The 57,671-nt window shown below is 36.4% G+C and carries 46 protein-coding genes and 1 tRNA gene (1 of these 47 running past the window's edge); 33 read left to right on the top strand and 14 right to left on the bottom strand.

Annotated features, from left to right (window positions below; genetic code table 11):
* The 3 genes in view from O9307_RS13065 to acs are tightly spaced (at most 17 nt apart) and all read left to right on the top strand, a layout consistent with a single transcriptional unit that may run on beyond the window.
* Positions 1–1,881, top strand: partial view of an ATP-binding protein gene (locus tag O9307_RS13065; RefSeq protein WP_298300045.1) — the 3' portion only. The gene continues 828 nt to the left of window position 1, outside the view; 1,881 of the gene's 2,709 nt are visible here — the last part of the coding sequence; the start codon falls outside the window, past its left edge; it ends in the stop codon at positions 1,879–1,881.
* Positions 1,878–2,237 (top strand): response regulator, encoded by a 360-nt coding sequence (locus O9307_RS13060; protein WP_298300043.1) that lies wholly within the window; start codon positions 1,878–1,880, stop codon positions 2,235–2,237. The genes O9307_RS13065 and O9307_RS13060 overlap by 4 nt, the downstream gene beginning before the upstream one ends.
* A 17-nt stretch (positions 2,238–2,254) precedes the next feature.
* Positions 2,255–4,162, top strand: a complete 1,908-nt coding sequence (acs, locus tag O9307_RS13055) for an acetate--CoA ligase (protein ID WP_298300041.1) — start codon at positions 2,255–2,257, stop codon at positions 4,160–4,162.
* Between the two features lie 127 nt (positions 4,163–4,289).
* Here acs and O9307_RS13050 read toward each other — a convergent pair whose 3' ends face one another.
* From O9307_RS13050 to O9307_RS13035, 4 genes are all read right to left on the bottom strand, one after another.
* Positions 4,290–7,169, bottom strand: a complete 2,880-nt coding sequence (locus O9307_RS13050; RefSeq protein WP_298300039.1) for an alpha-amylase family glycosyl hydrolase — start codon at positions 7,167–7,169, stop codon at positions 4,290–4,292.
* Between the two features lie 75 nt (positions 7,170–7,244).
* The gene (locus O9307_RS13045; protein ID WP_298300037.1) at positions 7,245–8,312 is read right to left on the bottom strand and encodes a SusE domain-containing protein; all 1,068 of its coding nucleotides are present in this window, start codon (positions 8,310–8,312) and stop codon (positions 7,245–7,247) included.
* 22 nt (positions 8,313–8,334) lie between these two features.
* Positions 8,335–9,927 (bottom strand): RagB/SusD family nutrient uptake outer membrane protein, encoded by a 1,593-nt coding sequence (locus O9307_RS13040; RefSeq protein WP_298300035.1) that lies wholly within the window; start codon positions 9,925–9,927, stop codon positions 8,335–8,337.
* 16 nt (positions 9,928–9,943) lie between these two features.
* Entirely contained in the window at positions 9,944–12,889 is a 2,946-nt protein-coding gene (locus O9307_RS13035) for a TonB-dependent receptor (RefSeq protein WP_298300033.1), read from the bottom strand.
* Between the two features lie 229 nt (positions 12,890–13,118).
* Between O9307_RS13035 and O9307_RS13030 the strand changes: the two genes are divergently transcribed.
* The 8 genes from O9307_RS13030 to O9307_RS12995 all read left to right on the top strand — a co-directional run bounded on the left by O9307_RS13030 (position 13,119) and on the right by O9307_RS12995 (position 25,616).
* Positions 13,119–14,144, top strand: a complete 1,026-nt coding sequence (locus O9307_RS13030) for a LacI family DNA-binding transcriptional regulator (protein WP_298300031.1) — start codon at positions 13,119–13,121, stop codon at positions 14,142–14,144.
* Between the two features lie 546 nt (positions 14,145–14,690).
* The gene (locus O9307_RS13025; protein WP_298300029.1) at positions 14,691–16,019 is read left to right on the top strand and encodes an MFS transporter; all 1,329 of its coding nucleotides are present in this window, start codon (positions 14,691–14,693) and stop codon (positions 16,017–16,019) included.
* Between the two features lie 12 nt (positions 16,020–16,031).
* Positions 16,032–16,691: a beta-phosphoglucomutase gene (gene pgmB, locus O9307_RS13020; protein ID WP_298300028.1), complete on the top strand. Its 660-nt coding sequence runs from the start codon at positions 16,032–16,034 to the stop codon at positions 16,689–16,691.
* Between the two features lie 69 nt (positions 16,692–16,760).
* Positions 16,761–19,052, top strand: coding sequence for a glycoside hydrolase family 65 protein (locus O9307_RS13015; protein WP_298300027.1), 2,292 nt, complete (start codon positions 16,761–16,763; stop codon positions 19,050–19,052).
* A gap of 66 nt (positions 19,053–19,118) precedes the next feature.
* Positions 19,119–21,482, top strand: coding sequence for a TIM-barrel domain-containing protein (locus O9307_RS13010; RefSeq protein ID WP_298300026.1), 2,364 nt, complete (start codon positions 19,119–19,121; stop codon positions 21,480–21,482).
* Between the two features lie 3 nt (positions 21,483–21,485).
* Positions 21,486–23,150: an alpha-amylase family glycosyl hydrolase gene (locus tag O9307_RS13005; RefSeq protein ID WP_298300025.1), complete on the top strand. Its 1,665-nt coding sequence runs from the start codon at positions 21,486–21,488 to the stop codon at positions 23,148–23,150.
* Positions 23,151–23,670: 520 nt separating this feature from the next.
* A complete protein-coding gene (locus tag O9307_RS13000) occupies positions 23,671–24,414 on the top strand; it encodes a glycerophosphodiester phosphodiesterase family protein (RefSeq protein ID WP_298300023.1) in 744 nt (247 codons plus the stop codon).
* Positions 24,405–25,616, top strand: a complete 1,212-nt coding sequence (locus O9307_RS12995; RefSeq protein ID WP_298300074.1) for an NAD(P)/FAD-dependent oxidoreductase — start codon at positions 24,405–24,407, stop codon at positions 25,614–25,616. The genes O9307_RS13000 and O9307_RS12995 overlap by 10 nt, the downstream gene beginning before the upstream one ends.
* A 73-nt stretch (positions 25,617–25,689) precedes the next feature.
* On the opposite strand, the gene O9307_RS12990 is transcribed toward O9307_RS12995, so the two are convergent.
* Positions 25,690–27,345: a S41 family peptidase gene (locus O9307_RS12990; protein ID WP_298300021.1), complete on the bottom strand. Its 1,656-nt coding sequence runs from the start codon at positions 27,343–27,345 to the stop codon at positions 25,690–25,692.
* Positions 27,346–27,397: 52 nt separating this feature from the next.
* Positions 27,398–27,874 (bottom strand): TspO/MBR family protein, encoded by a 477-nt coding sequence (locus O9307_RS12985; protein ID WP_298300019.1) that lies wholly within the window; start codon positions 27,872–27,874, stop codon positions 27,398–27,400.
* Between the two features lie 309 nt (positions 27,875–28,183).
* On the opposite strand from O9307_RS12985, the gene O9307_RS12980 reads away from it, so the two are divergent.
* The 10 genes from O9307_RS12980 (at position 28,184) to O9307_RS12935 (ending at position 35,714) form a co-directional block, all read left to right on the top strand.
* On the top strand, positions 28,184–29,302 hold the full coding sequence (locus O9307_RS12980; RefSeq protein WP_298300017.1) for a diphosphomevalonate decarboxylase: 1,119 nt from the start codon (positions 28,184–28,186) through the stop codon (positions 29,300–29,302).
* Positions 29,303–29,346: 44 nt separating this feature from the next.
* Complete coding sequence (locus O9307_RS12975) at positions 29,347–29,568, top strand: hypothetical protein (protein WP_298300015.1); 222 nt, start codon at positions 29,347–29,349, stop codon at positions 29,566–29,568.
* Positions 29,565–29,864: a type II toxin-antitoxin system RelE/ParE family toxin gene (locus tag O9307_RS12970; RefSeq protein WP_298300013.1), complete on the top strand. Its 300-nt coding sequence runs from the start codon at positions 29,565–29,567 to the stop codon at positions 29,862–29,864. The genes O9307_RS12975 and O9307_RS12970 overlap by 4 nt, the downstream gene beginning before the upstream one ends.
* Positions 29,865–29,883: 19 nt before the next feature.
* Positions 29,884–30,105: a hypothetical protein gene (locus tag O9307_RS12965; protein WP_298300010.1), complete on the top strand. Its 222-nt coding sequence runs from the start codon at positions 29,884–29,886 to the stop codon at positions 30,103–30,105.
* Positions 30,105–30,407 (top strand): type II toxin-antitoxin system RelE/ParE family toxin, encoded by a 303-nt coding sequence (locus tag O9307_RS12960; RefSeq protein WP_298300008.1) that lies wholly within the window; start codon positions 30,105–30,107, stop codon positions 30,405–30,407. The genes O9307_RS12965 and O9307_RS12960 overlap by 1 nt, the downstream gene beginning before the upstream one ends.
* A gap of 9 nt (positions 30,408–30,416) precedes the next feature.
* Positions 30,417–31,355, top strand: coding sequence for a mevalonate kinase (locus tag O9307_RS12955; protein ID WP_298300006.1), 939 nt, complete (start codon positions 30,417–30,419; stop codon positions 31,353–31,355).
* Positions 31,356–31,374: 19 nt separating this feature from the next.
* Complete coding sequence (locus O9307_RS12950; protein WP_298300004.1) at positions 31,375–32,331, top strand: geranylgeranylglycerol-phosphate geranylgeranyltransferase; 957 nt, start codon at positions 31,375–31,377, stop codon at positions 32,329–32,331.
* Between the two features lie 242 nt (positions 32,332–32,573).
* A complete protein-coding gene (locus O9307_RS12945) occupies positions 32,574–33,476 on the top strand; it encodes a pseudouridine synthase (protein ID WP_298300003.1) in 903 nt (300 codons plus the stop codon).
* Between the two features lie 66 nt (positions 33,477–33,542).
* On the top strand, positions 33,543–33,905 hold the full coding sequence (locus O9307_RS12940; protein WP_298300000.1) for a nuclear transport factor 2 family protein: 363 nt from the start codon (positions 33,543–33,545) through the stop codon (positions 33,903–33,905).
* A 48-nt stretch (positions 33,906–33,953) separates the two neighbouring features.
* The gene (locus O9307_RS12935; protein WP_298299998.1) at positions 33,954–35,714 is read left to right on the top strand and encodes a DUF885 domain-containing protein; all 1,761 of its coding nucleotides are present in this window, start codon (positions 33,954–33,956) and stop codon (positions 35,712–35,714) included.
* A 96-nt stretch (positions 35,715–35,810) separates the two neighbouring features.
* Here the strand turns inward: O9307_RS12935 and O9307_RS12930 are convergent, their stop codons facing one another.
* The 6 genes from O9307_RS12930 to dnaE all read right to left on the bottom strand — a co-directional run bounded on the left by O9307_RS12930 (position 35,811) and on the right by dnaE (position 44,311).
* Positions 35,811–36,377 carry a DUF937 domain-containing protein gene (locus tag O9307_RS12930; RefSeq protein ID WP_298299996.1) on the bottom strand — a complete coding sequence of 189 codons (567 nt, stop codon included), beginning with the start codon at positions 36,375–36,377 and terminating at the stop codon, positions 35,811–35,813.
* Between the two features lie 428 nt (positions 36,378–36,805).
* Positions 36,806–36,879, bottom strand: a tRNA-Asp gene (locus tag O9307_RS12925).
* Positions 36,880–36,965: 86 nt separating this feature from the next.
* The gene (locus O9307_RS12920; protein WP_298299993.1) at positions 36,966–37,904 is read right to left on the bottom strand and encodes a DUF58 domain-containing protein; all 939 of its coding nucleotides are present in this window, start codon (positions 37,902–37,904) and stop codon (positions 36,966–36,968) included.
* A 242-nt stretch (positions 37,905–38,146) separates the two neighbouring features.
* Positions 38,147–38,464 (bottom strand): thioredoxin, encoded by a 318-nt coding sequence (gene trxA / locus O9307_RS12915; RefSeq protein WP_024980008.1) that lies wholly within the window; start codon positions 38,462–38,464, stop codon positions 38,147–38,149.
* Positions 38,465–38,672: 208 nt separating this feature from the next.
* Positions 38,673–39,590, bottom strand: coding sequence for an outer membrane beta-barrel protein (locus O9307_RS12910; protein WP_298299988.1), 918 nt, complete (start codon positions 39,588–39,590; stop codon positions 38,673–38,675).
* Between the two features lie 176 nt (positions 39,591–39,766).
* On the bottom strand, positions 39,767–44,311 hold the full coding sequence (dnaE, locus tag O9307_RS12905) for a DNA polymerase III subunit alpha (protein WP_298299986.1): 4,545 nt from the start codon (positions 44,309–44,311) through the stop codon (positions 39,767–39,769).
* Positions 44,312–45,011: 700 nt separating this feature from the next.
* Here dnaE and leuC point away from each other — a divergent pair.
* From leuC to leuB, 5 genes are all read left to right on the top strand, one after another.
* Entirely contained in the window at positions 45,012–46,406 is a 1,395-nt protein-coding gene (gene leuC, locus O9307_RS12900) for a 3-isopropylmalate dehydratase large subunit (protein ID WP_298299984.1), read from the top strand.
* Between the two features lie 28 nt (positions 46,407–46,434).
* Entirely contained in the window at positions 46,435–46,857 is a 423-nt protein-coding gene (locus tag O9307_RS12895; RefSeq protein WP_298299982.1) for a four helix bundle protein, read from the top strand.
* Positions 46,858–46,990: 133 nt separating this feature from the next.
* The gene (gene leuD, locus O9307_RS12890) at positions 46,991–47,587 is read left to right on the top strand and encodes a 3-isopropylmalate dehydratase small subunit (protein ID WP_298299980.1); all 597 of its coding nucleotides are present in this window, start codon (positions 46,991–46,993) and stop codon (positions 47,585–47,587) included.
* Between the two features lie 110 nt (positions 47,588–47,697).
* On the top strand, positions 47,698–49,260 hold the full coding sequence (locus tag O9307_RS12885) for an alpha-isopropylmalate synthase regulatory domain-containing protein (RefSeq protein ID WP_298299978.1): 1,563 nt from the start codon (positions 47,698–47,700) through the stop codon (positions 49,258–49,260).
* A gap of 296 nt (positions 49,261–49,556) precedes the next feature.
* Entirely contained in the window at positions 49,557–50,618 is a 1,062-nt protein-coding gene (leuB, locus tag O9307_RS12880; protein ID WP_298299976.1) for a 3-isopropylmalate dehydrogenase, read from the top strand.
* A gap of 111 nt (positions 50,619–50,729) precedes the next feature.
* Here the strand turns inward: leuB and O9307_RS12875 are convergent, their stop codons facing one another.
* Together O9307_RS12875 and O9307_RS12870 are read right to left on the bottom strand one after the other, a co-directional pair.
* A complete protein-coding gene (locus O9307_RS12875; RefSeq protein ID WP_064715451.1) occupies positions 50,730–51,071 on the bottom strand; it encodes an RNA-binding protein in 342 nt (113 codons plus the stop codon).
* 151 nt (positions 51,072–51,222) lie between these two features.
* Positions 51,223–51,693: a DUF6252 family protein gene (locus tag O9307_RS12870; protein WP_298299972.1), complete on the bottom strand. Its 471-nt coding sequence runs from the start codon at positions 51,691–51,693 to the stop codon at positions 51,223–51,225.
* Between the two features lie 195 nt (positions 51,694–51,888).
* Between O9307_RS12870 and O9307_RS12865 the strand changes: the two genes are divergently transcribed.
* From O9307_RS12865 to O9307_RS12835, 7 genes are all read left to right on the top strand, one after another.
* Complete coding sequence (locus tag O9307_RS12865; protein ID WP_064715449.1) at positions 51,889–52,443, top strand: 30S ribosomal protein S16; 555 nt, start codon at positions 51,889–51,891, stop codon at positions 52,441–52,443.
* Between the two features lie 15 nt (positions 52,444–52,458).
* A complete protein-coding gene (gene rimM, locus O9307_RS12860; protein WP_298299969.1) occupies positions 52,459–52,983 on the top strand; it encodes a ribosome maturation factor RimM in 525 nt (174 codons plus the stop codon).
* A gap of 247 nt (positions 52,984–53,230) precedes the next feature.
* On the top strand, positions 53,231–53,587 hold the full coding sequence (locus O9307_RS12855) for a four helix bundle protein (protein ID WP_298299967.1): 357 nt from the start codon (positions 53,231–53,233) through the stop codon (positions 53,585–53,587).
* Positions 53,588–53,690: 103 nt separating this feature from the next.
* A complete protein-coding gene (locus tag O9307_RS12850; protein ID WP_298299965.1) occupies positions 53,691–54,398 on the top strand; it encodes a methyltransferase in 708 nt (235 codons plus the stop codon).
* A gap of 193 nt (positions 54,399–54,591) precedes the next feature.
* Positions 54,592–55,770 carry an acyl-CoA dehydrogenase family protein gene (locus O9307_RS12845; protein ID WP_064715446.1) on the top strand — a complete coding sequence of 393 codons (1,179 nt, stop codon included), beginning with the start codon at positions 54,592–54,594 and terminating at the stop codon, positions 55,768–55,770.
* An 88-nt stretch (positions 55,771–55,858) separates the two neighbouring features.
* Complete coding sequence (locus tag O9307_RS12840) at positions 55,859–56,641, top strand: DUF3050 domain-containing protein (RefSeq protein ID WP_298299960.1); 783 nt, start codon at positions 55,859–55,861, stop codon at positions 56,639–56,641.
* A gap of 7 nt (positions 56,642–56,648) precedes the next feature.
* A complete protein-coding gene (locus O9307_RS12835; protein ID WP_298299958.1) occupies positions 56,649–57,404 on the top strand; it encodes an SGNH/GDSL hydrolase family protein in 756 nt (251 codons plus the stop codon).
* Positions 57,405–57,671: the final 267 nt, after the last annotated feature.

Here is a 57,671-nt window from a genome sequence, read left to right as displayed (position 1 = left end):
GCAGTTTGGCTTTTTCCATTGTATCTACTGATTTTCAACTTGTTTGTTTATCCAATAGCTTGGGGAGGAAATATTCTTTTTGAAAATAAAAATGTAAATTCAGATGCCTATTCATTATTAATACCTCAATTGTTTGACGAAAAAACGCTAACAGTTATGGTGTTTCTTGGAGGTTTTTCTGCTGCAATTTCGATGATTATTGTATCTTCTATCGGACTTTCTACAATGATTACCAACAACATATTAATTCCATACAATTTATTAGGAAAACTCAAAATCGCCGAAGCAATTAGCAGAAAAAGCATTATCAATAGCCGAAAAATTGGAATTTTTTCTTTGATTATTTTATCCTATTTTATTTATCGTTTTTTTGGATTAAATTATACATTAGTTTCCATAGGATTAGTTGCTTTTGTAATAATTTCGCAATTAGCCCCCGCATTTTTCGGAGCATTATTTTGGAGAAGAGGTTCTAAATTAGGAGCGGTTTATGGAATTTTGGTTGGGTCTATTATTTGCATTTATACCTTATTAATTCCTTATACCATTGGTCTATCGAACACAAATAGCACGTTTATTGCCGACGGATTGTTTGGAATTAAATTGCTAAAACCCTTTCAATTATTCGGATTGGATTATTTAGATCCTATTCCGCACGCTTTATTTTGGAGTATGTTGTTTAACTTTATGATTTACTTTGCCGTTTCGGTGAGTTTTAAAGGCAATTATCGCGAACGGAATTATGCCGAAATGTTTGTTGATATTGAAAAATATAGTAGCAATTTAGAAAACGCTTTTGTTTGGAAAGGAGTGGCTTACGTAGCTGATATTCAAAAAGTTTTGGAGCGATTCTTAGGAGAAGTAAGAACCAAAAGAGCGCTTTCTTTATTTCATGCCAAGTATAATATTGACCAAAACATTGTAACGGCAGATGCTAGATTTATCAAATTTGCTGAAAATTTACTGACGGGTCACATAGGAACAGCTTCTTCTAAAATACTTATTGCTAGCGTAGTCAAAGAAGAAAAAATAGCCTTGCCCGAAGTTTTAAGGATTCTCGAAGAATCACAAGAAAATATTATTGTAAATAAAAAACTCAGCGAAACAACTAATGCACTTCAAAAAACATCAGCGCAACTCCAACAAGCCAATCAAGAACTGCGCAACAAAGACGCTCAAAAAGATGAATTCTTAGATACAGTAACTCACGAATTGCGCACGCCAATAACGGCCATCCGAGCGGCAAGTGAAATATTGCATGACGATGAAGATATCCCAACTGAAATGCGACAACAATTTCTTCAAAATATAATTTCGGAATCGGATCGTTTGAATCGTTTGATTGATAAAATTTTGGATTTAGAAAAATTCGAAACTGGTAAACAAAAAATTTATTTGTCAAAAAACAATTTGACCGAAACCATCAATAAAACATTACAGTCCTTACAGCAATTAATACAAAACAAAAAAATCAACGTCAAATTCGAAACACCGTCCCCAAACATCAGGGCGTTTTATGACGAAGAACGCATCATTCAGGTCGTTCATAATTTAATTTCTAATGCCATAAAATTCTGTGCGCAACCTCATGGAGCAATAACAATTTCGGTTAGCGAGGAGCAATCATTTGTTGTGGTGCGCATTCACAATAATGGAAAAAAAATTAATGAAGAAGACTACGAAGCCATTTTTGACAAGTTTTACCAATCCAGAAATCAAAATGTAAAAAAGCCAATAGGAAGCGGACTTGGACTTGCCATTTGCAAACAGATTATCGAGCACCACAAAGGAAAAATATGGGCGTCTAATGCTACTCTCGAAGGCGTCACTTTTACCTTTACATTACCAAACTATAACACCTCTGAAACCATCAGTTTATGAAAAAAATACTCTTAGTAGACGATGAACCAAATATTCTAATGACGTTAGAATATACTTTTAAAAAAAACAATTTTCAAGTTTTTATTGCTAGAGACGGACAGGAAGCACTAGAAATTTTGAAAGATCAGCTGCCGGATGTTATCATTTTAGACGTGATGATGCCTTTGGTAGATGGTTATGACACCTTAGAGCAAATAAAAAAAGATTCACGATTAAGCCATTGCAAAGTGATTTTTTTAACTGCAAAAAATAAAGAAAAAGATATTGAAAAAGGCTTGTCCCTTGGCGCAGATCTCTATGTCTTAAAACCTTTTTCAATCAAAAAATTAGTTGAACAAGTACACGAATTGATTTAAAAAACAAAAAAACTACCATGAGCTATTTCAAAATCAACACTTTAGAAGAATACTTTAAACACTACAAAAAATCGATACGCGAACCCAAGAAGTTTTGGGACAAAATAGCTTCCGAAAACTTTGTCTGGTACCAAGAATGGGAAAAAGTTATCGATTTTAATATGGCACAAGCTGATATTAAATGGTTTGTAAATGCAAAAGTAAATATTACCAAAAACTGCATTGATCGCCATTTAGCCAAAAACGGGGAACGTACCGCTATCATTTTTGAACCAAATGATCCAGCTGAATCAGCTTTGCATATTAGTTATAATGCGCTTTCTGAACGCGTAAACAAAATGGCCAATGTCCTTCGAAATGAAGGAATACAAAAAGGAGATCGCGTATGCATTTACCTCCCAATGATCCCTGAATTGGCGGTTGCTGTATTAGCCTGCGCCCGAATTGGCGCCATACATTCTGTTGTTTTCGCAGGTTTTTCAGATTCGGCTGTCGCGGCAAGAATCAATGATAGCGAATGCAAAATGGTTATCACTTCAGATGGAGGATATCGTGGCAACAAAACCATTGACTTGAAAGGAATTATTGACGAAGCCTTAAAAAAATGTCCCTGTGTAACCAAGGTCTTAGTAGCCAAAAGAACCAATACCCAAGTTACTATGCAAGAAGGACGAGACTTATGGCTACAACCTTTACTAGACAAAGCCTCGGATAACAATGTGGCTGAAATTATGGATGCTGAAGATCCCTTATTTATATTATACACTTCAGGTTCTACCGGAAAACCAAAAGGGATGGTACACACAACCGCTGGATACATGGTTTATACAGCCTATACGTTCAAAAATGTATTCAATTACCAAGACAATGATGTGTTTTGGTGTACCGCCGATATAGGATGGATTACGGGACATTCTTATATTTTGTATGGCCCTTTGTTAAATGGAGCGACAACCGTTTTGTTTGAAGGCATTCCTTCTTATCCAACATTTAGTCGCTTTTGGGAAACCATTGAAAAGCATGGTGTAACGCATTTTTACACTGCACCCACCGCCATTCGAGCCTTGGCAAAAGAAAAACTTGAGTATGTACAAAAATTTCCTTTGGCGTCGCTTAAAGTTATAGGTTCTGTTGGAGAACCAATTAATGAAGAAGCTTGGCATTGGTACAATGACCATGTGGGAGGCAAACGCTGCCCCGTAGTAGATACTTGGTGGCAAACCGAAACAGGAGGAATCTTGATCTCTCCTTTAGCCTTTGTAACCCCTACAAAACCAACTTATGCTTCTCTCCCTTTACCAGGTATACAACCCGTTCTTATGGACGATAAAAGAAATGAGATTGAAGACAATCAAATAACGGGAAGTTTGTGCATCAAATTTCCGTGGCCTGGTATAGCACGTACCATTTGGGGGGATCATCAACGCTATAAAGAAACTTATTTTTCTGCATTTCCAGGAAAATACTTCACTGGAGACGGTGCTTTACGGGATGAAGTGGGCTATTATAGAATCACAGGCCGCGTAGACGATGTGGTCATTGTATCGGGACATAATTTAGGAACTGCTCCCATCGAGGATGCTATCAATGAACATCCAGCCGTTGCAGAATCAGCAATTGTAGGTTTCCCGCATGATATAAAAGGAAATGCTTTGTATGGCTTTGTCATTTTAAAAGAAACAGGAGAATATCGCGATCGTGACAATTTGAGTAAAGAAATTAATCAATACATCTCCGATCATATTGGCCCAATAGCCAAATTAGATAAAATTCAATTTGTAACTGGATTACCAAAAACACGTTCTGGAAAAATTATGCGTAGAATTCTCCGTAAAATTGCTGAGGGGGATTTCTCTAATTTTGGTGACACGACCACTTTATTAAATCCAGAAATTGTGGATGAAATAAAAAATGGTAAACTTTAATTTAAAAAAATCGGTTGTTTCATTCATCATGAAACAACCGATTTTATATTTTATAGAAACAAAGAACACTCAAAATAAATATAGTATACTCCTCATGATGGACTGTCCCTCATCTTAAAATAGTTTTTTAGCTTTTAATCAACTTCAAAACTTGTGTTTGATTTTTAGCATTGTAAGCTTTTATTAAATAAAATCCTTTGCTCAAATCACTTATACTAAATTGCTGATCAACAGACTTAATACTATCAAATTGCTTCACCTTTTGACCAGATAAAGAATAAATTTCCACTTTGGTTGTTTCTGCATTCAACTTAAAATAATTGGAAGCAGGATTAGGATACAATTTAAGGGTAGCTTCTTTTTCAAAATCTTCGATTGCTAAAGTAGCTTGCTTATTCCCCAAAATTTTATATTCTCCTGGTTGCAAGGTGATCGTTTGATTCACATCGGTAACGTTTAAGGTCGTATTATCCATCAAATCATACCAAGTACCTGTATACGGAAAGCCTGTGGCTACAGCATTGGCTACCACTCCGAAATTTGAAATTATCAACACGTCTTTAAGCTCTGTACTCGCAAGCGCAGCATTGGTAATCTTAATATTTGGCGTAACACTATTGGTGCTTGAAATGGTAACAGTACCTAAAAACATGGGCTCATTGATTTTTAAAGCAATCATTTTGGCCCAGTCGTTATAAATTTTACCACGCTCTGTATTCCCTAGCCAATTGCCTGTCCATTGAGGTTGTGGCTTGGTGTCTAGTTTACAATCGCCATTGGTGGCATCCGAAGGGGTGTTTACCGATCCATTATTACAAGTAAAAATAGATGATTCCCAGCCTAGTTCTCCAAAATGCCAAATCATCTTGGGTCCTGGAACCAAAAGAGAAACTGCTCCCAATGCCGACATTCTTGACAAGGCAGTGCTCAATGTTTTTACATTATAACTTCCTGAACTATTGCCAAATTGAAGGTTTTTGTACATCAAACGTTCTTCGTCATGGCTTTCGGCATAGCCCATCAAACGTTGGCCTACGAAACCTCTACTGCTACTTGACATTCTTGCAATATTCTTGTTTGGCCAACCCATCGTCAATTCATTGTACTCGTCCGTCATTTTACCCCAGGTCATGATTCCTTTACTAATTGGCTCATTAATGCGATAATCTGCCCATTGTTTTTCTTCAGCATCCGTCCCTAAATGTTCAAAAATTACATAATGTGTAGGATCTAATGACCATGAATAATCTGCATATTCTTTTAAAACATCAACACGATCTTGCTGATAAGCATTAGTACAACTTTCTGAACCTTCGCAATTTTGAGTAAAACCTTTGGTCAAATCCCAACGGAAACCATCAATTTTAAATTCTTCAATCCATTGTTTGATTACGCGTTTCACATAATTCTTGGTGCGAGGTTGTTGATGATTAAAATCTTCTCCTACACTATAGCTGTGTTTAGCTACTGTATTGAAATAAGGATTTTCTGTAGTTGGAGAACCCCAACCATCACCATCAGGATCATTCATCCACATGCGAACCATTGGGTTTCTTCCAAAAGCATGATTCAAAGCCACATCTAGTATAACTGCAATTCCGTTTTGATGATATAGATCAATAAGCTCTTTCAATTTCTCAGGTGTTCCATAGAATTTATCCAAAGCCATGTGAAACGAAGTATTGTATCCCCAACTTTCATTGCCTTCAAATTCCATTACTGGCATCAATTGGATGGCATTGACCTTTAAATTTTTGAAATAATTGATTTTATCGATTAAGTCTTGGTAATTTCTTTTAGCATCAAAGTCACGCACCAACACCTCGTAAACCACCAGTTTTTCTTTAGCTGGTTTTACAAAATTGGTAGTCGCTTGACTCCAAGGATATGCAGTTTGTCCGGTTTTAAACCATGTGACTTCTCTTTCTTGTCCAGTAGGATAGGTCGGAATATTAGGAAAAGAAGCCGATGGAATTCCTGGATCATCATAAGGAGACAAAACCAAAGTTGAATAAGGATCTGCAGCTTTTACCAAACTTGGTGAACCTGCCAAAGGCGTTTGATCCACCACCCAATATTGGTAGGTATAATTCGTTCCAGCAGTAAGTCCAGTTAATTCTAACCAGAATTTAGTTGAACCAGCTGTTGCATCTTTTTTCATTGCATACGCATTCGTAGGTTGCCAATTATTAAAGCTACCTGCAACATATACAAAATCTTTTAATGGAGCATCCAATACCAAAGTAGCTTTAGTAGCATCGTTCGGATTATAGTTGATTCCGTCTACTAAACCAGCTGGAATCGTTTCAGAAACCACTGTTGTACTAACTACAGCAGTGAACTTCTTCACAATCGTAGTTGTACCTTTAGTTACTTCCAATTCATAGTTTTGGTTTCCGGTAATATTGGTATGATTAAAGGCATAACTAGTTGTGGCTGTAGCAGTATTGATAGCAACTCCATTGGATTTCAAATTATAATTCGCAACACCATTTGTATTTGATGCTGTTACATTCAAACTACCTCCAGATGCTAGAATAGTTGTACTGTTTTGCGCTGGAGCAGTTAACGTTACTTGAAACGATCCAACATCAGCCAAAATATCTTGGGATTTCTTATCCCCTGTTCCGTCTTTGGCTTTGATTAAAAAACCAATTCGACCTATGCCGTTGCGAGCAAAAAATTGTTGTGGTGTAAGCGTAATTTGATAAATATCAGCTCCACTAACATAAGTTAATCTGTTAGCTTCGTTAGAATTGGTCCACGTACCATTAGTTGGACTGTCTTGTATATTAGCCTTATTGGTATCAAAAGACCAAGCCCAAAGATACAAAGCGTTACCAGTAACTCCCCAAGTAGCTTCATCGATACTAGACCCATTAACAGTAATGGTTATAGAAGTCGTTTCTTCAAAGGTGCTAGGTGCAATGCTGTAGGTTATGGTTTGTTTTTGTGAAAAAGCAATACTACCTAGTAAAAGCAACCCTAAAAATAAAATTTTTCTCATTCTTTTTAAGTTTTAAAAGAGTAATGAAAAAAGGGTTGCCTTATAGGACAACCCTTTTTAATATAATAAGTTATATTATTTTTTTTCTAACTTGTAAGTATAGGCTCTTGAGTGGCTTAAATCTAAAGTGATTTTATAAGTACCTGCAGCTGGTACTTTAATGTTTGGACCATTAAAATTGGCTATTCCATTATTGTCATTAGATCCAAAATTAAAATCCCAACCATCATTAGCTCTAAATTTTATTTCGCCTCCTGCATTTAAAACTAACTCTATTTCCCATACTTTTGTAGTAGGATTATATGTCATATCATGATCTACGACACCATTATCAGGCCAACCATTAGGTGTTCCACTACCAGTAATTCCCCATTTAGTTAGTGTAGTAGAATAAGTTAATTTTTGAGTATCCGCTTTAATTAAGTAGTAACCAGCAGCAGCGCTTAAATTTGCTCCCTTAGTATCTAATTTTCCTGCATCGGCTGATTTACCGTAAGCAGTGTTTTTGCTGAAATCGAATACTAAATTATCGTCTGCTTCTAGAAATTTAAAATCTCCGTCTAAATAAACATATCCTTCAAAATCAGCATTCCCTTTTGCAGAGGGTTTTAATTGGTATTCAAAAGTCAAACCATCTTTATCTTTCCAACCTTGATGATTACCCGGAACTCCAAGTAATGGAGCAGTTTTAAACGCTTTGATTGCGATTTCAATTGGCTTAGAACCGATAGATTGAGTTCCTACAACAGCTTTAACACGAGCCAAAACTGATGTTGACACGAATGGAGTAACTCCCAAAGCAATAGCTGCTTTGTTCAAATTCTCTCCAGTAACAGCAACGTTATTGGTGTTTGATGATTGAACCAATTGTGGTTTTGCAAATGCTTTGTCATCAAGTTTAGCAATCTCAACTTGATAAGTAACTACAACATCTCCACCAAAACTTGCTGCAGTCCAAGCGAAACGATCAAAAAGCTGGGTTGCATTGGCTGGTGTAATTTCATAAATAGCACCTGTTGCTGGAGCAGTTAATACTGGAGCATCAGTAGCTTCAATAATTGGACGATCTTGTACATCTTCTACACTACATGAAGTAATAGCTAGTGTAAATAAAGACAAAAATATTTTCGATAAATTTTTCATTGTATTATTTTTAATTAGTTAATTAATATCCAGGGTTTTGTTGAAGTTTAGGATTAGCTGCTAAAGAGCCAGCAGGGATTGGGAATAAGTTTCTGATAGAAGGAGTAGCAGCACCCGTAGCGATTCCACCTTTCCAAGGCCATAAGTACGATCCACCAGAAAATTTACCAAAACGAATCAAATCTGTTCTACGGTGACATTCCCAGTGTAATTCTTTAGCTCTCTCATCAAGAATGAAGTTCAAATCAAGTTCTCCAAGTGATACAACCGGTGCATTTGCACGCGTTCTTAAAGCATTTACATAGCCTAAAGCAGTTGTATTACTACCTCCAGCACCTCTTAAGTTACATTCAGCATACATTAAATAAGCATCTGCTAAACGGAAAATTGGAAAATCAGTATCCACAAAGTCTCCAGATTTGTCTGATCCTTGAACACCTGCTTTAGTTAAGTTACTAAACTTTTGAACAGCGTACCCATCTGTAAAAGCACCTACATCTTTAATTTCTTTGTTTTGACCATCAGTAAAGAAATTTCCTCTTTGATCTCCTGTAGATCCATTGAATTTATCAACGAAAGCAGAAGTGGTTCTAATACCAGCCCAACCGCCATTAATTCCATACTCTCCTGGTTTCATTTTACCTCCTACAGAAGCATGCGCTAAGAAAGTAGTACCTCCGAAAGTTTTAGTATTTAAACCATCATACGCTACGGCAAAAATAAATTCATTTTGCGCTCCATTTTTATCATTATCAGCTAAAAACAAATCTTTATAATTGTTATGGATAGTATACCCTGAAGTAATAACTTTATTAATCAACGGTAAGGCATCAGTATATTTCTCAGTACCAATATACACTTTAGCATTCATGTATAATTTAGCTTGCAACATCCAAGCAGCAGCTTTATCAACACGAAATTTTTCATTTGTACGAGCATCCTTAAGATCCGCAGTCAATGCAGTAAGTTCATCGTCAACAAACTTATAGATTTCGGCTCTAGAGCTATATTCTGGAAGATAAAATGATGTAGGTGATTCCTCAGTAACGATAGACCCTCCGCCAAAAGTATCCAATAAATGCCAGTAAGTCAACGCTCTTAGATAACGAGCTTCTGCTCTGTAGGTTTTAATCTCAGCGATAGTAGCTGCGTCTATCCCTCTACTCGCTAATTTTGCATCAGTAGTTTGACGTAAAAACTCATTACAGTTTACAATTTGAAAAGAGAAACGGGAAAAAGTAGCTGCAATAAAAGTATCTAATGAAGACCATGTTTGCGCATGAAAATCTTTAATAGTTCCATCGTTCCAAGCCATAATAGCCTCATCAGTAGTCAATTCTTGCATTAACCAAAAACCTCTAATGTATTGACTAGCTCCTTCATCAATTCCAGCAATATCTCCATTACCTGTAGGTCCTGATTGTCCTGTAGTAGCTAAACCGGCATAAAGTTTTGCTAAAAACTGTTTGTATGAAGCAGGATCTTTGAATAATTCCTCTGCGTCAATGTCATCGCTCCCATCTATCGGGGACTGATTTAAATCGTTGGTACAAGATGGGAAAAGCATCACCATCAGCACTAACAACAATCCCATTATTTTAAGTGATTTTTTCATTTTTCTTTAATTTGAATTAGAAATTAACGTTTAAACCTAACGTGAAAGTAAGTGGTCTTGGATACAAGTTATTGTCTATACCTCCAGAAATTTCGGGATCAATTCCAGTGTAATCAGTAAGTATGAAAACGTTTTGTGCTCCTAAAGACAACTTAACTAAAGTGTTAGAATCTGGTTTCTGATTAAAAGTATAACCAATACTTACGTTGTCTAATCTTAAGAAAGACGCATCTTGAATGTAATAATCAGACTCATAACGTTTCACATCATTTGTTGTAAAACCAGTTTCTAAAACATTCCCAACTGAATTAGACAAATCCGTATTTCTGATAAACACTGCAGCTAATGTTCCATTGTTTGAGTCTACGTTATTGTAATTGTAATTACCCCATGATCCTCTGAAAGTGGCAGCTAAATCCCAGTTTTTATAGACTACACTAGTATTGAAACCATAAAACACATCGGCAGCTGGCTTGTGGAAACGGTATTTATCTTGCTCATTAATAACACCATCATTATTTCTATCTACATAAACTCCGTCTAAAGGTTTTCCATCAGCACCATAGGCTTGCTCATACACATAAAAAGAGCTAGGAGCATACCCTACTTGGTGATTTTGAATAAAGTTCCCTGTAGGGCCCTCATAACCACCAACATTATATCCTGGAGAATTTGGAGAATCACTAGCTAATTTTGTAATTTCTGAATTTTGGAAGGTAATATTTCCTCCAATAGACCACTCAAGGTTATCCGTTTTTACTGGAATTACATTCGCAGAAATCTCAATACCTCTGTTTCTAATAGCCCCTACATTGTAGTTGTCAAAATTAGAGAATCCAAAGAAAGGTGGATTTTGAGTGTACAACAATAAATCTTTAGTATCTCTTTGATAGGCATCAACAGTACCAGAAATTCTATTGTTAAAGAAACCAAAATCAATACCAGCATTCAAAGTAGTAGTTTGCTCCCACTTCAAGTTACTATTATAAGGTTGTGGTCTAAACGTTTGGTAATACGCATTCCCAAACTGGTATTGAGCCTGGGGATTAGAACCACGATACAAAGGGATAGATGGGTAACTTACTCCAATATCTTGTTGTCCTGTAATACCCCAACCTCCTCTTAATTTAAGAGTAGAAACTACTTCTACATCTTTTAGGAAATTCTCATCATTAATTTTCCAAGCAACTGCAAAAGCAGGGAAATTAGCCCAACGATTTTCTTCCGTAAATCTAGAAGTACCATCTCTTCTTAAAGACGCTGTTAAGATATATTTATCTGCAATGGTAAAGTTAGCTCTAGCAAAGAACGATTGTAAATTTACTCTAGAAGGAACTCGTACATTTGGAGTTTTTTCTTGATTATTTCCGAAATTGATAGAATAACCATCATTATCGTCTCTAAAATCTTGATAAGAATATCCTCCTGTCACATCGAATTGAGTACTAATAGACTCTACCAACTTGTTGTAATTAAAATACAAGTCCATCAATTTGTTATTTCTCTTCGAAGTATTTAGGTAAGAATTATTAAATCCTGAACCTTTTAACCCATTCAAATAATCAGCTGCGGTATTTCCCCAAGAACGACCACTCATTTCGTCATAACCAAAGTTAGCCACCGCTTTTAATTCTGGCAAGAAATGTAATTTATAATCAAATTGGATGTTACCAATACTTCTGAATGAAGTACCATAATTATTTTGTTGCTCAATCAATGAAACTGGATTTTTTCCAGCCAAAGTATTAATTGCATTTCCAGAATTTGTATACCACTGAAAATAGGTTCCATCAGCGTTCTTTATCGATTGCGTAGGATCAAAACGAACAGCTGACCCAATGGCTCCTCTATTACTATAATTACTATTAATGATAGAAGTATTACTATTCACTTGAACTTTCAAATGTTTATCAAAGAAATCACCCACAAGAGAAGCTGATACCGTAGAACGCTCCATGTTATCTCTAATCAAAATACCATTAATATTAGCATAACCCACAGAAGCTCTATAGGAAATAATATCCGTACCACCGCTCATCGCAATGTTGTGATCTGTACCTAAAGCCGTTCTGAAGATTTCCTTTTGCCAATCAGTATCCGCATCACCCATAAGTGCAATTTGTGACGCATTCCCTTTAGAATTTACTAAATCTCTAAATTGATTCGAAGACAAAGCATCTACCGTTTTAGTAATTTCAGACACTTGGAAAGTAGCATTGTAATTCACTTTCATGTCTCCTTTTTTACCTTTTTTGGTAGTAATAATGATTACCCCGTTAGAAGCTCTAGATCCGTATATAGCAGTAGCAGAAGCGTCTTTCAAAACCGTAATCGACTCAATGTTGTTTTGGTTGATCGTTGCCAAAGGGTTTCTTGAACCAGAAACTCCACCAGCAGCTACAGGTACACCATCAATAACATATAAAGGGTCGTTTTGAGCATTCAAAGAAGATCCTGAACGAATTCTAATCGTAGCACCTTCTCCAGGAGAACCACCACCATTGGTAATTTGCAAACCAGCAACTTTACCTTGAATCATTTGATCTGCAGAAGTTACAGATCCCTTATTAAAATCTTTTGCGCCTAGTATAGCTACAGATCCTGTAGCATCTTTTTTCTTAACAGAACCGTAACCTACTTGGATTACAACTTCTTTCAGCTCATTGGCATCCTCTTCTAAAGATGCATTCAATGTAGCTTGACCATCATAAGTTAAAACAATATTTCTAAACCCAATGAAAGAAAATACAATCTTATCCCCTTTATTAATATTGGATAATTTATATTTACCATCAAAATCGGTAGAAACACCATTTGCAGCTCCTTGTATATTTACATTGGCTCCTGGTATGGGCTGTCCTGTTGCTTTTTCAACAACAGTTCCCGTTACAGAATTCTGAGCCAGAAGACTGAAAGGAAGGAGTAACAATAAAAATAACAACTTTTTATAAATTGTTTTCATACTTTTTGTTTAAATTAATTTTTGAATTTAAGTTTAGCTTTTCTTTTACTTCGAATTTCAAAATTAACAGAATATCAACACCAACAACATGACAAAAATCAGATACCATTACGAAAACGTGATAGTGTTGAAAACTTTGCATTTTATTTATTATTTTTAAATGAATTTTGTCAGAAATGGAAAAATAAATAGATTAAAATGGAATACCCTATTTTATAAAACCTTAGAAATGAAAAAGAAAGTAACCCTAAAACAAATTGCAAAAGAATTAGATGTTTCTATTTCTACGGTCTCTAAATCACTGCGCAACAGCTTAGAAATTGGAGAAGAAACCCGTTTGAAAGTGCAAGCATTTGCCAAGTTTTACAACTATAAACCCAACAATATTGCCTTAAGTCTAAAAAATAGAAGAACCAAAACCATAGGCATTATTATCCCCGAAATTGTACACTATTTCTTCTCTACGGTGATTAATGGTATTGAGCAAGTAGCCAACGAAAAAGGGTATAGTGTGATCATTTGTTTGTCTGATGATTCTTTTGATAAAGAAGTCATGAATATGGAATTACTAGCCCACGGTAGTACGGATGGCTTTATCATGTCTCTATCTAAAGAAACCCAATTCAAAAAAGATTTTCATCACATCACCGAAGTCATTGATCAAGGTATGCCTGTAGTCATGTTTGATAGAATAACCGATGAAGTACATTGCGACAAAGTCATTATCGACGATAAAAAAGCGGCCTATGAAGCCGTTGAATTTCTAATTAAACAAGGAAGAAAAAAAATTGCACTCGTTACAACTGTTGATTATGTTAGTGTTGGTAAACTAAGAACGGATGGTTACACCAAAGCTTTGTTAGACAACGCCATCCCATTTGATGACCAACTCATCATTAAAATTGAAGATGTAGATACTTGCGAAATTACCATCAGCCAATTATTAGAGGACAAAGCCATAGATGCAGTATTTGCGGTCAATGAACTTTTTGCAGTTACCATTTTAAAAACAGCACATAAAATTGGGCTTAGTGTTCCAAAAGACTTAGCCATTATTGCTTTTACCGATGGAATTATTTCTAAATACTCAACGCCAACCATCACAACAGTAAGTCAAAGCGGTGCCAAAATGGGTAAAAAAGCAGCCGAAATGCTCATTCAACGTTTAGAGACTGAAGAACACGAAGAGGAAGACGAAAGCTACACAACAGAAATCATAGAGACCCATTTGATTGAAAGAGAATCTACCGATTAAAGAAATATTTATTAACAAAAAACGTTGGAGTTCAAATTATTTACTTGACAATTCAATGCTCAAGTAAATAATTTTCTATATTTACGCTTGTCAAAACTTTTTCTTTTACTTCGAAAATCAAGCAAAGTTTTGTTCTTTATCGCTTCCCTTCCTATGGATTTATGTTTTAAATCTGTGCTCTTCGGGAACATTTTCTAATCAACCAAACCTTGCTTTACTAAAGCAATACAAACTTATTTTTTTTGTAACTTTCACAATTTTAAACAAGTAAGAAAGCTACCAAATGAATACAATTGAAAGAATACTTTGGTTTAAGTGAAGCTTTCTACTGGTATCCCTTATTTTTTAAGCCACTAGAATCTATAACTTCTTAAATTTTTAGGCTTGCTTTTCAAAAAAATTAGGCAAACCAATAAAAAGGAAAGACTCAACCACTGCATTCTTACATTTTTACGGATTTTGTGCAGACAATTAGTTCGTAAAAACAGCATTAGACTTAAAAAAAACACGAAAGCGTTTGTAGTATTTAACTTTAAAATAGATCATATGGAAAAACCAAAATTAAGTTTTTGGCAAATTTGGAATCTGAGTTTTGGCTTTTTGGGAGTACAGATTGGATACTCGCTTCAAAACGGAAACACCAGCAGAATATTAGAAGCTCTTGGAGCCGATGTTCACAGTATTGGATATTTTTGGTTAGCTGCCCCATTGGCGGGACTAATTGTTCAGCCTATCATTGGACTTTCAAGCGACAAAACTTGGACCAAACTTGGACGAAGAATCCCATTTATCTTTTTTGGAGCAATCGTATCGGCGTTGGCCATGTTTTTTATGCCTAATGCTGAGTATTTTGCTTATTTGTTACCTCCTTTGTTTTTTGGAGGGTTAATGTTATTGTTGATGGACACTTCTTTTAATGTGACCATGCAACCTTTTAGAGCTTTGGTGGGTGATATGGTTAATGATGACCAACGCAACTTAGGATATTCACTACAAAGCGCTTTGATTAATTTTGGTGCTGTATTCGGTTCGTTGCTCCCATGGATTTTAACCAAATCAGGAATTGCAAATGTCCCTGCTCCAGGTGAAAAAGTAGCCGACTCTGTAATTTGGTCGTTTTACATTGGAGGGAGTATTTTACTAATAAGTGTACTTTGGACCGTGTTCAAAACCAAAGAATATGCCCCAAAAGAGCATGCGATTTACAACAAAATTGATTTAGACGCTGAGGTTAAAAAGGAAAAAACAAATATCCTCAAATTAATCACTACTGCACCAAAAATCTTTTGGCAACTTGGATTTGTACAATTCTTTTCATGGTTCGCCTTGTTCTTAATGTGGGTTTATACCACAAGAGCAATTGCCAATCAAGTCTGGGGGCCCGATGCACTCGATGCCAAATCCGTGGGATTTAATGAAGCTGGAGATTGGACAGGCGTTTTATTTGCCTTTTACAGCGCAGTTGCCGCTATTTACTCACTTCTAATGCCTTCTATTGCCAAATCTATTGGTCGCAAAAAAACCTATTCTTTCTCTTTACTACTAGGAGGCTTAGGATTGATCTCAATGTTTGTGATAGAAGACAAAAACGTACTACTACTTTCTATGGTTGGCGTGGGATTGGCGTGGGCAGCTATTTTGGCTATGCCATATGCCATGCTTTCTGGATCATTACCTGCAGACAAAATGGGCGTATATATGGGATTGTTCAATGCCACGATTACTTTACCACAAATTGCCGCAGGATTATTAGGGAGTACTTTGATTGCTCTTTTTGGAGGTTTCCCAATGGCTATCATTGTTATTGCTGGAACTTCAATGTTGATTGCTGGCTTAGGGGTTATTTTCATTAAAGAAAAAACAACTAGTCACTAAAATATTTTTAAAATGAAGAAAAAAAAAGGATTTATTTTCGATTTAGATGGTGTAATTGTGGACACAGCAAAATACCATTATTTAGCTTGGAAGAAAATTGCTGACAGCTTAAACATCGAATTTACACACGAACATAATGAATTATTAAAAGGAGTTAGCCGAGTACGATCGCTAGATATTATTTTAGAATTAGGCGACATACAAGCCACTCAGGAACAAAAAGAGCAATGGTTGGTTCAAAAAAATGAAGACTATTTGTCTTATTTGGTAGATATGGACGAGAGCGAATTGCTTCCAGGCGTACACTCCGTTTTGAATTACCTAAAAGACAACGAACAACTCATCGCCTTAGGTTCGGCTAGTAAAAACGCAAGACCTATTTTAGAAAAAACAGGCATTCTATCTTATTTCGATGCCATTGTAGATGGCAATGATGTATCAAACGCAAAACCTGATCCCGAAGTGTTTTTAATAGCTGCTAAACTTTTAAATGTAGCCGCTAAGGATGCTTTTGTTTTTGAAGATTCTGTCGCGGGAATTCAAGCTGCTAACATTGGCAACATGACGAGTATCGGAATTGGCGATGATAGTATTTTACATGAAGCGCACCATAACTTTAAGGATTTTACCTTCATGGGAACTGAGTTTTTAAAGGAATTAATAGAAAAATAAAAGATTTCTTTTGACTTTAAAATAAGTCGCCACAGAATAACAATAGAAATTAAAATAAATTAAAATAAAATGAACCAAGATTATATAAAAGCAGACAATTGGTCCATCATTGAAGAAGAATTTGATGTCGAAAGAGTAAAATCATCCGAAAGTCTTTTCAGTATAGGAAATGGCGCTATGGGACAAAGAGCTAATTTTGAAGAAAGCTACTCTGGACCAACTTTTCAAGGAAGTTATATTGCCGGAATTTACTATCCAGATAAAACGAAAGTGGGATGGTGGAAAAACGGGTACCCAAAATACTTCGCTAAAGTATTAAATGCTCCGAACTGGATTGGAATTGATATAGAAATTAATGGTGAAAATTTTGATTTATTTACTTGTACTCAAGTTAAAAATTTCAAAAGAGAATTGAACATGAAAGAAGGATGGTACCACCGTTCCTTCGAAGCGACTTTGGCCAACGGAACTGAAATTGCTGTAAATGTCCGTCGTTTTTTAAGTTTAAATTTAGACGAAGCAGGATTCATCAACTATGAAATCACTCCACTAAACAAGGATGCAAAAATAGTCTACAAACCGTATATTGATGCTGGAATCACCAATGAAGATGCCAATTGGGAAGAAAAATTCTGGGAACCTCTTGAAGTAAAAAAAGCTACGCATGACGCTTTTGTAACCGCTCAAACGTTCAAAACGCATTTTAAAGTGACCACTTTTATGCACAATACCGTTTTGATTAATGGAGTTCCTTCTCAAATATCAGCTTCATCCATTGAATCTACAAACGACAAAGTACAATACACTTATGATACTTTGGTGGCCAAAGGAGAAGTATCTTCTATCCAAAAAATTGGAGGGTATACGGTTTCTTTAAATTACGATAACACTTTGGCGGCTGCCGAAAAAGTGATTCAAACCGCTTTAGCTAAAGGCTATGAAGTGTCTTTACAAGAACAAATTGACGCTTGGGCAAAAATTTGGGAAATGTCAGACATTACCATTGCCGGAGATGTAAAAGCACAACAAGGAATTCGTTTCAATATTTTCCAATTAAATCAAACGTATTTAGGGAAAGATTCTCGCTTAAACATTGGTCCAAAAGGTTTTACCGGAGAAAAATATGGTGGATCAACATATTGGGATACTGAAGCGTATTGTATTCCGTTTTACATGGCCACCAAAGACCAAGAAGTTGCGCGTAACTTATTGACGTATCGTTACAACCAATTGGACAAAGCCATTGAAAATGCTAAAGACAATTTAGGATTCAAAAACGGTGCAGCTTTGTATCCAATGGTTACCATGAATGGTGAAGAATGCCATAACGAATGGGAAATTACACACGAAGAAATTCACCGTAATGGAGCCATCGCTTTTGCTATATTTAACTATTACAGATATACTGGAGATTATTCTTATATCCCAGAAAAAGGATTAGAAGTTTTGATTGGTATCGCACGTTTTTGGCACCAAAGAGCTTCTTTCTCTAAAGACAAAAACCAATTCGTTATTCTAGGAGTAACTGGACCTAACGAATACGAGAACAACATCAATAATAACTTCTACACCAATTATATTGCTAAATGGTGTATTGATTATACCTATGAGCAAATTCAAAAAGTAGCCACAGAGTATCCTTCAGATCACAAACGTATCATCGAAAAAGTAAGTCTCGGTGATGCTGAATTACAAGATTGGAAAAAAGTTGCTGGCAATATGTATTTCCCAAAATCAGAAGAATTGGGGATTTACTTGCAGCAAGATGGCTTCTTAGACAAAGATTTAGTTCCTGTAAAAGACCTAGACAAATCGCAACGACCAATTAATCAAAAATGGTCTTGGGATAGAGTATTGCGTTCGCCATACATCAAGCAAGCGGACGTACTTCAAGGATTCTATTTCTTCGAAGATCATTTTACTACAGAAGAATTAAGGAAGAATTTTGAATTCTATGAATCATTTACAGTTCACGAAAGTTCCCTTTCTCCATGCGTGCATTCTATCCAAGCGGCCAAATTAGACAAAATGGATATGGCGTATGCGTTCTACTTAAGAACTTCTCGTCTAGATTTAGATGACTACAACAAAGAAGTAGAAGAAGGCTGCCACATTACCTCTATGGCAGGGACTTGGATGAGTATTGTAGAAGGTTTTGGAGGAATGCGTATCAAAAATGACGCCTTACATTTTGCTCCAAAAATCCCAAATGAATGGGAAGGCTATTCGTTTAAAATCAACTTTAGACATCAAATCCTTAAAATAAAAGTCACTCATAATGAAACCAAATTTTCATTAGAAGGAGACCAAGCATTGACCGTATTTGTCAACGGAAAAGAAGTAGTGGTTCAACCCAACTAATTCAATTCACTTAATAATAATAACCCTTTCAAAGTCCGCTTTGAAAGGGTTTAAAATTTAAAAAAAATGAGAAAAATAATCGTATTCCTGTTATTCAGCTCACTAGCATTGGCACAAAATGCCAATCGAAAGTTTGAAAGTTTCAAAAAAAACAATCAATCTCTTGAAGTTACGACTTCAGATGGTGTGTACACTTTCCAACCGTATTCTGACAAAATCATTTCCACTTCGTTTGTACCAAATGGAGAAAAAGCCAATCCCAAATCACATGCCGTAGTGGCATCGCCTCAAAAGGTCAACCTCAAAATTACCACAACTCCAACTTCCATTCAAATGGCAACAAATGGAATTGTGGTCGTTATTGAAAAAATGCCTTTTAAAATAAGCTACTTGTACAAAAACAAAGAACTGATTTCGGAAAAAACAGGCTATTTCAAAAAAGACAACCACGAAATCCTTGATTTTAATTTAGATAATACCGAAATATTGTACGGTACTGGAGAACGAGTTTTGGGCATGAACCGTCGTGGCCATCGTTTACAATTGTACAACAAAGCCCATTATGGCTACGAAACGCATTCTGAATTGATGAATTTCACTATGCCTTTAGTGCTTTCTTCTAAAATCTATGCAGTGCATTTTGACAATGCGCCAATTGGTTACTTGGATTTAGATAGTAAAAAAGACAATACTTTGGCTTATGAAACCATTTCGGGTCGTAAAACCTATCAGGTAATTGCAGGAAATTCTTGGACTGATTTGATTGATAGTTATACGACGTTAACTGGAAAACAACCTTTGCCTGCGCTTTGGACTTTAGGGAATTTCTCCAGCCGTTTTGGGTATCACTCACAAGACGAAGTCAACAAAACTATTGATAAATACCTCAAAGATGGTATTCCTGTAGATGCTATTATTTTGGATTTATATTGGTTTGGAAAAGAAATTACTGGAACTATGGGTAATTTAGATTGGGACAAAGACAACTTTCCCAATCCAACCAAAATGATCGATGACTTAAACCAAAAAGGCGTAAAAACCGTTTTGATTACCGAACCGTTCATCACTACAACATCAAGTAAATGGAATGAAACCGTAGAGAAAAAAGTTTTAGCAACGGACAAAGATGGTAAACCGTTTACTTTTGATTTCTTTTTTGGTAACACCGGAATTGTAGATATTTTCAATCCCGACGGAAAACAATGGTTTTGGGATGTGTACAAAAGATTAATCCAACAAGGTGTTGGCGGATTTTGGGGCGATCTAGGAGAACCCGAAGTATTCCCTTCAGCTGCCATCACAAAAGGTGGAACCGCTGACGAAGTACACAATATCTACGGTCACCACTGGGCAGAATTAATTGCAGAGGGCTACAAAAAAGACTTTTCAGCTACGCGTCCGTTTATCTTGATGCGTTCAGGTTACTCTGGATCGCAACGTTTTGGTATGATGCCCTGGACAGGCGATGTGAATCGTACTTGGGGCGGATTACAGCCACAAACCGAAATTTCTTTACAAATGGGATTACAAGGGATAGGCTACATGCACTCCGATTTAGGTGGATTTGCCGGTGATTACTACGACAATGAATTGTACCTAAGATGGTTACAATATGGTGTTTTTCAACCCATTTTTAGACCGCATGCCCAACAAGAAGTTCCTTCAGAACCTGTTTTTAAAGACATTGTAACCAAAGCTAATGCTAAAAAACAAGTGGAATTGAGATACCAATTGTTGCCTTACAATTATACCATCGCCTTTGAAAATAATCAAAAAGGAACCCCATTGATGCGTCCCTTGTTTTTTGAAGAGCCTGAAAACAAAACGCTACAAACCGTAGCACACACTTACCTTTGGGGTAATGACTTTCTGGTTCATCCCATCACCGAAGCAGGTAAGAAATCGGCAGAGATCTATTTTCCAAAAAACAATACCTGGTTCGACTTTTATTCTGATGCAAAATACCAAGGAGGAAGTACTGCAAATGTAGCTACAGCCACCGATCATATTCCGGTTTTTGTACGTGGGGGTGCTTTCATTCCAATGATAAAAACCATTCAAAATACCACAAAATATAGTTTAGACTCCTTTGACTTGCATTATTTTATGGACGAAAAAACAACAAACAGCGAAGGGAAGCTCTACAATGATGATGGATTGACCAGCAATGCTTTTGAAAAAGGGAATTATGAAATACTCAATTTCAAAGCCATTTCTAAAAACAAAGTGACTACTATTACCGTTGCAACACAAGTTGGAAAAACCTACACTTCAAAAGACAAAAAAGCCAATTTGATATTGCACAACGCTCCTACTGCCAGCCAAATCAAAGTAAACGGAGTTGTAACCCCATTCACAAAAGAATCGAACACGATAAATGTTTCAATTCCAGTAACCAAAAACAAACCAACGCTAATTCAAATTCAATAAATAATGAAAAATAAAGCTTTAGCATTAACACTCGCCCTATTTTCCTTGTTTTGCGGATATACTAATGCCCAAAAAAAGGGTTCACCTAAAAAAGAAACTACTCCTTTTGTTTGGGAAGGTGCCAATTTGTATTTCTTGCTAACCGACCGTTTTAATGACGACAACAATAAGAAAGAAATTTATTTTGACCGAACCAAAACTACTGGAAAACTACGCGGTTTTGAGGGAGGAAATATAAAAGGAATCACTAAAAAAATAGAAGAAAGTTATTTTGAAAAACTAGGAATCAATGCCATTTGGTTGACACCAATTGTAGAACAAATTCACGATGGTGTAGACGAAGGAACCGGTTTAAGTTATGGCTTCCACGGGTATTGGGCCAAAGATTGGACGGCTTTAGATCCAAATTTTGGTACTAAAAAAGACTTAGCAGAATTGGTTAAAAAAGCGCACGCCAAAGGAATCCGAATTGTATTAGATGGTGTAATCAATCACACAGGACCCGTAACAGCCAATGATCCCGTATGGCCAAGCGAATGGGTAAGAACATCTCCTCAATGCGATTACAAAACTTTCGAAGGAACTACCGCTTGTACACTAGTAGCCAACCTTCCAGACGTAAAAACCGAAAGCGAAAAAGAAGTAGCCCTTCCTCCTTTCTTAATTGAAAAATGGAAAAAAGAAGGCCGTTACGAAAAAGAAATGGCTTCGTTAGATGCTTTTTTCAAAAGAACAGGCTATCCAAGAGCGCCAAAATACTACATCATCAAATGGTTGACCGATTATATCGTTGAATTTGGAATCGATGGCTACCGTGCCGATACCGTAAAACACACCGACGAAAAAGTATGGGCAGCCTTCCAAAAAGAATGCAATTATGCCTTTGAGGTTTGGAAGAAAAACAACCCGTCCAAAGTTCTAGATAACAACTCGTTTTACACCATAGCCGAGGTATATAACTACGGAATAAGCGCTGGCCAAGAATTTGATTTTGGCGATAAAAAAATCAATTATTTCCAAAATGGCTTCAACAATATGATTAATTTTGAGTTCAAATGGGATGCACAAAAAGACTATGAATTCATCTTTTCCAAATACTCTTCAAAGCTAAACGATGAGCTACAAGGGTATAGCGTGCTGAATTATTTATCCTCTCACGACGATGGTGGTCCATTCGATGCCAAAAGAGAAAAAACCATCGAAAGTGGGACTAAACTTTTGCTTTCTCCCGGAATTTCGCAAGTGTATTATGGGGATGAATCTGCCCGTTCCTTAGCTATCGAAGGTGCAAAAGGCGATGCCACTTTACGCTCATTTATGAATTGGAAAGCCATCAAAACCAATCCTGAAACTCAAAAAACATTGGCGCATTGGCAAAAACTAGGACAGTTCAGAAAAAACCATCCTGCAATCGGAGCTGGAGTTCACAAACAAATCTCGGCTACTCCTTATACCTTCAGTCGTTATTTTTCAAATGGAAACTTCACCGACCAAGTGGTCATTGCATTAGATGTGAATCTTGGAGCCAAAGAAATACCTGTAGGCACAATTTTCGCAGATGGAACCCTTCTTCGCGATGCTTATTCTAACCAAGAAGCAAAAGTGACCAATGGAAAAGTAAGTATCAATTCTAATTTCACTTTTGTGCTTTTAGAAGAAAAAAAATAAAGATTTCATAAGAATTCAAACACCGCAAATTTGCAAATTCATTTCCCAAATAGGGATTAAAATTTTTGAATTTGTGGCGTTTTTTTTCCACGAAGAAACAAGAAGCAATGCTTTTGTACTTTTATACTTTGCGTTCCATGCGTACATCTTTGCGCACCTTGCGGTTAATTTTTACCACAAAGAAACACTAAGAAATCACAAAGTAACACTAAGAAATACTTTTGTACTTTTTCACTTTGCGTTCCTTGCTTAAATCTTTGCGAGCCTTGCGGTTAATTTTTACCACAAAGAAACACTAAAAAATACTTTTATACTTTGCGTTCCTTGTGTACATCTTTGCGCACCTTGCGGTTAATTTTTACCACAAAGAAACATGAAGAAATACTTTTTCACTTTGCGTTCCTTGCGTAAAACTTTGCGAACCTTGCGGTTAATTTCACAAAAAAACATAAAACAATGATAACGTCATATTTAACCAAGAAGTAATTGCTTTTTCCTATTTTAGACCAAAAGAAAAAAAATGAAACTTCAACCGTATCTTTGGCTTATTTTTATTGGATTAACCAGTTGTACTACTATGCACAAACCACTCAACATAGGCCATAGAGGCGCTATGGGACACGAAACCCAAAATACCGTTCCCGCGATTAAAAAAGCATTAGCGATGGGCGTCGACCGCATCGAAATTGATGTGTTCGTCATCAAAACAGGAGAAGTGATGGTATTTCACGACGATATTTTGGATAGCCTAACCAATGCAAAAGGTCCGATAGAAGACTACTCTTTCGAAGCCTTGCGAAAAGTAATCGTAAAAGGCGGACATCACATTCCTACCCTAGAAGAAATCATCACCACCATCGACCGAAAAGTACCTTTGAATATCGAATTAAAAGGCAAAAATACCGCCGAAGCTACACATAAAATTGTTGCTGCTTTTGGCAAAAAAGGCTGGAAAACTTCTGATTTTATCATCTCGAGTTTCCTTTGGAACGAATTAGAAACCTATCGAAAACTCGATTCCAAAATAGCCATCGACGTTTTAACCGAAGAAAATCCACTAGACGCACTACCAATAGCGCATCAATTAAAGGCACAATCCATCAATCCTTGGTTCAAAACCCTTACGCCCGAAAATGTAAAACGCATTCACCAAGAAGGATTTAAAATCAATACGTACACCGTAAACGAACCTGAAGACATTAAAAAAGTAATCGCATTGGGTGTCGATGGAATTTTTTGTAATTTTCCCGAAAGATTACGATGATGTACGACTGTTTAATTGTGGGAGGTGGCGCTGCAGGTTTTTTTACTGCCATCAACATTGTAGAAAGAAATCCAAAAGCCAAAGTTGCCATTTTAGAACGTGGCGCCGAAGTGCTAGGCAAAGTGCGCATTTCGGGTGGCGGGCGCTGCAATGTGACCCACGCTTGTTTTGAATCTAACGAACTCGTAAAATTTTATCCAAGAGGCGAAAAAGAATTGCGAGGTCCTTTCCATCAATTTTGCTCTGGAGATACCATTGAGTGGTTTGAACGCCACGGCGTAGCCCTGAAAATTGAAGACGATGGCCGAATGTTTCCTGTTTCGAATTCTTCTCAAACCATCATTGACTGTTTTCTAAAAGCCACCCAACAATTGGGCATCAAAGTCCTCACGGGTCAGAGCGTACAATCTATTTTCAAAAAAGACAACTACTGGAAAATTGATACCCAAAATCAAAATTATCAAGCCGAGAAATTGATTTTAGCAACGGGAAGCAATCCAAAAATTTGGGAGATGCTACAGGAATTTGGCCACGCCATCATTCCTCCCGTGCCCTCTTTATTTACCTTTAACACCAAAGACCCTCGAATCAAAGAATTACCAGGCGTTTCAGCAAAAGTAACCGTGCGAGTAAAAGACACCAAACTCGAAGCCACTGGGCCACTTTTAATTACCCATTGGGGGATGAGTGGGCCCGCTATTTTGAAACTATCCGCTTGGGGTGCCCGCATTTTGCACGACAAAAACTATCAATTTACGCTTTTTGTGAATTGGCTACATACCATCGATACCGAAGAAGCCATCGCTCAACTGAAAACCCTAAAACAAGAACAAGCCAAAAAAACAGTCGCTAAAAAATCACCTTTTGAACTCACCAATCGTTTGTGGGAAAGTTTGGTACTGGCTGCTGGCATTACTGCTGAAACCAAATGGGCGGATTTGTCCAAAACCCAACTGCAAAACTTGGCACAACAACTCACGAATGGTGTTTTCCAAATCAATGGTAAAAGCACTTTCAAAGAAGAATTCGTTACTGCTGGTGGTATTGATTTAAAGGAAATCAACTTTAAAACGATGGAAAGTAAAATTCATCCCAACCTTTATTTTGCGGGTGAAATTGTCAACATCGACGCCATTACAGGTGGCTTTAATTTCCAAAATGCTTGGACGAGTGGGTTTATTGTGGCGAATGCGGTGGGGTAATTGTTTTGCAATTTATTGACCCGCCAAAACCATCACTAGATTTTAGTAGATTCAAAGAAAACTTGTACACCAACTACTTCCCTGTTTCTATAAATTGAATCGCTCGTTCCAACACTTCATCCTTACCTTCACGAAGACCCAAGATGGTCGGTTTTGCCTCGATATCGGGAACTATCCCAATGCGTTGTGTTTCGCGTCCATCAGGATAAAACACGCCCAAACCACTAAACTGTGTATTGAAACCATCAAGTATCTCAAACCTAATTACCCCTCCATCGGCGCCTGCTGTTTGACTACCAATAACAGTTGTATTGGGAGCCGATTGCAAACACATAGCTGAGTATTCACCGTGGCTCTGAGTAAACTGATTGACTAAAGCAATAACTTTTCCTTTATAGTAATCAGGATTTGTTTTACCACACATTTCAGATTCTCTCCATATAAATCGTCCTGGATATGTTACATCAGGATCGATAAATTTTGCAAATTCTTTGGGTTCTGGGTTTAAATATTCCGCTAAGATATAATTTGTATCATGAGCTCCCAGCCTTAGATCAAAAACTATTGCTTTGGTACTTTTAAGTTTTGTCATGATACCTTCAATATCTTCTGGATATACTTCTCCCAAATTCACATAACCAATATTACCGTCTAAAAGTTTCCATTGCCCAAACTCTTTATTAGTTCTCCTGAACAAATTTGCAGTATATCGATAAATGTATTTCTCAGCCACTTTACCTTCTCGATTGTATTCTACTTTTACTGAATCTGTATGACCATTAAAAATATGATACCAAGAATGGCTAGCCCGCAAGACATCATTACCGCCATCTAAATATTTTCGTGATTCTTTTAAAATTTCAGGTATTGTTTTTCCTCCCACTTTTGTAATGATATCACCTACTCTAATATCGCTGATTTTAGCCAAAGAATCATTGTATATTTGATTAATTAAGACCTTATCATCAACAACTCTTATTCCTACAGGTATTTGTTTTTTGCCAAATTTTTCTAACATCACTTTTGTACCCAAGAAAGCATGTAAATCATTTAATTTAATTACTAGCTCGCGCATCAATAAATGATACTCAAGTTGTGTGCTAGCAGTATTGAATTTCGGGAGCATTTCATAAAGAACATCATCCCAATTTTGATCCATTACATATTTGTAAGGAAAAAAATATTCTACATAATTCCAATAACGGAATAAGGCCAACAAACGAAAGTTTCGGTCCTTCCAATCGTACTCAGGATATTTTATTTCATTACTAAACTCATAAGAAATAGCATCTGGTTTAGGCTCTCCTTTTCTATAATAAAAATGATTAGTCTGTAATCGATTCTCTAAAATGAAGGTTAATTTTTCTGAAAGAGATTTTGAAAAAAAATGAGGATTGTTTAGCCAAGTTGCATTTAAGTTTTTATCAAAATACTTAATTTCATTTGACACAGCAATAGGTTCAATTTTCTTTACTTCGCCAAGTGAAGTAATCCAGTTTTCTATCACTTCAGAGAACTCTTTTTTGTTTTTAGCTTTTTCTACTTGAGGTAGAATAGTAAATAATTCTTTGTCCCAATCGTACTTTCCGCTAGCCACGTTAGGATGATAGTATTTCAAGAAGCCCCAAACTTTGGCAGTAGTGGCTAATTTTTCAGTTTCTGATAAAGAATGTTGAGCGTGACTTGTTTGGAAAAATAAAAAAAGGGTAAAGAAAAAGATTTTTTGCATTAGGGTAATTGTCTATTATTCACTTATTATTTGTAAAAACAAATATACCGAATTATTTATTTAACCACCAAATACTTATATTTAATACTATTGCAAAACTTACCCAAGCCAAATAAGGCAGCAATAAATAGCCAGAAATTTTATTGATTTTAGCAAACTGAAGATAGGTTTCATAAATCATCAGCCACAATAAAACAATCTCGATTCCGGCTAAAAAAGGATTATGCAAACCAAAAAACAAATACGACCACAAGGCATTCAATGCTAATTGTATCGCAAACAACGTCAAGGCTTTCTTTACAATCGGTCGATTCCATTCGATTTTATCCCAAACCAAACCAGCCGAAACACCCATCATCACATACAACAAACTCCAAACAGGCGCAAAAACCCAATTAGGTGGATTAAATGAAGGTTTTACTAATGTAGGATACCAATCTAAAATAGCGGCTTTGGTAACTGTACTTGAAAAATAACCTATTGCCAAACAAGTGACTACTACGGTAAGAATTCGGGTAATCTTATTCATTACATTATGTTTTTATGTGGATTCAAAAATAGCCAAAAGTAACTAAAGGTTTATCAAAAGAAATAAACCAAATGCACAAAATTATTTTTTTACCACATAGATTCATAGATTTTATAGGTTATCAAAGAAGCAAATAGACGTTTTACTTTTCACATAGCTACACTATGTGTAGAATAGTAGTATTTCTATTTATTGTTTATTTTTTTGCTAGTAATCTATGACTCTATGTGGTTGAGATTTAATTTTATTTGTATTTCACTCAACGAGTCAATTACCAAAAAAAGTATCTTTGCCAAAATTTTACCTTTCATGACCGATACGAACACTTTTATACCAAATCAGACCTATACACACAACATAGAAAAAGGCCTTTTTCAATGGAGTGCTCCAAGTAACATTGCTTTAGTTAAGTATTGGGGAAAAAGAGACGATTTGGGCCATCAAATACCAGCCAATCCCTCTATAAGTTTTACGCTAAATAACTGTAAAACCATTACCAGTTTGGCTTTTGAAAAAAGAGACCTTTCGACTTCTATCAACGGTACCAATCCAAGCGATTACTCTTTTGATTTGCTTTTTGAAGGGCAGCTCAAAGAAGATTTTAAACCAAAGATTCAGAAATTCTTAGAGCGCATAACACCATTTATGCCCTTTTTGAAAGACTATCATTTTACCATCAATACCGAAAATACGTTCCCACACAGCTCTGGAATTGCTTCTTCGGCTTCGGGAATGGCGGCTTTGGCTATGAATTTTATGAGTATTGAAAAAGCATTAAACCCTGAAATGACTGAGGAGTATTTTTATCAAAAAGCTTCTTTTTTAGCGCGTTTAGGCTCAGGAAGTGCGTGTAGAAGTGTAAAAGGAAATTTGGTAGTTTGGGGCAATCAAGCGAATATTGAAGGAAGCTCCAACCTTTTTGGCGTACCTTTTTCAGGAAAAGTACATTCGGTTTTTGAGAACTATCAAGATACTATTTTGTTGGTAGACAAAGGCGAAAAGCAAGTATCAAGTACTGTAGGACATGATTTAATGCATAATCATCCTTTTGCAGCACGTCGTTTTGAACAAGCGCATGAAAATATCGACCAACTGATTCCAATATTCGAAACTGGTGATTTGGAGTCTTTCATCAAAATTGTAGAAAGCGAGGCGTTAACCTTGCACGCGATGATGATGACTTCTATGCCGTATTTCATTCTAATGAAACCAAACACACTACAGATTATCAACGCCATCTGGAAGTACCGAAATGAAACCAAAACACCCGTTTGTTTTACACTTGATGCGGGAGCAAATGTACACGTTTTATACCCTGAAAACGCAAAAGAATCTGTTTTACAATTCATTCAAAGTGAATTAGTTGGCTATTGTCAAAATGGACAATATCTTTGCGACCAAATTGGGTTTGGTGCTGCAGCATTGTAAACTGTTTTTTGCTATCTTTGACACCTATCTCTAATGAAACGGTTATGGACATAGAATTAGAAAAATTGGAATTAATCAAATTATTGGAAGCAACCAACGATGTGACTATTGTTGCCGCCATTAAAAAAATTTTCAATGCTTCGAAAAAAGATTTTTGGGAAGAACTGACACAGGAACAAAGAGATCAAATTGAAGAATCGGAAAGAGAAATTGACCGAGGAGAATATTTTCTTTATGAAGAAGTAATGTCAAAATACCGAAAATGAGAAAAATAATTTTCTCTCGGCGTTCTAAATTGCAATTGGAAGAATTAATTGAGTATTTAGAATATAGATTCTCATTAATTACGAAAGAAAAATTTGTTGCTACATTGGATAGGTTTGTAGTTTTAATACAAAAAGACCCCGAAATTTTTCCAAAATCTGAAGCAAATAAAAAAATAAGAAAATGTGTGATTTCGAAACAAACCACTCTATACTATAGTTTCAACAATCAGGAAATACGTCTTTTGTCATTTTTTGACACCAGACAAGATCCAACAAAAATTAAGAAAATAATTTGATGACTAAATAAATTATCAAATGGATATTGAAATAGAAAAACTGGAATTAATCAAATTATTGGAAGCAACCAATGATGTGACTATTATAGCTTCTATAAAGAAGATTTTCAACGCTTCGAAAAAAGATTTTTGGGAAGAACTGACACAAGAGCAACAGTTTGAAATCAATGAATCATTGAAAGAATATGAAAATGGGGAATTCGTTTCGTTTGATGAATTTATCAAACCTTATTTGAAGTAATGAAAAAAACGGTTGTAATCACGCCAAAAGCGCAATCAGAAATGAAAACTATTTTTGATTTCTTGCAATCAAAATGGAATGAAAACACCAAAATAAAATTTGCCAACAAAATAAATGATATCTTACAGCTACTAATTGATAATCCAGAGTTATTTCCTGTTTCGCGTTTTAATAGAAAAATCCGAAAAGGAGTAATTACCAAACAAATTAGTCTTTTTTATCATTTTAGCAATAAACATATCGTTGTGGTAGCCGTGTTCGACACCAGACAAGACCCAACAAAAATTAAGAAAATAAAATAATAGCATTATATGAAAGGACCTTTATTTTACTCAAAAATATTACTTTTCGGAGAGTACGGAATCATTCAAGACTCTAAAGGATTGTCTATTCCTTATAACTTTTACAATGGTGCCCTTAAAAAAGAGGACCATCCTTCGCCAGAAGCGATCGCGTCTAACGGTCACTTGAAACGATTTGTAACCTATTTGGAGTCCTTACAAACAGAGCAACCAGATTTGGTACAATTTGACATTGCCACTTTGCAAAAAGATGTGAACGAAGGGATGTACTTTGATTCTAGCATTCCGCAAGGCTATGGCGTAGGCAGTAGTGGTGCTTTGGTGGCGGCTATTTATGACAAATACGCACAACATAAAATCACTGTTTTAGAAAACTTAACCCGCGAGAAATTATTGGAATTAAAAACCATTTTTTCTCAAATGGAAAGTTTTTTTCACGGAAAAAGTTCAGGTTTAGACCCATTAAACAGCTATTTGAGCATTCCGATTTTAATCAATTCTAAAGACAATATTGAAGCCACAGGCATTCCGACTCAAAGTTTTGACGGCAAAGGTGCTGTGTTTTTGCTAGATTCAGGCATCGTGGGAGAAACCGCTCCGATGGTGAATATATTCATGGAAAACCTTAAAGACAAAGGATTTCGCAATATGTTGAAATCACAATTTGTAAAACATACAGATGCTTGTGTTGAAAATTTTCTTGTTGGAGACATCAAAGCGTTGTTTAGCAACACAAAGAAATTGTCTAAGGTCGTTTTGAATCATTTCAAGCCAATGATTCCTGAACAATTTCACGGGGTTTGGCAACAAGGAATTGACACAAATGACTACTACTTAAAACTTTGCGGTTCTGGAGGCGGCGGTTACATTCTTGGTTTTACACAAGACTTGGAACGTGCCAAAGCATCTTTAAAAGACTACAAACTTGAAGTAGTGTACCAATTCTAAACCACCCCAGACGCTATTCATGATGCAACGAGAGCAAAAGCTATTGTTATTAAAAATCGTTAGTTTGTTCTCTGTTATCCGAGGATACAACATTCCAATAATTATCATTGCGCAGTATTTGTCGGCTATTTTTATCATGGCGCCAGAACAACGTGCGCTTAGTATTTTATTGGATTTTAATATCTTTATTTTAGTATTTGCTTCAGCGATTGCGATAGCCTCAGGGTACATTATTAATAATTTTTACGACAGCCAAAAAGATTTAATCAATCGTCCGAACAAATCGATGTTGGACCGATTGGTGAGTCAAAAAACGAAACTTCAGGTGTATTTTACTTTGAATTTCATTGTGGCATTGATGGCTTGGTTTATTTCTTGGCGAGCCTTACTGTTTTTTTCATTCTACATTTTTCTGATTTGGTTCTATTCCCATAAATTGAAAAAAATCGTTTTTATTGGAAACTTATCAGCGGCTTTGCTGGCCGTTTGGCCGTTTTTTGCGATTCTTTTGTACTACTACAAACCCACTTCGATTGAAGATTTGGAAAGTCACAAAGATCATTTTGCGGTAATCTTCGCCCACGCTTCTTTTTTGTTTTTATTGATTTTGATTCGAGAATTGATCAAAGATTTAGAAAATTTGAAAGGCGATTTGGCCAATAATTATCACACCATTCCTGTATTTTATGGAGAGAATTGGTCCAAAAGAATCAGTACAGGATTAACGGTTTTAACGTTGGTTCCTGTGTATATTTTGATTGAGCTGTATGATGTGGGTTATATGGATAGTTATTTTTACAGCTGTTTGATTGTACTGTTGTTTTTTCAGGTCTTATTATGGCAATCAAACCAGAAAACACACTATATTAGATTGCACAACATTTTGAAATTTTTGATTGTAGCGGGCGTTTTCTGTATTGTTTTGATTAATCCAAGTGTGCTTTGGCATGCTAAAAATTGGTTGTTGAGGCAGTAATTTCTTTGACTGAAAATGTTCTTTAGTGCAGGATTCCCTAGCCCTGATGGGAACGGCATCCTTTACTGCCGGGGTTCGGCAGTAAAGATATAGTGGACAGCAGGAAACAGCTCCTAACAACAATGCTACTTCTTAAAAAACAGCACTTAACTACTATAAACGAGTTAGTTATCGTTTTCTAATTATCGAAAATCGTTTCACAAGGATATAAATAGTATCTTTGACCCAAATTATAGATTATTATGAATAATAAGGAAGGCAACAACAAACGAGGCGGAGCAAGACCAGCTGGTTCAAGACCCAATTCGAATAAGCCAAAACCTGCGATGCAAAAAAGGGCACAAGGGCCTAAAAAAGCAAAACCAACTGCTAAAATTGAAGAGGCAGACAAAGTGGTTAAAAAACCCAATCAAGTAGCCAAAAGACTTAAAGAAAAAGACGAAATTCGTTTGAATAAATACATTTCGAACTCGGGCGTTTGTTCGAGACGTGATGCAGATATTTATATTCAATCTGGTAATGTAAAGGTAAATGGCGTTCCGGTAACTGAAATGGGATACTTAGTGAAATCAACGGATGTAGTGAACTTTGACGGGAAAGTTTTGACTCCAGAGAAGAAAGTTTACATCTTATTGAACAAGCCTAAAAACTTCACTACCGCACTTGACGAAGGTCAGGAATACCGCAATGTATTGGAACTGGTTAAAGGCTCAACGACATCCAAAATTGCACCGATTGGTAGAATGGACAAAAACACAACCGGTTTGTTATTGTTTACTAATGACACCGATATGATTCGAAAATTCACCTTGCCGAATCAGAAATCATCCAAAATCTATCAAGTTTCATTGGATAAAAATTTGAAATTTGAAGATTTAGAAAAAATCAACAAAGGTTTGGTTATTGATGGGCATCGCGTTTTTGTAGAAGATGTCAGCTATATAGAGAATGAAGCAAAAAGCGAAGTGGGTTTAAAATTACGCTCTGCGAATGTAAAAGTGGTCCGTTCTATTTTTGAGCAATTCAGTTATGACGTATTACGTATTGATCGTGTTTCGTTTGCAGGTTTGACCAAGAAGAATTTACCAAGGGGGAATTGGCGATTACTGACGGATCAAGAAATTATCAATTTGAAAAACGTTTAACAAAGTAACTACTAAACCATCCCATTTCAATCCAATTGCAATGGGATTTTTTAATTATAAAAATTTATGACTCCAGAAAAATTAATTTCCATAGCCTACAAATGGTTCGATTGTTTTAACACTAAAGAACTAGAAAAATTGTTGTCTCTATATGATGATGAAGCGGTTCATTTTAGTCCAAAGCTAAAAATCCATCAACCCGAAACAAACGGTTTGATTTCGGGCAAAGAAGCCTTGAGGGCATGGTGGCAAGAGGCTTTTGAAAGACTTCCTAGTTTACACTACAAAGTAACTTCGCTTACCGCCAATGGCGATCGAGTATTTATGGAGTATGTAAGAAAGGTAGAAAACGAGACAGATTTGTTAGTCGCTGAAGTTTTGGAAGTAAAAAATGAAAAAATTATCGCTTCGAGAGTCTATCACGGGTAATATTTACAAAAAATAAAGTAGCTTTACGGTTGTTCTAAACTAATCAAAATGAAAAAAAACCTATTCCTGTTAACTTTTACGCTAACTGTATTTTTAATTAGCTGCAAAAAAGAAGCAAACTCAACCGATTTTACTGCTCTTACCAAGAGCTACTTTGACGACAAAAATGTCTTGAATCCGCTTGGTGCCACGCAAAATGGTCAAAATGAATACAACGACCAACTACAGTTTGAAATGACGAATTCGTACCGAAAAAAGCAAGAAGCTTTTTATGAAAAATACGAAACGGCATTAAGCACCATAGACACATCAATCCTTTCTGAAGAAGAGCTGAACAGCTATGAAATCATAAAATGGGAAATTGCTATGGGCAAGGAAATGCTACAATATCCTACTAATTTGATGCCTATGAGTCAGTTTGAAGGCACTCATTTAACAATCGGACAAATGGCTGGTGGCACCGGAGCACAACCTTTTAAAACCGAAAAAGATTACACCAACTTCTTAAAAAGGATGGAATTATACAGCCAATGGATTGATTCGGCAATGGTCTATATGAAAAAAGGAATCAAGGAAGGAGTAGTATTACCAAAAGCTTTAACCCAAAAAATGATTCCTCAATTTGAACAAATGCCTACAGCCAAAATAGAGGACAATCTATTTTATTCTGCAGTGAAACTGATGCCTTCTACTTTTTCAGCAACAACTAAACAAGACATTGCCAATAAATACAGCGCGGTTATTACCACAAAACTGATTCCGAAATACCAAAAAATAACCACTTTTTTGAAAACAGAATACCTTCCTGCTTCAAGAGCTACAAGTGGTATCGGTAGCCTTTCGTTTGGAAAAAATCTATACGCCAGTTATGCCAAACAGTGGACTACAACCACCACCTCTCCAGAAGCCATTCACGAATTAGGATTGAAAGAAGTAGCTAGAATTCGAGGGGAAATGGAAAAAGTAAAAGCGCAAGTGGGATTCAAAGGAAGTTTATTGGCTTTTTTTGATGAAGTGCGAAACAAAAAAGAATTAATGCCTTTTACTAAACCTGAACAAGTGATTGCTAATTTTAATCGTATTCATAAGGTTATTGAACCCAAAGTCAATCAGTTATTTTCATTACAACCCAAAACCAAATTTGAAGTAAGAAGAACCGAAGCTTTTCGTGAAAAAACCGCCAGCGCCGAATACAATCAAGGTACAGCCGATGGTAGCCGTCCAGGAATTTTTTACGTACCTATTCCAGACGTGAAAAGCTACAATGTGTATGGCGACGAAGATTTGTTTTTACACGAGGCTATCCCGGGACATCATTTTCAGGTTTCCCTACAACAAGAAAATACTAATTTACCTGATTTCAGAAAATACAATTGGTTTGGTGCTTATGGAGAAGGCTGGGCTTTGTACACCGAAAGTTTAGGTAAAGAATTAGGATTATATAAAGACCCATACCAATATTTCGGAATGTTAGGCAACGAAATGCATCGCGCTATCCGTTTGGTGGTCGATACAGGATTGCACAGCAAAGGTTGGACCAGAGAACAAGCCATCCAATATTCTCTAGAAAACGAGGCAGAAAGTGAAGCCAGCATCATCCCCGAAATAGAACGCTACATGGCCATTCCAGGACAGGCGTTATCCTACAAAATGGGGCAACTCAAAATAAAAGAACTTCGAGAAAAAGCAAAAACCAAGTTGGGCAGCGCTTTTGATATTAAAAAATACCATGAAAAAGTATTAGAATCAGGTTGCTTGCCCTTGGCTCTTTTAGAGAGTAAAATTAATCATTGGATTGAAAAAAAATAATTTTGTTATATAACAAAAGGGATGTTGAACAACTCAACATCCCTCCAATGGTTACTATAATTAACTACAAATCAGAAACCTATATTGATAAAATTATTATTTTTTTGAACGAAAAAACGAAAAACCAAAAAACGCACGTTCCTTTTCTTTTAAATGTATTGATCCATAGTCAACATTTGGGATCCCTAAAATAAGTTTTACACCTCTTGGCAGGTATCCATACAAAGTATGGGATTGGGACTCCAAAAGTGACCTTAAATTCTTTGGAGGCTCTTTTTTTAAATTAGCCAATATTACCATTGCAACTAAATTCAAAATCGCTCGAGCTGTTTCACTTTTTACACAAACTTCATTTGAAATCATTTCAGAAATCCTATCTTTTTTTGCTGAAAAAAGCTTGTCCAAGAATAATTGCCCCGACGAAAACAACAAACCACTTGAATGTAAACCATCCATTTCTTGCTCATCAACCACATCCAATTCGTCTAATGAATGCAAAAGACCTTGAAAATCAATGCTTTTTTCCACACCAACTAACACCGTACAAATACTCGTCTCGATAGCTTTTCTTAACAAAGTGTCTTTTTCATCTAAATAAACAGACATCCTCAAAAACAAATCATTGGAGATTAAATTTTTAAAATGGCTTACTAGATTACTCATTAATAGTTTAATTCAAAACGCGTTTAGTTATGTAAAATATTTCAAATAATAGATAAAGTGTACTGTTTTATCGTTGAAGTGTTAAATGTAATACTTTTTTGTTAGTAGAAAAATAAAAAACCTTTTTTTGTTTGAATAGATGTTTATTCAAATTATGGTTTCAAAAATTTTTAAAAAAGAATTCAAAAAAAAAAAAAACAGAATCAATATTCACCAACTTTTGAACTTGATCCGAATTTTGGAGTAGATTTAAAAAAATAAAACGTCCTAAAATCAAAAAAGCCATCCACAAAGTGGAAAGCTTTTCATTGGTCTAACTACTAAACCGCGCTACGAGTTACAAAGTCGTAGCAAACAACACAACTAATTTTAGATACCGTATTTGGGCAAAAAAGCACTTCATCTCTGAAGTGCTTTCCCCAATATTGCGGTCTGGACGGGACTCGAACCCGCGACCCCATGCGTGACAGGCATGTATTCTAACCAACTGAACTACCAAACCTCTGCGTTATTGCGGTGGCAAAGATACAACAGATTTCTAGTTTTCCAAGCGTTTTTGAAAAAAAATTTCAATAAAAATAACGATTATTATCCAAAGTTTTGTTTTTCAATTAAATAGGTAGTCAAAATTTTTTCAAAATTTTCACCAACACTCACCGGAATGTACTTAATCTTGTTCTGTGCACACGTCATTGCTACTTTTTCAAAGTAATCTTGCATCTTTTTCTCGTAGGATTCTTTAATAGTATCGGCAAAAACAGCAATTTCTTCTCCAGATTCCAAATCCACGAACCGTCTTGGCGCTGAATCAAAGTCAAAATTCAACTCCGTTTTATAATCCATCACATGAAACAATACCACTTTATGCTTATTATGTTTCAAATGTTGTAAGGCTGCAAATAACTTCTCCTCCGACAAACTCACCTCATCTGACTGAAACATGTCCGTAAAAAGCAATATCATCGACCTACGATGCATTTTCTCGGCAATTTGATGCAAGTAAGTAACTGTATCGGTAGTTTTCTTTGGCGTTTGATTTTCGAGTAAATTTTCAAGCGTATTCAGCAACATTCTATGATGACGTTCACTGCCTTTTTCAGGAGCATAATATTCATACGAATCCGAAAAAACACTCAAACCTACCGTATCGCGTTGCTTTTTCAAAATATTCATCAATACCGCCGAAGCCAAAACCGAGAAACCAATCTTATTTTCATAAAACAACTGCCCACTACTAAGTTTTGGATAATGCATCGACGACGAATTATCAATTATAATATGACAGCGCAAATTTGTCTCTTCCTCGTAGCGCTTAGTATACAACCGGTCCGTTTTGGCATACAGCTTCCAATCCATATGCTTGGTGCTTTCACCAGAATTATACACTTTATGTTCCGAAAACTCTGCCGAAAAGCCATGAAACGGACTTTTATGCATCCCCGAAATAAAGCCCTCTACGACTTGATTCGCCAGCAGCTCCAAATGCTGAAACTTACTTATCTTATCTATTTGTGTTTCCATCTTCATCTTCCAAATATATCAAAAATCAACGTTCAATTCTTTTTTTGAAGCAGAAACAAAGGCTTTTTTACCACCATTGCTCCTGCTGTCCGTTATATCTGTGGCGCTGAACCCCAGCGCCACAGGATGCCACTCCCATCAGGGCTAGAGAGACACATAGTCCCTTTTTGGAAGCAATACACACTTCTTTTGGACACAAAAAAAGGCTTGACTTTCGCCAAACCTTCATTTATATCTTAATCGTTAGATTACAACAAAGCATCTAAACTATCAGCATAGGTTTGTTTTGGAGCAACACCTACTTGCTTACCTACAACTTCTCCGTTATGAAAAACCAAAACAGTAGGAATGTTACGAACTCCGTATTTGGCAGCAAATTCTTGATTAGCATCAACATCTACTTTACCTACTACCACTTTTCCTTCGTATTCATTGCTTAATTCATCAATGATTGGTCCAACCATTCTACAAGGTCCACACCATGCTGCCCAAAAATCAACCATTACCGGTTTGTCTGATTTCAAAACTACTTCTTCAAAAGTAGCATCTGTTATTGCTAAAGCCATTTTCTATTTGTTTAAATGAACCCTCCTCGATGATTTGGGTATCGGTTGCTAATTTTTTTAATAAGCTTCAAATTTAGGAATTAAAAATCAATCCCAAAGCATCTACAAATTAGTTTTGGCTATCCTTCCATTGTTTGTGCTTATTTCCAAAAAAAAGAGCTACTCTATCCGAGCAACTCTTTTCCTTATAATCGTTTCCTGAATGGGATTACAAACTGTATTTCAAGCCCAAAGTTAACCCTAAACCACTAATTCCAACGTATGAACTCAATTCATCCATTGCTTTAGTACTATCCAATCCATTAGGATTAGTTAATTTATTATTTGAGCTAGCAGTCAATTTATCCACATAATTGGTATGAATTTGAGCTTTTGTTCTTGTTGCCAAAGCATCATTCCCGTTTACTTTAAATTCAGTAGTCTCTTTTGTTTTTCCGTGTACTGTAAAATTGCGGTATTCTAATTCAGCAAAAACCGATAGTTTTTTTCCAATTTTATAAGAAGTCCCCATTACGGCAGAAAAACCAATCGTTGGATTTGGTTTTACAACATCAACACTATGCACATTACCAAAGGCAGTAGGAACACCTGTTGAACTAAACGCAATTGGAGCGTAGGCATCCGAAGTAATTTCTAAATCACCATGGATTGGAACCAAGATTCCAACTTTTGTATAAGGCTCAAATCCTTTGTGCTCTCCTAAAAACAACACTAAAGATGGCGCTAAATCAAAAGCAGTAATCTGCCCTACTGATTTAAAACTATAAACTCCAGTAGGTGTGATAGGCAAATCCGAAACTGTCTGTGCCATTGTCTTTTCATTACTACTATAATAGTTAATACCCATTTCAACACCTAACCTAGCATTAAAACGGTAACCAGCTGTTACACCTGTTCTAAATCCTTGTCCAAATGACCCAGTAATACTTTCTTCAGATATTAATTTTCCTCCTTGATACACTTTGCTTAAAGCATCATTACCTCCAACTGTTGGAAATTCTGTAGAAGCTGTCTGATTAAAATAAGACCCGCCAATTTTAAAATACCAACTCTCGCTTTTTTCGGTTTGCGCCATCATAGAAGTGGCCATCAAAACGAATCCTAATAAAAATAGATTCTTTTTCATAATATTGATTTTGTTTAACGCTGCAAACTTATAATAATTTACAACACTCCAAAGAGAGCAACAAAACCAGTAGCTCCGAAAACGTTTTCTTGATATTGTAATTAAGAAAACAACCTTTAATTTGATTTTTTAAATGTTAAATCAACAACAATATGCAATTTATTTAACTCCAAAAATTAATTCAATTTGAAGTTAATTTGCATTTTTTCCAACTCAAACAACAGTTCATTCGAAATTTTTATTTTCACTTTTCGGCTTGGCATAGCCAATTTGGTCACAACTTTAATTTCTTCTATTTCCTCAACTTTGGTTGTAGAATTCACTACAGGATTTTCGAGATTTTCTGCTTCATCCGTTTCATTAGTATCTACAAAATCAGCATCTTCTATTTCCTCTATTGCAGTTGTCCTTTCTACCATTCGTCGCACTCGTTCCAACTCCATTACTTCAAACGTCACCGTATGTTCTCCTTTGTTTTGCAAAAATAATTGATTGAGCTTATAGATAAATTCAGCTTCAATATCCCTAATATTCAACAACAAGACAAGCTTTTTAGCATAAGCTTCTAAAACATCTTGCAATTGCTTCACTTCAACAAACTGAATTCTTGGCTCAGCTTTTTTGCCAGTTTCTTGATTCACCCAACCTTCTTTTACAAGAATCTTTATATAGGTAAAATTATTTTGAATGAAGAAATGACGAAACTTCAGGTATTCCTCTCCGAAAATTCGAAACTCAAAATTTTCATCATAACCTTCTAGGGTAAACATCCCCCATCCTTTTCCGTTTTTCGCCACGCGATGTTGCACATTATTAATGATACCGGCAAATGTCAAGTTTTTTCCAACATGTTGCTCTAAATTCTTGAGCGCTTCTAACCTAACATTACAGAAGTATTTCATCTCAAATTTATAATCATCTAACGGATGACCAGAAATATAGATACCAACTACCTCTTTCTCTTTGGCTAATTTCTCCATCGTGCTCCAATCTTCGCAAGGCGGCACAACGGGTTCAGCGATTTGGACTTCGCTGGTTTCCCCAAACAAACTCACTTGAGAGGAATTCTCATTCTCTTGGTATTTCGCTCCATAACGCATGGCTTTTTCATAAAAAGTAATACCATCGCCATCATCATGAAAATATTGCGCTCTTGTAGTACCTTCAAACGAATCGAATCCTCCTGCCAAAGCCAAGTTTTCGATGGCCTTTTTATTGGCCGCTCTCAAATCGATGCGTTTGGCCAAATCAAAAATGGATTTGTATTTACCGTCTTTTCTGTTTTCTACAATCGTAGCCACCGCACCAGAACCTACTCCTTTGATGGCTCCCATTCCAAAACGAACGGCGTAATCTTCATTTACAGTAAATTTATAGAAAGACTCATTAACATCAGGACCCAAAACCTGTAATCCCATACGTTTACATTCTTCCATAAAAAACGACACTTGTTTGATATCATTCATGTTATTTGAAAGTACCGCAGCCATATATTCTGCAGGGTAATGCGCTTTCAAATAAGCCGTTTGGTACGCAATCCAAGCATAACAAGTGGAGTGGGATTTATTAAACGCATAACTCGCAAAAGCTTCCCAGTCTTTCCAAATCTTCTCCAAAACCGTTGCGTCATGACCTTTCGCAGCGGCTTGCTCCACAAACTTCGGCTTCATTTTGTCCAATACATCTTTTTGCTTTTTACCCATTGCCTTACGCAAAACGTCGGCCTCACCTTTGGTAAAACCAGCCAACGATTGGGACAAAAGCATTACCTGCTCTTGGTATACCGTAATTCCATAGGTTTCAGACAAATATTCCGCACAAGCCTCTAAATCGTATTTGATTTCTTCTTCGCCATTTTTTCTTCGAACGAAAGACGGAATATACTCTAACGGCCCCGGACGATACAAGGCATTCATCGCAATCAAATCCCCAAAAACAGTGGGCTTCAAGTCCTTCATATACTTTTGCATACCAGGTGACTCGTATTGGAATATCCCTACTGTTTCACCTCTTTGAAAGAGCTCATAAGTTTTAACATCATCAATAGGAAAAGTATCGGGGTCGAGCTGAATTCCTGTTCGGTATTTGACCAACTTAACCGTGTCCTTTATCAATGTTAGGGTTTTCAACCCCAAGAAGTCCATTTTCAACAATCCTGCACTTTCAGCTACCGAGTTATCGAATTGTGTAACATACAAATCCGAATCTTTGGCGGTAGTTACCGGAACATAATTGGTAATGTCTGATGGCGTAATAATCACCCCACAAGCGTGAATCCCGGTATTTCGCATCGAGCCTTCCAATATCTTGGCTTGCTGAATGGTTTCTCCAGCTAAATCTCCGCCATTGGCAATCGCAATCAATTCTTTTACACTATCAAACTCATCCGAACGCAATGCTTTTTTAACTTCTTCTTCTTTTTCAGAAATAAAACGCGCCAAATTCCATTTTGAAGGCATCATCCCCGGAATTAACTTCGCAATTCTATCCGCTTCAAACAAAGGCAAATCCAGCACACGAGCGGTATCACGAATAGCCGACTTCGTAGCCATCTTACCATAAGTAATGATTTGTGCTACTTGATTGGCACCATATTTATTGATTACATAATCCATTACACGACCTCGACCCTCGTCATCAAAATCGATATCAATATCGGGCATCGACACACGGTCCGGATTCAGGAAACGCTCAAAAAGCAAATCGTATTTAATAGGGTCAATATTCGTAATTCCTAAACAATACGCTACCGCCGAACCCGCTGCCGAACCACGCCCAGGCCCCACAGAAACATCCATTTTTCTGGCTTCGGCGATAAAATCTTGTACAATCAAGAAATAACCAGGATAACCCGAATTGGAAATGGTTAGTAATTCAAAATCCAATCGTTCTTGAATCGACTCCGTAATTTCGCCATAACGTCGCTTTGCTCCTTCCATCGTAAGGTGTCGCAAATAGGCATTTTCACCACGAACTCCACCATCAACTTCATCTTCTGGCACTACAAATTCTTGTGGAATGTCGTATTTAGGTAACAATACGTCACGGTACAAGGAGTAAATTTCAACTTTATCTACAATTTCTTGAATGTTAATAATCGCATCAGGCAAATCGGCAAAGAGTTTTTTCATCTCCTCTCCCGACTTATAATAATATTCCTGATTTGGCAACCCATAACGATAACCTCGTCCTCTACCAATAGGCGTGGCTTGTTTTTCGCCATCTTTTACACACAACAAAATATCGTGCGCATTGGCATCTTCTTTATTTAAATAATAGGTATTGTTCGTGGCAATGAGTTTAACCTTGTGCTTCTGAGAAAATTCGATGAGTGTTTTATTCACCCTGTTTTCATCTTCTTGATTGTGGCGCATGATTTCGAGATACAAATCGTCTCCAAATTGTGCTTTCCACCAAAGTAAAGCTTCCTCGGCTTGGTTCTCCCCTACATTCAGAATTTTACTTGGAATTTCTCCGTATAAATTCCCAGACAAAACCATTATGTCTTCTTTGTACTGTTCGACTATAGCTCTATCAATTCTAGGCACATAATAAAAACCAGCCGTGTAAGCTATAGAAGCCATTTTGGCCAGATTGTGATAGCCTTTTTTATTCTTTGCCAATAAAACTACTTGATAACCATTGTCTTTCTTGGTCTTATCCAAATGATTATCACAGATATTAAACTCACAACCAACAATAGGTTTTATCTCGGTTTCAGTAGGCTCTTCTCCACTTTCTACCAATGCTTTGTTTTTTGCCGATGCCGATTTGTTGTGATTCATAACGGCGCTCACAAAATGGAAAGCACCCATCATATTACCCGTATCCGTCATCGCAACCGCTGGGAAATTATTTTTGGCTGTAGCCGCCACCAAACCACCAATCGCAATGGTGGATTGCAAGACCGAAAACTGCGTATGATTATGCAAATGAGCAAAAGCTGCAGCGGAAAAATCTTTCTTTTCTGTTTCGGTTAAAATTGGTGCATCAGTAAGAACACCCGAGGCTTTAAGCTGTTCTCGAATCGCATCAGAAGCTTTCTTAAGATTAATGTGCTTTAATCCAATTAGCGGAAAAGGGTCTGGATTTTTACTTTGGAATTCCTTGAAATAAATGGGTTCTACCTCCAACTCTTCTTTGGTAAAAACTTCTTTTCTAATTAATTCCAGAAAACATCTTGTGGTTGCCTCAACGTCAGCGGTAGCGTTGTGTGCTTCCGCGAAAGGTTGGTCAAATAAATACTGATGCAACTCGGTAAGCGTTGGCAATTTGAATTTACCCCCTCTACCACCAGGCAATTTTAGTAAGGAAGCCGTTACCTCAGTACACGTATCTAGAATCAGCATTTCACCCATAGGCGAAGCTACACCCAGACGATAGAACTCGCAACCCATAATATTGACATCAAAACCTACATTTTGACCGACAATAAATTTGGCTTTGCCCAAAGCAATATTGAACTTCTCCAATACTTCCGCCAACGGAATTCCCTCTGCTTGCGCCAATTCGGTAGAAATACCGTGAATTCGCTCCGCATCATAAGGAATATTGAACCCTTCTGGCTGCACCAAATAATCTTGATGCTCCACCAAATTACCCATATCATCGTGCAACTGCCAAGCGATTTGTATACATCTTGGCCAGTTATCTGTGTCAGATAATGGTGCGCCCCAACGCTTAGGTAATCCAGTAGTTTCGGTATCGAATATTAAGTACATAGGTTAAAATAACAAAGATTAAAATTCCAAAATCCAATTTTAAAACTCCTTAAAACATTGGTTTTATGGAGTATAAAAAACAGTACAATACAAATTGGCGGAAGTTCAAATTTAGTTTTTTTTTAAAGAAACTAGAGGCAAATTGTTTTTTTATTCCAACTATAACTGACAGTAAAAATTATAACGCCATAGCCAAAGGAATTCATACCCTTTTCATTAAAAAAACGCTAAATCTCATTTTTGGATGTCGTAGTTTTCAACTAAAAAAAAAGTGTTTTAAAGAACTTATTCCATCGATTTTAAACCTTGATATTGCATTAATTAGGATAGATAAAAACAGTACATTGTTGGCTATTTTTAATCAAAAAACGAGATTTAGATAGAAAAAACGCAGTGAAATCATTGAAAAAACGGTTTGTTTTAAAAATAACACAACAAAAGTCCTATATCTAAAAAGGATTTTTATTTTAAAAAAAGGAACTCAATTTTTTCTGAACACTAGCAAAACCATCCAAACTTTTCCCTTAAAAAAGAAAGTTTTAAATTCTAATCTTCCTTAGAAAAAGAATTTGGGTATCGTATATAATGAAATTTCAAAATTGACACTTTTTATTCGTTTGCTACATTTGCCTTCCAAGTTATACTTTTTGGGTAGCAACCCAACAAAAAAGACCAATACACTTAAAAAAAATAGTTAACAATGAGTACTACATTATTCGACAAAGTATGGGATTCGCACGTGGTGCGTAAAATTGAGGATGGACCAGATGTGTTTTTTATTGACCGTCATTTCATTCACGAAGTGACTAGTCCTGTTGCTTTTTTAGGTTTAAAAGCTAGAGGCGTTAAGGTGTTATATCCAGAACGCACTTTTGCCACTGCCGATCACAACACCCCAACAATAAACCAACATTTACCAGTAGAAGACCCTCTATCTGCTAATCAATTGAAAGCATTAGAAGATAATGCTACAGAATATGGTATTTCCCACTGGGGCTTAGGGCACCAAAAAAATGGAATTGTTCACGTGGTAGGACCTGAAAACGGAATTACTTTACCAGGTGCTACTATTGTTTGTGGTGACTCACATACTTCAACTCACGGTGCATTTGGAGCCATTGCTTTTGGTATCGGAACTTCGGAGGTAGAAATGGTGCTTTCTACACAATGCATTATGCAACCGAAACCTAAAAAAATGCGTATCAACGTAAATGGAAAATTGAGCAAAGGTGTAGGACCAAAAGACGTGGCTTTGTACATCATTTCAAAACTAACAACTTCTGGAGGAACAGGCTATTTTGTTGAATATGCTGGAAATGTTTTTGAAGAAATGTCAATGGAAGGCCGAATGACCGTTTGTAATTTAAGTATCGAAATGGGTGCTCGTGGAGGTATGATAGCTCCAGACCAAACTACTTTTGATTTTCTTGAAGGCAGACTGTATGCTCCAAAAGGAGAAGCTTGGACGAAAGCAGTTGAATACTGGAAAACATTGAAAACGGATGCTGATGCAGTTTTCGATGCGGAATTAACAATTGATGCCGCTGATATCGAACCCATGATTACCTACGGAACCAATCCTGGAATGGGAATTGGAATTTCTGCATCAATTCCAAGCGCAGACCAAGTAGAAGGTGGTGAGGAAACCTACAAAAAATCTTTGGCATATATGGGCTTCAATGAAGCTGATACAATGATTGGCAAAACAATCGATTATGTTTTCTTAGGAAGCTGTACTAATGGCCGTATAGAAGATTTTAGAGCTTTTACAGAAATTGTTAAGGGTCGCAAAAAAGCAGATAATGTTACGGCTTGGTTAGTACCTGGTTCACATGTTGTTGAAGCACAAATCAAAGAAGAAGGACTTTTAGACATTCTAACCGAAGCAGGTTTTGTATTGCGTCAGCCAGGCTGTTCGGCTTGTTTGGCCATGAACGACGATAAAGTTCCAGCTGGAAAATATGCCGTAAGTACTTCTAACAGAAACTTTGAAGGCCGTCAGGGTCCTGGATCAAGAACAATGTTAGCCTCTCCAATAATGGCCGCTGCTGCTGCTGTGACAGGAAAACTGACTGATCCAAGGGAATTGTTTTAAAAAGCTATTGGCTGTTAGCTTTTGGCTATTGGCAAAATTAGGAATAAATAGCAAAATAATTAATCAACTCGAAGCAAAAAGCCAACTGCCAAAGACTAGAAGCAAAAAAATGAGAGATTACAAAAACTATACAGTTTGGCAAGAAAGTCATCAACTAACCCTAATCGCTTATCAACTGACAAAAAGTTTTCCAAAAGAAGAACTATTTGGAATTACTAGCCAATTAAGGAGAGCTACGAGTTCAGTTCCAACAAATATCGCTGAAGGCTGTGGACGAGAATCAGATGCTGATTTCAGAAGATTTTTAATAATGGCCCATGGCTCTGCAACGGAAGTGGAATATTTGATTTTTTTAAGTGCTGAACTAAATTATGTTTCTAAAAGTGAATTTGATGAATTTACAGAAAAAGTAATAGTTCTTAGAAAACAGTTACGAAAATTAATTGATTAAATTAAAATAAGCAGTTGGCATTTAGCTATTGGCTATTGACAAACAAAAAAACAAAATAATAACAGGTTATAGGCAAAAGTTTTGGTTCAGAGAAGCCAAGAGCTAAACGCCAAAAGCCAAAAGCAATAAAAAAATGGCATACGATAAATTTACCATCCTTACCAGCAGTGCAGTGCCGCTGCCAATTGAAAACGTTGACACAGATCAAATCATACCAGCCCGTTTCTTGAAAGCCACCAAACGTGAAGGATTTGGTGACAATCTTTTCCGTGACTGGAGATATAATGGAGACGATACCCCAAAAGCCGATTTCGTTTTAAACGATGCTACTTATTCTGGAAAAATCTTAATTGGAGGGAAAAACTTCGGTTCTGGGTCTTCAAGAGAGCACGCTGCTTGGGCAGTTTACGATTACGGATTTAGAGCAGTAGTTTCAAGTTTCTTCGCAGACATTTTCAAAGGAAACTGTTTAAATATTGGGGTTTTACCAGTGCAAGTAAGTCCAGAATTTGCTGATACTATTTTTAAAGCAATAGAAGCAAATCCAAAAACTGAACTAGAAATCAATTTACCTGAACAAACCATTACTTTATTGGCTACTGGTCAAAAAGAATCTTTTGACATCAACGGATACAAAAAGAACAACATGATTAATGGTTTTGATGACATCGATTATCTAATCAATATCAAAGAAGAAATTGTTGATTTTGCGAGCAAACAATTGATATAGAACCTTAAGTTACTTACAACCCAATAGTGCTGTCCTATATCGTTTCTAAAATGATATAGGATTCGCTTTAAATAAAAAAAAGGATACTTTAATCCGAAAATAATTCCCCAATGGAACAGAAAAAGATTGAAATAATGGACACTACTTTACGCGACGGAGAACAAACTTCGGGCGTATCGTTTTCGGCTGCAGAAAAACTAACCATTGCTCAATTACTTTTAGAAGAATTGCATATTGATCGCATCGAAATTGCTTCGGCTCGCGTGAGTGAAGGAGAATTTCAAGGTGTAAAAGGCATTATGGATTGGGCGGCTACAAAAGGTTATACTGACAAAATAGAAGTTTTGTCTTTTGTAGATGGCGGAATATCTATTGAATGGATGAAGAAAGCGGGTGCCAAAGTTCAAAATCTTTTAACGAAAGGTTCTTTGAACCACTTAACCCACCAATTAAAAAAAACACCTGAACAACATTTTGCAGAAATTGCACAAGCAATCGAACTCGCCAATCAAAACGGAATCGCTACCAATGTTTATCTAGAAGATTGGAGCAATGGGATGCGCAATTCGCCCGAGTACGTATTTCAATATTTGGACTTTATCACGCAGCAACCCGTTAAAAGAATCTTACTTCCAGATACGTTGGGCGTTTTAATTCCTTCGGATACTTTTGAATTCATTTCTAAAATCACACAAAAGTACCCGGACATTCACTTCGATTTTCATGCGCATAACGATTATGATCTTAGTGTTGCCAATGTCATGGAAGCCATAAAAGCAGGAATCAGTGGTTTACACGTTACTGTAAATGGAATGGGAGAACGTGCTGGAAATGCTCCTTTGGAGAGTACCGTTGCCGTTATCAATGATTTTTTACCTCAAGTAAAAATCAATGTCAAAGAAACATCTCTATACTCGGTTAGCAAACTTGTAGAAACTTTTACTGGATATAGAATTCCGGCGAACAAACCCATAGTTGGAGATAATGTATTTACTCAAACCGCTGGTATTCATGCTGATGGAGACAACAAAAACAATCTGTATTTCAACGACTTATTACCCGAGCGTTTTGGAAGAAAACGAAAATATGCGCTTGGAAAAACATCAGGCAAAGCCAATATTGAAAAAAACCTTCAAGAACTTGGCCTTCAACTTAATGCAGAGGATTTAAAACTCGTTACGCAACGCATCATCGAATTGGGTGACAAAAAAGAAACAGTAACCAAAGAAGATTTGCCTTATATCATTTCAGATGTTTTGGACAGTCAGTCGTATCAAGAACGTGTGGTGGTCCAATCCTATGTTTTGGTTCATGCCAAAGGAATGCGCCCTTCAACTACACTTTGTCTTAAAATTGATGGAGAAATAATCGAAGAAAACGCACAAGGCGACGGACAATTTGATGCTTTTATGAATGCACTGAACAAAATTTACAAAAGCAAAAAAATGCCTTTACCTAAGCTCGTTGATTACGCCGTTAGAATCCCTCCAGGAAGTAGCTCCGATGCTTTGTGTGAAACGGTTATCACCTGGACAGCAAACGGAAAGGAATTCAAAACAAGAGGATTAGACTCCGACCAAACTGTGGCAGCCATTGTCGCTACGCAAAAAATGTTGAATGTTATCCCCTCACCGACCCTCCCCGAAGGGGCGGGAGACAAAACGGAAACGTAAAAATCAAACAATAACACCAAAATAAAGAAACATAAAACAATAAACCCAATCCATCAACATCCATTCTCCCTCTCCTTCGGAGGCAATGTCATTAAATTAAGGATTAAATGATAAAATGATTGCTGATTTTTGATTAACGATTTTTGATTGCTGATGTATAAGATACTGAAAATCATATAATTTTTACACACTTGCTCCAAAATCTAAAATCAAGAATCGTTAATCTACAATCTAAAATCTCTTAACTTAATGACATTGCCTTCGGAGGGGTTGGGTAGAGGAAAAAACTTTACTATATGAAATTAAATATTGCCCTTTTAGCCGGAGACGGCATCGGACCAGAAGTCATCAACGAAGCCGTAAAAGTATCTGATGCTATTGCGAAAAAATTCAATCACGACATCACTTGGACGCCAGCCTTAACAGGTGCTTGTGCTATTGACGCAGTTGGCGTGCCTTACCCAGACGAAACACACGAAATATGCATGAAAGCCGATGCGGTTTTGTTTGGAGCCATCGGACATCCAAAATATGATAACGACCCAAGCGCACCCGTTCGCCCTGAACAAGGTTTGCTTTTAATGCGTAAAAAACTAGGATTGTTTGCTAATGTACGTCCAACGTTTACTTTTCCGTCATTGATTGACAATTCACCTTTAAAAAGAGAGCGTATCGAAGGAACAGATTTGGTTTTCTTGAGAGAACTAACTGGTGGAATTTATTTTGGTGAAAAAGGAAGAAGAGATGATGGCGAAACTGCTTTTGACAATTGTGTATACACAAGAGCCGAAGTACAACGATTGGCCAAAAAAGGTTTTGAATTAGCAATGACACGTTCTAAGAAATTATGTTGTGTAGACAAAGCCAATGTACTAGAAACCTCTCGTCTTTGGAGAGAAACGGTTCAAGCTATGGCCAAAGACTATCCAGAAGTAGAAGTGAGTTATGAATTTGTAGATGCTGTCGCTATGCGTTTGGTGCAATGGCCTAACTCTTACGATGTATTGATTACCGAAAATTTATTTGGAGACATTTTAACCGATGAAGCTTCTGTAATTTCAGGTTCAATGGGATTAATGCCTTCAGCTTCTGTTGGAGAACACACCTCATTGTATGAACCCATTCACGGGTCGTACCCTCAAGCAACTGGACTAAACATCGCCAATCCATTGGCTACTATTTTATCTGCCGCAATGATGTTTGAAGATGCCTTTGGATTAAAAGAAGAAGCGCAAGCCATAAGAGCCGTAGTCAACAAATCACTAGAAGAAGGCGTTGTCACCGAAGACTTAGCTACAAAAGGAAGTAAAGCCTATAAAACTAGCGAAGTGGGTGATTGGTTAGTGGCTAATTTATAAAATAAAAAACCATTCTTCAGCTCCCTCTCCTTCGGAGAGGGCGGGGGGGTGAGGAAACAAAAAAGGGAACAATTTTTCAATTGTTCCCTTTTTTTATACTAGAAAAAAATATTAATATCTTCCTCCTCTGTCACCACCACCGCGGTTGTTTCCGTAACCTCCGCGTGAATCACCACCACGGTTGTTGTTGAAACTTCTTCTTTCGCCTTCTGGTTTTGGCTCAGATTTGTTTACAACAATTGCACGTCCTTGAACGGTAGCACCGTTTAATTCGTCAATTGCTTTTTGAGCTTCCGCGTCGTTTGGCATCTCTACGAAACCAAAACCTTTACTTCTACCAGTAAATTTATCCGTTATAATTTTAACTGAATCTACTGCTCCGTAAGCTTCGAAAGACTCTCTTAAATCTGCTTCCTCAATACTGAATGGAAGACTTCCAACAAAAATGTTCATATGTACTTATTTATAATAATGCAACAAATGTAGTCTTATTTTATTCTAATCTACTATCAATTAAAAGATTTATGCAATAATTATGAAAAAAAAGCAATTTCATAAGTCCTGTAACAAATTAATAACTAGACTATTTCGTCAAAGTCTTCACTTATGGAGACACTGGAACTTTGTAAAAAACACCTTGCGAAAAATAAAATTCTTTAACTTCTTGCGTTCCTGCTACAGGAGTAGTGATTACAAAAGTAAAAGTTCCAGTAATTGTTTTATTTACTTCATCGTATTCTGAAACAATGACCTTCCCTTTTCCCATTCCATTTTTTGAGGTGAGTGAAATCTCGGGCGAAGACTCTCTAGAAGTATACGTAACATAATCTACAGCACTATTGTCCAATAAATACCTTTTTTCTTGAACAGAAGAAAGATGCAAAGTTAAATTTTCCTTCAATGTTACAGCTTCAATTGCAATTGTACCATCATTAGACACAACCGCTTTGCTTTGTAAAGCACGCCAAAAAACATTGTCCTTCAAACCTTGAACAGAAGGATTATTGAAAATCACATCGTCTGAGCAAGAACTCATAACTAAAGCTAAAGCAACAAAAAAAAGTGTTTTTTTCATTCTATTAATTAATGAAATTGATTCGGTACAAATCTATAGTTTTTTTATTTCAAACAATAAAAAAAGACATAAGTAGCCGTTATTAAAAATCTAAATATGAATATTATAGCCCACTATAGTTTTTTTAAATAAAAAATGTATCTTTGCACCCTTAATTAATCGAGGTCGAGTACCTCAAAATTTAATCACAAGATTATGTCAGTAAAAATTAGATTACAAAGACACGGTAAAAAACAAAAACCTTTTTACTGGGTTGTAGCAGCAGATGCTCGCTCAAAAAGAGATGGTAAATACTTAGAGAAAATCGGTACTTACAATCCAAACACTAACCCAGCAACTATCGAATTAAATTTGGATAGTGCAGTGAAATGGTTGCACAATGGTGCTCAACCAACTGATACTGCTAAAGCAATTCTTTCTTACAAAGGTGCTTTATTGAAACACCACCTAGATGGAGGTGTTCGCAAAGGAGCTTTGACTCAAGAGCAAGCAGATGCTAAATTGGCAGCTTGGTTAGAGGAAAAAGCAAACAAAGTTGTTGCTAAAAAAGAAGGTTTGACTAAAGCTCAAGCTGCTGATAAAGCAAAAGCTTTGAAAGCAGAACAAGAAGTTAACGCAAAACGTTTAGCTGCACAAGCTGAAGCTGAAGCTGCTGCTATTGCTGCTGCAACTCCTGCGGAAGAAGTTGCTGAAGTTGAAGCTGAAGAAGCTCCAGCTGCAGAAGAGAATAACGAAACAACTGAAGCATAATTTTACAAGGCGACAATGCGTAAAGAAGATTGTTTCTATTTAGGCAAAATAGCCAAAAAATTTAGTTTCAAAGGGGAAGTCCTAGCTTATTTAGACACGGATGAACCTGAGTTATACGAAAACTTGGAATCAGTGTTTGTTGACCACAACAAACACTTGGTTCCTTTTTTTATTGAAAGTAGTTCACTGCACAAAAACGACTTTCTACGCATCCGTTTTGAGGACATTACTACCGAAGAACAAGCTGATGCACTCATTGGAAGTGACCTTTATCTTCCTTTAAAAATGCTTCCAAAACTAAGCGGAAACAAATTCTATTTTCACGAAGTAATTGGTTTTGAAGTAGAAGACAAACGCTTAGGATACGTTGGAGAAATTCAATCTATCAACGACACTACAGCACAACCTTTATTCGAATTACTTAAGGGCGACGCCGAAATCTTAATCCCAATGATTGACCATTTCTTGGTAAAAGTAGACCGCGAAAACAAAAAAATCATCATGGATTTGCCAGAGGGATTGATTGAGATGTACCTTTAATTAAAATTCCAAATAAAGAAATACCAAATTCCAAATAAAGGGGAATCACAAAAGAATATTCCAAAAAAGAAATTCCAAATTACAACCTAAAAGGAAATTCAAATACTGAAATTCTAAATTCCAATTTTGGAATGGAAATTCAGATATTTTAATCTAAATTTAAAATTCAAAATCAACAAGAAGAATCGATCTCCTTGTTAGAGTATTAAAATTTGGAATTTATTTATTTTTGGAATTTGATGTAATTATGAATAAACCTTATGATTTAGAAGAAAGAACTTTTTTATTCGCTAAAGAGTGTAGATTTTATGTTCAAAAACTACATAAAACTACTTCAAATATTGAAGATAACAAGCAATTAGTAAGATCCTCTGGGTCAATTGGAGCTAATTACATAGAAGCAAATGAGAAGCTTGGTGACAAAGACTTAGTTTTTCGTTTAAAAATCGCAAGAAAAGAAGCTAAAGAATCAATATATTGGATTCGCTTATTACACGAGCTGAATCCAGAACATAAAGAAACATCAGAATCACTTCTATATGAAGTTGAGGAATTAAGAAAAATATTATCTGCTATTATAACAAAAATAAATTCCAATATTTAAATACCAAATTCCAACAAAAAGAATTGTGCTCTCAAGTTTGGAATTTGGAATTTATCTCAAAAAGTATTGGAATTTGGAATTTAAAAAATTGGAATTTTAATTTATGTTTACATTTAAACAATTCGTTGTTGAACAAGACCGTTGCGCTATGAAAATTGGTACGGATGGTGTACTATTGGGCGCTTGGGCTCCAATTCACAATCATCCTTTCAGCATTTTAGATATTGGTACTGGAACTGGCATCATCGCTTTGATGTTAGCACAAAGAAGCGCAGCACAGCAAATTGACGCTTTAGAAATTGACGAAGCTGCTTACGAGCAAGCAACCGATAATTTCGAAAATTCACCTTGGAACGATAGATTGTTCTGTTTTCATGCCGGTTTGGACGAATTTATAGAAGAACCGGAAGAAGAATATGATTTGATTGCTTCCAACCCACCTTTCTATTCTGAAGATTACAAAACTGAAAATGAATCACGCGACTTAGCCCGATTTCAAGACGCTATGCCCTTTGAACAATTACTCGAAGCTGCAGATTTACTGCTTTCTGAAAACGGAATTTTTGCAGTCATTATTCCCTTCAAAGAAGAAGAAAACTTTACTGCTTTGGCCAAAGAATTCGAATTGTATCCTTTAAAAATTACTCGTGTCAAAGGAACACCAACTACTGAAATCAAACGTAGCTTACTGGCTTTTAGCAGAAATAAAACTACCGACTTGGCAATTGACGAGTTGGTTATCGAAACCGCAAGACACGTCTATACTCCAGAATATATCGAATTAACTAAGGATTTTTATTTGAAGATGTAGTTACCGACCTGCTAATTAGCTGATAAGTAATGATTTTTTTACATTTTCACTATTCCAATTCTAAATTAAAATGTAATTTTATATTGCAATTGAAAAAGCTATAAATTTGAAATGAATTTAAAAAAATATAACATTTTTAAGTAGTTTTGTTATATTTCTTTATGTAGATTTGTTGCCATAAAATTTTCGAACCATGAAACCAGACTTATTTCAATCTCCTGATTACTATAATCTTGACGATTTATTAACCGAAGAACACAAGTTAGTGCGTGACGCCGCAAGAGCTTGGGTAAAAAGAGAAGTATCCCCAATTATAGAAGACTATGCCCAAAAGGCTGAATTTCCAAAACAAATCATCAAAGGTTTGGGAGAAATTGGCGGTTTTGGCCCCTACATTCCTGTTGAGTATGGTGGTGCTGGATTGGATCAAATATCCTACGGACTCATTATGCAAGAAATTGAACGCGGGGATTCTGGCGTGCGCTCTACTTCATCTGTACAATCTTCTTTGGTAATGTATCCAATTTGGAAATACGGCAACGAAGAACAACGCATGAAATATTTACCCAAACTAGCTACTGGAGAATTCATGGGCTGTTTTGGATTGACGGAACCTGACCACGGCTCTAACCCAGGTGGAATGACCACCAACTTCAAAGACAAAGGCGATCACTATTTATTAAATGGTGCGAAAATGTGGATTTCTAACGCTCCTTTTGCTGATATTGCTGTAGTTTGGGCAAAGAATGAAGAAGGACGTATTCACGGTTTAATCGTTGAACGCGGCATGGAAGGATTCACTACTCCTGAAACCCACAACAAATGGTCTTTGAGAGCTTCGGCTACTGGAGAATTGATTTTTGATAATGTAAAAGTTCCTAAAGAAAACTTGCTACCCAACAAATCAGGATTAGGCGCACCACTAGGTTGTCTAGATTCTGCTCGTTATGGAATTGCTTGGGGCGCCATTGGAGCTGCTATGGATTGCTACGATACCGCTTTGCGTTATGCCAAAGAGCGTATTCAATTTGACAAACCTATAGCAGGAACTCAATTGCAACAAAAAAAATTAGCCGAAATGATTACTGAAATCACCAAAGCGCAATTGCTAACCTGGAGATTAGGCGTCTTGAGAAATGAAGGCAGAGCGACTTCGGCTCAAATCTCAATGGCCAAAAGAAATAATGTCGATATGGCAATTCATATTGCTCGTGAAGCCAGACAAATGTTAGGCGGAATGGGAATTACAGGCGAATATTCTATCATGCGCCATATGATGAATTTAGAATCGGTAATTACGTATGAAGGCACCCACGATATTCATTTATTAATTACAGGAATGGACATCACAGGAATTGCAGCTTTTAAATAAGATAAACAACTATTAAAGTATTTATAAAATCAATTATAGAAGCTTCTTGGTAACAGGAAGCTTTTTTAATTTTACAAAAAAAATCCCAATGAACATTACCTACATCAATTCAAAGATAGCTTCTCAAAAAGAACAACTTTTAAATCATAGTCTATATCAGAAAGTACAAAATCTAGAAGATTTACATAGTTTTCTAGAAACGCATGTGTATGCAGTATGGGACTTTATGTCGCTTTTGAAAGCTTTGCAAGCCAAATTAACCTGTACAACAACGCCATGGTTTGCAACTCCCAATCCAGAAACACGCTATTTAATCAACGAAATTGTTTTGGCTGAAGAAACCGACCTTAGTATGGACGGAAGACACTTAAGCCACTTCGAAATGTACCTAGAAGCTATGGAAGCTTGCGGTGCAGACACATCAGGAATTACTAATTTCCTTAACGAAGTGCAATCCTTTCAGAATATTTTTGTGGCTATTAAAAAAAGCCAATTATACCCGAATATTAAATCATTTTTGGATTTTACTTTTCAGGTAATTGAACATGGTAAAGCGCATGAAATAGCCGCTGCGTTTACCTTCGGAAGAGAAGATTTGATTCCAAGTATGTTCACGGAAATTCTTCAAAACTTCCAAAAGAATTTCCCTGAAACGGATTTAAAACAATTGATTTACTATTTCGAAAGACATATCGAATTGGATGCAGACGAACACGGACCAATGGCCATGCAAATGATAACCGAACTTTGCGGCAACGATGCTAAAAAATGGGAGGAAGTTGAAGCCATTTCGATCCTTGCCTTAGAAAAAAGAATAGGTCTTTGGAACGGTATCGAACAACAATTAAGTTTGACAATGGAAACCGCTTAAAAAAGGTATGGAACAGTTTTCGAAACATTTAAAAACAGCATTACGCCTTTTCATTTTGATAGTCGTGGTGCTTTTTTTCAACCAATGTTCTGGCGAAAACACAACGGTTGTTCCCCAACCCGAAAGTAACCCAGCCCTTCAACCTGTTAACAAAAAAGTAACTTATATCGCCCTAGGGGACAGCTATACGATTGGACAAAGTGTGTGTCCTACATGTCGTTTCCCAGAGCAATTAAAGAAAAAACTTGAAACCACTATTCCTGGTTTATCGGTAGACTTAAAAATCATTGCGCAAACAGGCTGGACCACTTCTAATCTAATCCAAGCGATTAAAGAACAGCAACCAACTACCGATTACAGCTTAGTAACCCTACTTATTGGAGTAAACAATCAATACCAAAATAGAGAATTTAGCCTTTATGAAAGAGAGTTTCCACAATTGGTTCAAACAGCCACCACTTTAGCCAAAGGCAACAAAGACAATGTTATTGTGGTTTCGATCCCTGATTATGCTTACACTCCCTTTGGACAACAAACAGGAAATGCAACAAAAATATCCACTGAGTCAGACCGTTATAATGCATTCGCAAAAAGTTATTGCGATGCCAATGGTATTACTTTTATCAACATCACCGACATCACAAGACAAGGCCTAAAAGAGACTTATTTGGTAGCTAAAGATGGTCTGCATCCCTCAGAAAAAGCCTATTCGTTATTTGTTGACAGAATAGCTCCAAAGGCTAAAGTAGTAGTTCAAAAATAAAGCCCCATCGTTCCCGCGCTACACGCAGGCTGGGATTAAAGATGCGTATTCTTTCGGTTAAAAACAAATATATCAAATACAAACTGTTTTCAAATTAAGCCAATTGCCCAGCTTGCTTGTAGCGTGTGTTGAACTAAACCTTCGGTAGCACCAAGCAAATGATTTAGTATCTTACGAAGATACTTAAAATTCGTAAATTATGACTACAAAAAAAAGAATCCGGAAGCATTAAGGGAAAATAAAATCCTACATCAAGCCAAACGGGAA

Origin of the sequence: Flavobacterium sp., assembly GCF_027531905.1 — a bacterium.
Classification (GTDB): domain Bacteria; phylum Bacteroidota; class Bacteroidia; order Flavobacteriales; family Flavobacteriaceae; genus Flavobacterium.
The sequence above is the reverse complement of the archived record's forward strand: the minus strand, read 5'-3'. Positions and strand labels throughout refer to the sequence as shown.

Coding starts and splice junctions, on each gene's coding strand:
- O9307_RS12870 (WP_298299972.1), bottom strand. CDS start 51,693: ATGAAAAAAACACTTTTTTTTGTTGCTTTAGCTTTAGTTATGAGTTCT.
- leuC (WP_298299984.1), top strand. CDS start 45,012: ATGAGTACTACATTATTCGACAAAGTATGGGATTCGCACGTGGTGCGT.
- O9307_RS12990 (WP_298300021.1), bottom strand. CDS start 27,345: ATGCAAAAAATCTTTTTCTTTACCCTTTTTTTATTTTTCCAAACAAGT.
- O9307_RS12980 (WP_298300017.1), top strand. CDS start 28,184: ATGACCGATACGAACACTTTTATACCAAATCAGACCTATACACACAAC.
- O9307_RS13015 (WP_298300027.1), top strand. CDS start 16,761: ATGAACCAAGATTATATAAAAGCAGACAATTGGTCCATCATTGAAGAA.
- leuB (WP_298299976.1), top strand. CDS start 49,557: ATGAAATTAAATATTGCCCTTTTAGCCGGAGACGGCATCGGACCAGAA.
- leuD (WP_298299980.1), top strand. CDS start 46,991: ATGGCATACGATAAATTTACCATCCTTACCAGCAGTGCAGTGCCGCTG.
- O9307_RS13025 (WP_298300029.1), top strand. CDS start 14,691: ATGGAAAAACCAAAATTAAGTTTTTGGCAAATTTGGAATCTGAGTTTT.
- O9307_RS13040 (WP_298300035.1), bottom strand. CDS start 9,927: ATGAAAAAATCACTTAAAATAATGGGATTGTTGTTAGTGCTGATGGTG.
- O9307_RS12940 (WP_298300000.1), top strand. CDS start 33,543: ATGACTCCAGAAAAATTAATTTCCATAGCCTACAAATGGTTCGATTGT.
- O9307_RS12945 (WP_298300003.1), top strand. CDS start 32,574: ATGAATAATAAGGAAGGCAACAACAAACGAGGCGGAGCAAGACCAGCT.
- O9307_RS12875 (WP_064715451.1), bottom strand. CDS start 51,071: ATGAACATTTTTGTTGGAAGTCTTCCATTCAGTATTGAGGAAGCAGAT.
- O9307_RS12840 (WP_298299960.1), top strand. CDS start 55,859: ATGAACATTACCTACATCAATTCAAAGATAGCTTCTCAAAAAGAACAA.
- O9307_RS13000 (WP_298300023.1), top strand. CDS start 23,671: ATGAAACTTCAACCGTATCTTTGGCTTATTTTTATTGGATTAACCAGT.
- O9307_RS12910 (WP_298299988.1), bottom strand. CDS start 39,590: ATGAAAAAGAATCTATTTTTATTAGGATTCGTTTTGATGGCCACTTCT.
- O9307_RS13060 (WP_298300043.1), top strand. CDS start 1,878: ATGAAAAAAATACTCTTAGTAGACGATGAACCAAATATTCTAATGACG.
- O9307_RS12835 (WP_298299958.1), top strand. CDS start 56,649: ATGGAACAGTTTTCGAAACATTTAAAAACAGCATTACGCCTTTTCATT.
- O9307_RS12960 (WP_298300008.1), top strand. CDS start 30,105: ATGAAAAAAACGGTTGTAATCACGCCAAAAGCGCAATCAGAAATGAAA.
- O9307_RS12975 (WP_298300015.1), top strand. CDS start 29,347: ATGGACATAGAATTAGAAAAATTGGAATTAATCAAATTATTGGAAGCA.
- O9307_RS12920 (WP_298299993.1), bottom strand. CDS start 37,904: ATGAAGATGGAAACACAAATAGATAAGATAAGTAAGTTTCAGCATTTG.
- O9307_RS12865 (WP_064715449.1), top strand. CDS start 51,889: ATGTCAGTAAAAATTAGATTACAAAGACACGGTAAAAAACAAAAACCT.
- acs (WP_298300041.1), top strand. CDS start 2,255: ATGAGCTATTTCAAAATCAACACTTTAGAAGAATACTTTAAACACTAC.
- O9307_RS12850 (WP_298299965.1), top strand. CDS start 53,691: ATGTTTACATTTAAACAATTCGTTGTTGAACAAGACCGTTGCGCTATG.
- O9307_RS12985 (WP_298300019.1), bottom strand. CDS start 27,874: ATGAATAAGATTACCCGAATTCTTACCGTAGTAGTCACTTGTTTGGCA.
- trxA (WP_024980008.1), bottom strand. CDS start 38,464: ATGGCTTTAGCAATAACAGATGCTACTTTTGAAGAAGTAGTTTTGAAA.
- O9307_RS13035 (WP_298300033.1), bottom strand. CDS start 12,889: ATGAAAACAATTTATAAAAAGTTGTTATTTTTATTGTTACTCCTTCCT.
- O9307_RS13045 (WP_298300037.1), bottom strand. CDS start 8,312: ATGAAAAATTTATCGAAAATATTTTTGTCTTTATTTACACTAGCTATT.
- O9307_RS12955 (WP_298300006.1), top strand. CDS start 30,417: ATGAAAGGACCTTTATTTTACTCAAAAATATTACTTTTCGGAGAGTAC.
- dnaE (WP_298299986.1), bottom strand. CDS start 44,311: ATGTACTTAATATTCGATACCGAAACTACTGGATTACCTAAGCGTTGG.
- pgmB (WP_298300028.1), top strand. CDS start 16,032: ATGAAGAAAAAAAAAGGATTTATTTTCGATTTAGATGGTGTAATTGTG.
- O9307_RS12970 (WP_298300013.1), top strand. CDS start 29,565: ATGAGAAAAATAATTTTCTCTCGGCGTTCTAAATTGCAATTGGAAGAA.
- O9307_RS12935 (WP_298299998.1), top strand. CDS start 33,954: ATGAAAAAAAACCTATTCCTGTTAACTTTTACGCTAACTGTATTTTTA.
- O9307_RS13010 (WP_298300026.1), top strand. CDS start 19,119: ATGAGAAAAATAATCGTATTCCTGTTATTCAGCTCACTAGCATTGGCA.
- O9307_RS12845 (WP_064715446.1), top strand. CDS start 54,592: ATGAAACCAGACTTATTTCAATCTCCTGATTACTATAATCTTGACGAT.
- O9307_RS12965 (WP_298300010.1), top strand. CDS start 29,884: ATGGATATTGAAATAGAAAAACTGGAATTAATCAAATTATTGGAAGCA.
- O9307_RS12950 (WP_298300004.1), top strand. CDS start 31,375: ATGATGCAACGAGAGCAAAAGCTATTGTTATTAAAAATCGTTAGTTTG.
- O9307_RS13050 (WP_298300039.1), bottom strand. CDS start 7,169: ATGAGAAAAATTTTATTTTTAGGGTTGCTTTTACTAGGTAGTATTGCT.
- O9307_RS12930 (WP_298299996.1), bottom strand. CDS start 36,377: ATGAGTAATCTAGTAAGCCATTTTAAAAATTTAATCTCCAATGATTTG.
- O9307_RS12855 (WP_298299967.1), top strand. CDS start 53,231: ATGAATAAACCTTATGATTTAGAAGAAAGAACTTTTTTATTCGCTAAA.
- O9307_RS13005 (WP_298300025.1), top strand. CDS start 21,486: ATGAAAAATAAAGCTTTAGCATTAACACTCGCCCTATTTTCCTTGTTT.
- O9307_RS12885 (WP_298299978.1), top strand. CDS start 47,698: ATGGAACAGAAAAAGATTGAAATAATGGACACTACTTTACGCGACGGA.
- rimM (WP_298299969.1), top strand. CDS start 52,459: ATGCGTAAAGAAGATTGTTTCTATTTAGGCAAAATAGCCAAAAAATTT.
- O9307_RS13030 (WP_298300031.1), top strand. CDS start 13,119: ATGAAAAAGAAAGTAACCCTAAAACAAATTGCAAAAGAATTAGATGTT.